This window comes from Variovorax durovernensis (genome assembly GCF_977011995.1).
The window spans coordinates 2639670-2696070 of record NZ_CDRNCW010000001.1 but is presented as its reverse complement, the minus strand read 5'-3'; the positions used below and the strand labels follow the sequence as shown (position 1 = coordinate 2696070).

The 56401-nt window shown below is 66.0% G+C and carries 54 protein-coding genes (1 of these 54 running past the window's edge); 14 read left to right on the top strand and 40 right to left on the bottom strand.

The window, feature by feature from the left end:
* Positions 1 to 187: 187 nt before the first annotated feature.
* Positions 188 to 310 carry a hypothetical protein gene (locus ACWV14_RS12850; RefSeq protein WP_454908964.1) on the bottom strand — a complete coding sequence of 41 codons (123 nt, stop codon included), beginning with the start codon at positions 308 to 310 and terminating at the stop codon, positions 188 to 190.
* Here ACWV14_RS12850 and ACWV14_RS12845 point away from each other — a divergent pair.
* On the top strand, positions 309 to 1469 hold the full coding sequence (locus ACWV14_RS12845; protein WP_454908963.1) for a hypothetical protein: 1161 nt from the start codon (positions 309 to 311) through the stop codon (positions 1467 to 1469). The two genes, ACWV14_RS12850 and ACWV14_RS12845, sit on opposite strands and share 2 nt — an antisense overlap.
* 75 nt (positions 1470 to 1544) lie before the next feature.
* Here ACWV14_RS12845 and ACWV14_RS12840 read toward each other — a convergent pair whose 3' ends face one another.
* From ACWV14_RS12840 to ACWV14_RS12815, 6 genes are all read right to left on the bottom strand, one after another.
* A complete protein-coding gene (locus ACWV14_RS12840; RefSeq protein WP_454908962.1) occupies positions 1545 to 2078 on the bottom strand; it encodes a hypothetical protein in 534 nt (177 codons plus the stop codon).
* A 3-nt stretch (positions 2079 to 2081) separates the two neighbouring features.
* Entirely contained in the window at positions 2082 to 2525 is a 444-nt protein-coding gene (locus tag ACWV14_RS12835; RefSeq protein WP_454908961.1) for a gamma-glutamylcyclotransferase family protein, read from the bottom strand.
* Positions 2522 to 3286, bottom strand: a complete 765-nt coding sequence (locus ACWV14_RS12830) for a tRNA-uridine aminocarboxypropyltransferase (protein WP_454908960.1) — start codon at positions 3284 to 3286, stop codon at positions 2522 to 2524. The genes ACWV14_RS12835 and ACWV14_RS12830 overlap by 4 nt, the downstream gene beginning before the upstream one ends.
* Positions 3287 to 3312: 26 nt before the next feature.
* Complete coding sequence (locus tag ACWV14_RS12825; protein ID WP_454908959.1) at positions 3313 to 4353, bottom strand: SLAC1 anion channel family protein; 1041 nt, start codon at positions 4351 to 4353, stop codon at positions 3313 to 3315.
* Positions 4354 to 4441: 88 nt separating this feature from the next.
* Positions 4442 to 5413, bottom strand: a complete 972-nt coding sequence (locus ACWV14_RS12820; protein WP_454908958.1) for a GlxA family transcriptional regulator — start codon at positions 5411 to 5413, stop codon at positions 4442 to 4444.
* 175 nt (positions 5414 to 5588) lie between these two features.
* Positions 5589 to 5924, bottom strand: a complete 336-nt coding sequence (locus ACWV14_RS12815) for a hypothetical protein (protein ID WP_454908957.1) — start codon at positions 5922 to 5924, stop codon at positions 5589 to 5591.
* A gap of 370 nt (positions 5925 to 6294) precedes the next feature.
* On the opposite strand from ACWV14_RS12815, the gene ACWV14_RS12810 reads away from it, so the two are divergent.
* The 3 genes from ACWV14_RS12810 to ACWV14_RS12800 all read left to right on the top strand — a co-directional run bounded on the left by ACWV14_RS12810 (position 6295) and on the right by ACWV14_RS12800 (position 8152).
* Positions 6295 to 6798: a GNAT family N-acetyltransferase gene (locus ACWV14_RS12810; protein ID WP_454908956.1), complete on the top strand. Its 504-nt coding sequence runs from the start codon at positions 6295 to 6297 to the stop codon at positions 6796 to 6798.
* Between the two features lie 289 nt (positions 6799 to 7087).
* The gene (gene arr, locus ACWV14_RS12805) at positions 7088 to 7483 is read left to right on the top strand and encodes an NAD(+)--rifampin ADP-ribosyltransferase (RefSeq protein ID WP_454908955.1); all 396 of its coding nucleotides are present in this window, start codon (positions 7088 to 7090) and stop codon (positions 7481 to 7483) included.
* A 57-nt stretch (positions 7484 to 7540) separates the two neighbouring features.
* Entirely contained in the window at positions 7541 to 8152 is a 612-nt protein-coding gene (locus ACWV14_RS12800) for a DUF6630 family protein (protein WP_454908954.1), read from the top strand.
* A gap of 151 nt (positions 8153 to 8303) precedes the next feature.
* Here the strand turns inward: ACWV14_RS12800 and ACWV14_RS12795 are convergent, their stop codons facing one another.
* The 12 genes from ACWV14_RS12795 to ACWV14_RS12740 all read right to left on the bottom strand — a co-directional run bounded on the left by ACWV14_RS12795 (position 8304) and on the right by ACWV14_RS12740 (position 21616).
* Positions 8304 to 9515 (bottom strand): DUF1501 domain-containing protein, encoded by a 1212-nt coding sequence (locus ACWV14_RS12795; protein WP_454908953.1) that lies wholly within the window; start codon positions 9513 to 9515, stop codon positions 8304 to 8306.
* Between the two features lie 141 nt (positions 9516 to 9656).
* Positions 9657 to 11249 (bottom strand): DUF1800 domain-containing protein, encoded by a 1593-nt coding sequence (locus ACWV14_RS12790; protein ID WP_454908952.1) that lies wholly within the window; start codon positions 11247 to 11249, stop codon positions 9657 to 9659.
* A gap of 5 nt (positions 11250 to 11254) precedes the next feature.
* Positions 11255 to 11734, bottom strand: a complete 480-nt coding sequence (locus tag ACWV14_RS12785) for a hypothetical protein (protein ID WP_454908951.1) — start codon at positions 11732 to 11734, stop codon at positions 11255 to 11257.
* A 123-nt stretch (positions 11735 to 11857) separates the two neighbouring features.
* Positions 11858 to 12544, bottom strand: a complete 687-nt coding sequence (locus ACWV14_RS12780; RefSeq protein WP_454908950.1) for a DsbA family oxidoreductase — start codon at positions 12542 to 12544, stop codon at positions 11858 to 11860.
* A gap of 72 nt (positions 12545 to 12616) precedes the next feature.
* A complete protein-coding gene (locus tag ACWV14_RS12775; protein ID WP_454908949.1) occupies positions 12617 to 14026 on the bottom strand; it encodes an MFS transporter in 1410 nt (469 codons plus the stop codon).
* A 33-nt stretch (positions 14027 to 14059) separates the two neighbouring features.
* Positions 14060 to 15940 (bottom strand): bifunctional sugar phosphate isomerase/epimerase/4-hydroxyphenylpyruvate dioxygenase family protein, encoded by a 1881-nt coding sequence (locus tag ACWV14_RS12770; protein WP_454908948.1) that lies wholly within the window; start codon positions 15938 to 15940, stop codon positions 14060 to 14062.
* 133 nt (positions 15941 to 16073) lie between these two features.
* Complete coding sequence (locus ACWV14_RS12765; protein ID WP_454908947.1) at positions 16074 to 16838, bottom strand: alpha/beta fold hydrolase; 765 nt, start codon at positions 16836 to 16838, stop codon at positions 16074 to 16076.
* A complete protein-coding gene (locus tag ACWV14_RS12760; RefSeq protein ID WP_454908946.1) occupies positions 16835 to 18055 on the bottom strand; it encodes a multidrug effflux MFS transporter in 1221 nt (406 codons plus the stop codon). The genes ACWV14_RS12765 and ACWV14_RS12760 overlap by 4 nt, the downstream gene beginning before the upstream one ends.
* Positions 18052 to 18486 (bottom strand): carboxymuconolactone decarboxylase family protein, encoded by a 435-nt coding sequence (locus ACWV14_RS12755; RefSeq protein ID WP_454908945.1) that lies wholly within the window; start codon positions 18484 to 18486, stop codon positions 18052 to 18054. Before ACWV14_RS12755 ends, ACWV14_RS12760 begins: the two co-directional genes overlap by 4 nt.
* Positions 18483 to 19694 (bottom strand): 3-carboxy-cis,cis-muconate cycloisomerase, encoded by a 1212-nt coding sequence (gene pcaB / locus ACWV14_RS12750; protein ID WP_422086010.1) that lies wholly within the window; start codon positions 19692 to 19694, stop codon positions 18483 to 18485. Before pcaB ends, ACWV14_RS12755 begins: the two co-directional genes overlap by 4 nt.
* A gap of 135 nt (positions 19695 to 19829) precedes the next feature.
* Positions 19830 to 20663, bottom strand: a complete 834-nt coding sequence (locus ACWV14_RS12745) for a shikimate dehydrogenase family protein (protein WP_454908944.1) — start codon at positions 20661 to 20663, stop codon at positions 19830 to 19832.
* 29 nt (positions 20664 to 20692) lie between these two features.
* Positions 20693 to 21616, bottom strand: a complete 924-nt coding sequence (locus tag ACWV14_RS12740) for a shikimate dehydrogenase family protein (protein ID WP_454908943.1) — start codon at positions 21614 to 21616, stop codon at positions 20693 to 20695.
* 199 nt (positions 21617 to 21815) lie between these two features.
* On the opposite strand from ACWV14_RS12740, the gene ACWV14_RS12735 reads away from it, so the two are divergent.
* The 7 genes from ACWV14_RS12735 (at position 21816) to ACWV14_RS12705 (ending at position 28154) form a co-directional block, all read left to right on the top strand.
* Entirely contained in the window at positions 21816 to 22601 is a 786-nt protein-coding gene (locus ACWV14_RS12735) for an IclR family transcriptional regulator domain-containing protein (RefSeq protein WP_237674990.1), read from the top strand.
* Positions 22602 to 22609: 8 nt separating this feature from the next.
* On the top strand, positions 22610 to 23275 hold the full coding sequence (locus ACWV14_RS12730) for a hypothetical protein (RefSeq protein ID WP_454908942.1): 666 nt from the start codon (positions 22610 to 22612) through the stop codon (positions 23273 to 23275).
* Positions 23276 to 23344: 69 nt separating this feature from the next.
* Positions 23345 to 24352 carry a Bug family tripartite tricarboxylate transporter substrate binding protein gene (locus tag ACWV14_RS12725; RefSeq protein ID WP_454908941.1) on the top strand — a complete coding sequence of 336 codons (1008 nt, stop codon included), beginning with the start codon at positions 23345 to 23347 and terminating at the stop codon, positions 24350 to 24352.
* A gap of 131 nt (positions 24353 to 24483) precedes the next feature.
* On the top strand, positions 24484 to 25149 hold the full coding sequence (locus ACWV14_RS12720) for a response regulator (protein ID WP_454908940.1): 666 nt from the start codon (positions 24484 to 24486) through the stop codon (positions 25147 to 25149).
* A 145-nt stretch (positions 25150 to 25294) separates the two neighbouring features.
* Entirely contained in the window at positions 25295 to 26695 is a 1401-nt protein-coding gene (locus ACWV14_RS12715; RefSeq protein WP_454909629.1) for a sensor histidine kinase N-terminal domain-containing protein, read from the top strand.
* Between the two features lie 18 nt (positions 26696 to 26713).
* Positions 26714 to 27736: a tripartite tricarboxylate transporter substrate binding protein gene (locus ACWV14_RS12710; RefSeq protein WP_454908939.1), complete on the top strand. Its 1023-nt coding sequence runs from the start codon at positions 26714 to 26716 to the stop codon at positions 27734 to 27736.
* Between the two features lie 19 nt (positions 27737 to 27755).
* Positions 27756 to 28154, top strand: a complete 399-nt coding sequence (locus ACWV14_RS12705; protein WP_454908938.1) for a DUF6194 family protein — start codon at positions 27756 to 27758, stop codon at positions 28152 to 28154.
* Here ACWV14_RS12705 and ACWV14_RS12700 read toward each other — a convergent pair.
* The 20 genes from ACWV14_RS12700 to ACWV14_RS12605 all read right to left on the bottom strand — a co-directional run bounded on the left by ACWV14_RS12700 (position 28151) and on the right by ACWV14_RS12605 (position 51562).
* Entirely contained in the window at positions 28151 to 29371 is a 1221-nt protein-coding gene (locus ACWV14_RS12700; RefSeq protein WP_454908937.1) for an ROK family transcriptional regulator, read from the bottom strand. The genes ACWV14_RS12705 and ACWV14_RS12700 overlap by 4 nt on opposite strands.
* Complete coding sequence (locus tag ACWV14_RS12695) at positions 29364 to 30161, bottom strand: ATP-binding cassette domain-containing protein (protein ID WP_454908936.1); 798 nt, start codon at positions 30159 to 30161, stop codon at positions 29364 to 29366. Before ACWV14_RS12695 ends, ACWV14_RS12700 begins: the two co-directional genes overlap by 8 nt.
* Positions 30161 to 31120, bottom strand: a complete 960-nt coding sequence (locus ACWV14_RS12690; RefSeq protein WP_454908935.1) for an ABC transporter permease — start codon at positions 31118 to 31120, stop codon at positions 30161 to 30163. Before ACWV14_RS12690 ends, ACWV14_RS12695 begins: the two co-directional genes overlap by 1 nt.
* Positions 31121 to 31135: 15 nt before the next feature.
* Positions 31136 to 32146, bottom strand: a complete 1011-nt coding sequence (locus ACWV14_RS12685; RefSeq protein ID WP_454908934.1) for a substrate-binding domain-containing protein — start codon at positions 32144 to 32146, stop codon at positions 31136 to 31138.
* Between the two features lie 276 nt (positions 32147 to 32422).
* On the bottom strand, positions 32423 to 32833 hold the full coding sequence (locus tag ACWV14_RS12680) for a hypothetical protein (RefSeq protein ID WP_454908933.1): 411 nt from the start codon (positions 32831 to 32833) through the stop codon (positions 32423 to 32425).
* A 6-nt stretch (positions 32834 to 32839) separates the two neighbouring features.
* On the bottom strand, positions 32840 to 33457 hold the full coding sequence (locus tag ACWV14_RS12675) for a hypothetical protein (protein WP_454908932.1): 618 nt from the start codon (positions 33455 to 33457) through the stop codon (positions 32840 to 32842).
* A gap of 316 nt (positions 33458 to 33773) precedes the next feature.
* Positions 33774 to 34157: a hypothetical protein gene (locus ACWV14_RS12670; RefSeq protein WP_455240240.1), complete on the bottom strand. Its 384-nt coding sequence runs from the start codon at positions 34155 to 34157 to the stop codon at positions 33774 to 33776.
* A gap of 18 nt (positions 34158 to 34175) precedes the next feature.
* Positions 34176 to 38888 (bottom strand): RHS repeat-associated core domain-containing protein, encoded by a 4713-nt coding sequence (locus ACWV14_RS12665; protein WP_454908930.1) that lies wholly within the window; start codon positions 38886 to 38888, stop codon positions 34176 to 34178.
* A gap of 53 nt (positions 38889 to 38941) precedes the next feature.
* Positions 38942 to 39337, bottom strand: a complete 396-nt coding sequence (locus tag ACWV14_RS12660) for a hypothetical protein (RefSeq protein WP_454908929.1) — start codon at positions 39335 to 39337, stop codon at positions 38942 to 38944.
* Between the two features lie 40 nt (positions 39338 to 39377).
* Positions 39378 to 39872 carry a pentapeptide repeat-containing protein gene (locus tag ACWV14_RS12655; RefSeq protein ID WP_454908928.1) on the bottom strand — a complete coding sequence of 165 codons (495 nt, stop codon included), beginning with the start codon at positions 39870 to 39872 and terminating at the stop codon, positions 39378 to 39380.
* Between the two features lie 26 nt (positions 39873 to 39898).
* A complete protein-coding gene (locus ACWV14_RS12650; protein WP_454908927.1) occupies positions 39899 to 40099 on the bottom strand; it encodes a hypothetical protein in 201 nt (66 codons plus the stop codon).
* A 79-nt stretch (positions 40100 to 40178) separates the two neighbouring features.
* Positions 40179 to 40517: a hypothetical protein gene (locus ACWV14_RS12645; protein ID WP_454908926.1), complete on the bottom strand. Its 339-nt coding sequence runs from the start codon at positions 40515 to 40517 to the stop codon at positions 40179 to 40181.
* Complete coding sequence (locus tag ACWV14_RS12640; protein WP_454908925.1) at positions 40514 to 42328, bottom strand: DUF6531 domain-containing protein; 1815 nt, start codon at positions 42326 to 42328, stop codon at positions 40514 to 40516. The genes ACWV14_RS12645 and ACWV14_RS12640 overlap by 4 nt, the downstream gene beginning before the upstream one ends.
* 61 nt (positions 42329 to 42389) lie before the next feature.
* The gene (locus ACWV14_RS12635; RefSeq protein WP_454908924.1) at positions 42390 to 45398 is read right to left on the bottom strand and encodes a type VI secretion system Vgr family protein; all 3009 of its coding nucleotides are present in this window, start codon (positions 45396 to 45398) and stop codon (positions 42390 to 42392) included.
* A 396-nt stretch (positions 45399 to 45794) separates the two neighbouring features.
* Positions 45795 to 47969 carry a LamG-like jellyroll fold domain-containing protein gene (locus ACWV14_RS12630; protein WP_454908923.1) on the bottom strand — a complete coding sequence of 725 codons (2175 nt, stop codon included), beginning with the start codon at positions 47967 to 47969 and terminating at the stop codon, positions 45795 to 45797.
* A 94-nt stretch (positions 47970 to 48063) separates the two neighbouring features.
* Entirely contained in the window at positions 48064 to 49257 is a 1194-nt protein-coding gene (locus ACWV14_RS12625) for an MFS transporter (protein ID WP_454908922.1), read from the bottom strand.
* Positions 49257 to 50381: a chorismate synthase gene (gene aroC / locus ACWV14_RS12620; RefSeq protein ID WP_454908921.1), complete on the bottom strand. Its 1125-nt coding sequence runs from the start codon at positions 50379 to 50381 to the stop codon at positions 49257 to 49259. Before aroC ends, ACWV14_RS12625 begins: the two co-directional genes overlap by 1 nt.
* A gap of 32 nt (positions 50382 to 50413) precedes the next feature.
* On the bottom strand, positions 50414 to 50611 hold the full coding sequence (locus ACWV14_RS12615) for a hypothetical protein (RefSeq protein ID WP_422085982.1): 198 nt from the start codon (positions 50609 to 50611) through the stop codon (positions 50414 to 50416).
* Between the two features lie 139 nt (positions 50612 to 50750).
* Positions 50751 to 51215 (bottom strand): SRPBCC family protein, encoded by a 465-nt coding sequence (locus tag ACWV14_RS12610; RefSeq protein WP_454908920.1) that lies wholly within the window; start codon positions 51213 to 51215, stop codon positions 50751 to 50753.
* On the bottom strand, positions 51101 to 51562 hold the full coding sequence (locus ACWV14_RS12605) for an ArsR/SmtB family transcription factor (protein WP_454908919.1): 462 nt from the start codon (positions 51560 to 51562) through the stop codon (positions 51101 to 51103). Before ACWV14_RS12605 ends, ACWV14_RS12610 begins: the two co-directional genes overlap by 115 nt.
* 119 nt (positions 51563 to 51681) lie before the next feature.
* On the opposite strand from ACWV14_RS12605, the gene ACWV14_RS12600 reads away from it, so the two are divergent.
* The 3 genes from ACWV14_RS12600 (at position 51682) to ACWV14_RS12590 (ending at position 54037) form a co-directional block, all read left to right on the top strand.
* Positions 51682 to 52521, top strand: a complete 840-nt coding sequence (locus ACWV14_RS12600; protein ID WP_454909628.1) for a class I SAM-dependent methyltransferase — start codon at positions 51682 to 51684, stop codon at positions 52519 to 52521.
* Between the two features lie 71 nt (positions 52522 to 52592).
* The gene (gene pip, locus ACWV14_RS12595; RefSeq protein ID WP_422085980.1) at positions 52593 to 53546 is read left to right on the top strand and encodes a prolyl aminopeptidase; all 954 of its coding nucleotides are present in this window, start codon (positions 52593 to 52595) and stop codon (positions 53544 to 53546) included.
* 68 nt (positions 53547 to 53614) lie between these two features.
* Positions 53615 to 54037 carry a cupin domain-containing protein gene (locus ACWV14_RS12590; protein WP_081267020.1) on the top strand — a complete coding sequence of 141 codons (423 nt, stop codon included), beginning with the start codon at positions 53615 to 53617 and terminating at the stop codon, positions 54035 to 54037.
* Between the two features lie 11 nt (positions 54038 to 54048).
* Here ACWV14_RS12590 and ACWV14_RS12585 read toward each other — a convergent pair whose 3' ends face one another.
* Positions 54049 to 56401 carry the 3' portion of a bpX6 domain-containing protein gene (locus tag ACWV14_RS12585; RefSeq protein WP_454908918.1) on the bottom strand. The gene runs 614 nt beyond the window's last position, so only the last 2353 of its 2967 coding nucleotides appear in the window; the start codon falls outside the window, past its right edge — the gene reads right to left on this strand; the stop codon is at positions 54049 to 54051.

The following is a 56401-nucleotide window of genomic DNA, read 5'->3' as shown; positions in this document are numbered from 1 at the left end:
GAAGCAAATCTTAGTCGCCCCTGATTCAGAGTCAGCGACGACACAAGTCAAAAAAGCGCGGGGAGCACAAAGATAATACAAGGGCGAAACACAGTTCAGAAGAACTGTGTAATTACATGACTTAGCCTGCTCAAGAAAGTTTATCCCCAGCGCGACGACCTGAAGAATGACTAAGGCTATATCTATCTCACGCCAAGTCTGTCAGGTCCATAGCGACAAATGTCCAAGGACGGGTTTCAATGTCATCAGAATCAAACTCTTTTTTGGCCACAGCTGTACCGCGATTAGGCGTAGCAGGTAGGGCGGTCATGCGAGTTATCGATCATGACGACATTCGCCGGGTTAACCGACTGTTCATTCCGCTATTCGGGACCGCACTAGGCGCCGCAGTCTGGGTGGGATGGATGGCTAACGCCGTTGGCCCAGTTCTGCTCTGGGTATTTGCCTCTCTGGCAGCAGGAGGCACTGCTGGCTTCCTATTCGGAATTCCGAAGGCCGGCATCACGCAGCGGGTTGAAGATGGTATGCCGCCTGTGCATTCAGCTCGCGCAGGCGCTTCCGCTGGAGACGTAACTGCAGCACTTGGCCGCGACGCGAATCTGCGTGCGAGGCCAAACACCAACTTGGAAGAAGTCTCCGATTGGCTCACCAAGATCCTGGTGGGATTAACCCTTGTCAATCTGAAAGAGCTTCGTGATGGACTCGGGAGCATCAGTGCACACGCAGCAGCAGCACTGCGTCCCACCCCTACAGCGTCAGACATCTCAGTAGCTACCGCACTCATCGTCGGCTTTGGGCTGCTGGGCTTTCTCGCCGTCTATCTTTATATGCGGCTGTTCGTGCAAGGAGCCATAGTCCGAGCTGATAAGGATCTACATAATCAGTACATAAATGCTCTCCAGCGTGCAGAGGAAGTCGGCCAAAGCGAACCAGAGCCGTCGACCAACATGGCTGAGCCAGTGGTTCCATCAGTTGCAAGCCTCCGCGCCGCACAAGACGTGGCCGACGTTGCACCAACCAACCGACCTGAACTCGTGCTCCAGCCGTTGAGAGCGCTTGCGATCCAGTATGAGGAATTGCGTCAGGTCAAAGAATACTCATCAGCGCGTACCCGTCAGATGACAGAAATCGTCAGACGCATGCGTCCGCATGCCATCGCCGCAGCGCCGTATATCGAGGAACTGATCAAAAGCACTTCGACTGGTGAACACCTCGCCGCCTGCGTAATTTTGCAGATGAAGTACATGCCCGAACGAATGGAATGGCTTGCAAGGCGTCTCGTAGAGGAGCGGGCATTTATCGGCTATCAGGCTGCCAGCGCACTACTCGCAAGAATGCGGCTGGCAGGCGTCAGCGAGTGCCAGGCCATTCAGAAGGCGGTCGCCAAGGCCAAAGAGGATCGCACGGCAGTGGGAGCAGAGGAAGGGTCACTCGACAGTTTGATCGATCAGATCCTTGCAACACAGTAAGCGCAAGAAAAAACTGCTCTCCTATACGGCACCGAACCTTCGTTGCTCAATGACAGTTCATACCTCGCCTCAGTATTACCGCCCCGCCAACACCTCAGGCGCGTACTTCTCGTACCACTTCCTCTGCGCGATATTGAGGTCTTCGTAGCTCTTGATCTCGAAGTCGGACAAGGCTTCGTACCGCAGCCCCAGGTAGTTGACCCGCGTGATCCCGCTGTCCATGTTCTTGTAGAAGTTCCAGCCTTGGGCGGACATGCAAAGCATGGCCCCCTCTCTCGTGATCTGTTCGTCCGAATTGCCGAACGACCGCATCACCTGGACTGCGCCGCCGTTGTCCGCCGTGACCCTGAGGTTGAAAAGGATGCACCTGTTCAACGCGGCCACGAACTCGGCGGGCGCGTACTTTTTTTCGACCGACTTGAAATAGAAGCCCCGGTACGAGTAGTCCATCGCGGGGAGGTTGGAACGGACATCGGCCTGGCTCGCCAATTGCGCCCGCTCCGCCGCGGACACCATCGGATCGCCAAATCGGCTGCGCTTTATCGGCCCGCAGGCCGCCAGGGCAATTGCGCATGCCACCGCCAGGATCGTCCGTCCGGTTCTGTGCATCGGTCAGCGCCCTTCGCCGGCAGCAGAGCGCGAACGATAGAGCCCGGCATGCTCCATCGTGTATTCACTCAACGGCCCTGCCTTCACATCCGCCGCACGGAAGTGCTCCGGCGCCTTGACGTACGCATGGACTGAAAGCGCCGAGCGCGATTCACCGTCGACCCGCTCGACAGCAATCGAAACGCGGCGATAGCCATCGGCCTCGGTCACTCTTTCGAGCACGTCCATGGCATCCAGCGTCGCCGGATCGACTTCGAAAACTTGCCCGGCCACCCGCTCGCCCTCGCCCGCCGAAAAGACGAGCCAGGGCGAGAAGCGCTCACCGACCAGGTAGAGCGGATAGCGCTCCACGGTGACGAACTCCCCCGCCACACGCTTGCCGCGATTGGTTGCGAAATTGGGAAAGCCCTCTTTGAGGGTGCCGAAGACAAAGACAAGGTTAGTCATGAGTGAGAAATCGAGTGAGTCGTTTGCGAGCCGCATGCTTCGCGCAGCCGCCGATGCGCGTCGCCATCCCATGCAATCGGCTGCTGGTTCTTCGCGCGCAGGTAGTGGTGCGTGAACACGGCGAGGTAAGCCTCCAGCGTCTGTTCGACGGCATGCTCGCCCGCCAGGCTCATGCACATGGCGGCCACCTCGCTGGTGCAGAAGTGATCTTCGCGCCCGGAATTGCGCAGCTTGTATTGCGTGATCTGCTCCGGCTGCAGGCTCAGCACCGGCAGCCGGTCGAGGTACGGGCTTCTGCGGAACATCTTTCGCGCCTCGCCCCAGGTGGCATCGAACAGGATGAAGAGGGGGCGCTTGCCACCGTCGACATGGCCCGGGTCGGACGGCTGTACCGCCGTCACCACCCGCTCCGGTGCTGCGTACTGGCCGGGGAACACCACGTAGGGCTGCCACTGCGGATCGGCCAGCAAGGCCAGCAATGCGGGATCGACTTCGGTGCGCGCCCAGCCGAAGGCGAAGGTGTCGGCCACCACGTCGGCGATCAGCCAACCCGTGTTGGTCGGCTTGAGCGGCTCGATGTCGGCCATGAGCAGGCACACGCCCGCGCGCGTTGCCACCGTTGGGCGCAACGCGCACATGCAGTGGCTGGGCGCCAGCCGGCAATCGGCGCAGCGCGCGCGCTTGAAGCCGCCCCTGGCTAGAAAGGGCTTGGCGCTTCGCGCCAGGCGCGCGGCGCGGAGAAGGGAAACGGCGTGAGGCATGCGTCGATTCTCGACGCTGTTGCCGCCTATCTTGGTGCCAGCAGCTTCCCGCTCGCGGCGAGCCGGATCGTCCGGAACAGCAGCACGGCGATCAGACCGCTCAGAAAGGCGAGCAGCGCAATCGCCAATGCAGTCATCGCGGGATGCCGCACGTGCTCCGCATAGCGCAGCGCGGCATTGCAGAGCGCGGCAATCGGGAAGCTCAATGCCCACCATCCGGTGGCGAAGGGAATGCTCCGCTTGAAGATCTTGAAGGCCAGCGAGAAGAACACGAAGAGGCCGAAGTAGAAGAGCATCGCGGCGAAGGCGTCGACCCGCTGGAAGAAGTTGGTGTATGCGAGGAAGCCGACTTCGAACGGCGCGATCAGGATCATCAAGGACGGCACCATCTCGTTCGCGAGCTTCTCTTGATGGTGGATCAGCCTGGACATGATCATCGTGAAGAAGACCAGCGCGACCATCGTGCCCACGGCCATCGAGAACAGGTTGAGTTCCCTCGCCCAGCCCATCGGCATGGTGCCGCCCGCGACCGTGATGTCGAGCGTTGCCACGCCCGGAATCAGCCACGCCGGAACCGAATGGCCCGCATCGACCTTGCCCCGCAGAAGCCGGCTGACGATGGTGAAGGACAGCGCAATGGTGGCCGCCGCGCCGATGCTCCAGAGAATCTCCGACGCCCGGCTGCTGAGCGGCGCCACGACCGATGAGATCAGCAGGATCGCAATGGTCACCGTGCCGAAGAAATTGCCGGCAATCGGATGCAGGAACTCACCCCGCACGGCGGACGGATGCAGCACCGCCTTTGCGGCATAGGCGACGCAAAGCACCACGAAGATCGCGACGGCGATGCTGCTGATCGCCGCATCGACAAGAGGGCTTGCGCCGAACTGATGACCGGCCTGCCGCCAGGCCAGGGCCAACCCCGAGATGCCCATGACAGAGGCGAACAGATTGACCGGTAAATACTGAATGGATGCCTGCCGCGGAATGGCCGCCTGGCTCAGCGTGTGCGTGGTGTTGATACGTGCTCCTGTGGAAGATGGGCTTCCCCCGCGAGCCTCATGCATGCTTGCGGGAGCGACGTAAAAAGTCTATGGGCGGCACACGCGGCGCAGGCTCTGGCAATGGCGCGGTTTGCGCCATTGATGGCCGTTTTCAGGCCACCGACGGATCGGACCTGAAGCGCTGGCGGTATTCCCTAGGCGTCGTGTCGAGCCGTTTCGCGAAGATCGTCCGCATGTGGTTCGCGCTATGGAACCCGCACCGGAACGCCACCGTCTTCAGCGGCAGGTCGGTCTCTTCCAGCAGCTTGCGGGAGAAATCGACCCGCACCTGCTCGACGAAAGCCGAAGGCGTCATGTTCGCGTTCTTGGCGAAGACGCGCGAGAAAGTGCGCCGGCTGACGCCCACCGCATCGGCGAGTTGCTCGATGGACAACTGCTCGTCGATGTGGTCCGTCACGTGGCGCAGCACCTTCGCCACGATGGTCTCTTCCTTAGGGCCGGCCGCCAGGAAAGGGCTGTACTGCGACTGCCCGCCCTCGCGGCGGATGTACACGATGAGCCGCTTGGCAATGCGCAGCGCGAGTTCGTGGCCCCAGTCTTCGGTGATCAGCGCCAGGCAAAGATCGACGCCAGCCGCGACACCGGCCGAGGTGAACAGGCTGCCATCGCGCACGAAGATCTTGTCGGGCCGCACGCGCGCCCTTGGAAACTGGGCGATGAGCCGATCGACGTCATGCCAATGGGCGGTGACCTCCTTGCCATTCAGCAGCCCCGCATGGCCCAGCGGGAAGGCCCCGTTGCAGACCGAGCCGAACCGCCGGGCACCGGCGGCCTTGGCATTCAACCACTGCAGGAAGCTCGGCTCGTAGTCGTTCACCGCAGGCAGCTTCGGGCTGCCCGCCACGAGCAGGAGATCGGGCTGGCCGTCATAGTCGAGGTAGCCGGTCCCGACATGAAGCGCCATGCCGTTGGCACAACGAACGCTCCCCGCGCGCATGCCCACGAGCTCGATCTGGTAGTGGCGGTCGGGCGGGAGAAAGCTGTTGGCCTCGGTAAAGACGTCCATCGGCGCGGCCACGTCCAGTGCCTGCACCCCTTCCAAAACGACGATGACCAGCTTCATGATTCGGGCGTCCGGTTACGCACAGGCGACCCGGCCCGTGAACGTGAACCCGGCATGGAAGAGCCGCACATCGCAGCCGCCTGCCGCGGCTCGGAGCCCGATGAGACGAGGAACGCCGTCTGCGCCGGACGCGCTTTGAGATGTGCTGCTCATCCGAAGATGATGGCACAGGCGCTCAGGGCGTCAGGGCGTCGCACTGGCTTTCGATGCGGGCATGAAGCAGGCTCAGCGACACCGTGAGCAATCGCTGCAGCGCGCCGCGCTGGCAGGCATCGAAGAGCGGCGCGGGGTCTGCGCCGGACAAGGCGGCATCGCGGCGGTCTTCGTCCCAGGCGAGCAGCTGGGCCAGCGTGCATGCGCCCTGGACGACGTCGCGCGCATCGTTGAGGAATGCGGCCTGGTTTTGCTGGTGAGGGTGGAGCCGTTCAGCCTCGATCCATTCGAAGGGCCTGAACTGGGCGGCGGGACGGTGCGGTGCGCTAGGGCAACCGGGGTTTGGAGCGAGGGGCATGGACCTTCCAAGGATGTCGATTTGCAGAAACCGACGCACCCGCTGCTAAACGAGGGCGGCAGCTCGAACGGGTTAGCAGACCGGGACATCCTTGCGGAAACCGGCAGGGCGCGAGCCCTCCCGTTCGAGCCGCCTAAAAAGGAAGCGCGAACGAAAAAGCCGCAGACCATGTGCGGTGACTGCGGCTTTCGTCGCAGGATGTCAGCGGGCTGCTAAACCCGGCCCCGCTCATCGCGGGGCGAGAGGCAATGTACGCGGTCTTTGGAAAGTCCGTCAAGCCGAGGGACGAAAACCGAGTTCTGCTGGCTCAAGCGCGCCTGTTCGGTCGGGCAAGATGTCGCCACTTCCTCAGACCTTGCCAACACCAGAAATGCCACAGCCTGTCTATCTTCGGCCACCTGAGTCGTCTGACGAGCGCGAGTTCTTGGCGTCGGTCAAGAAGAGCGGCGACCTCCACCGTCCTTGGACCTCGCCCCCATCCACGCCCGAGAATTTTCGGGCTTACCTGGAAAAAATGTCCACGCCTGAAAACGCAGCATTCCTTGTTTGCCGGCACGCCGACGATTGCCTTGCCGGCGTCTTCAACATTACAAATATCGTCAGGGGCGCGTTCCAGAGCGGGTACCTCGGCTACTACGTCTTCGCCGGTCACGAGAGACAAGGCCTGATGCGAAAGGGGTTGGAAGCGGTGGTTCGATCTGCGTTCCAAGACCTCAAGTTGCATCGGCTGGAGGCCAACATCCAGCCGACCAACGTCGCCTCGATCGCGCTTGTGAAAGCCTGCGGCTTCACGCAGGAAGGGTATTCACCTCGCTACTTGAACATCAACGGACGTTGGTGCGATCACGAGCGATGGGCGATCCTCGGTGCTTAGTCATCACGACGGGCAGTATTCGGCCAAGATCCGTGCGCTGCCGCCCGAGGTCCTCACGGAATGCCGCAGCCAGGCGGAAGAGTGGATACAGGCGAACGGCTGCAAGCCAGGCAGCCGCGCCGGCGCACTCCTCGTCGTGATCCTGTGGCTGGGCTCAGGGGTCGCGGCTTGGCTCTGGTTCAAGCAGCCTCTGCAAGGTGAGGACAGCAAAGCGAATAGCGCCGTGCGCTGGCTGACACGGAGGCCTTAAACTGCGCGGCCTTCAAGTTGTGCAGAGGAGCAACCCGCAATGGCTTTCTTGCAAACCGGCCCTTACTTCCACGGCACGCGGGCAGACCTCCAGGTGGGCGACCTGCTCACCGCAGGCTTCTGCTCGAACTACGACGAGCGCGTCGTCATGAACCACATCTACTTCACCGCGTGGCCAAAGGGCGCGGGGCTGGCCGCGGAAATGGCGAAGGGCGACGGCCGTGGCCGTGTCTACATCGTCGAGCCCACTGGCGCCTTCGAGGACGACCCCAATGTCACCGACAAGAAGTTTCCCGGCAATCCCACGCGCTCGTACCGCAGCCGGGAGCCGCTGCGGATCGTCGGTGAACTGCAGACCTGGGAGCTCTTCGACGCGGAATACATCCGGCAACTCAAGGAACGCGTGCGCGTTGGCATGGGAGAGATCATCAACTGAATCCCGCCTGCCATGCCGCGCCGGGTAGCGATCGGAATCGCATAGACAGGAAGCTCAATGCTCAAATATTTAGCCAGACTATTTCGTTCCAATGCCGAACCGAAGCCTGAACAAGTTTCCTCGGCTCCTCTCGCGTTGAACAAGGTCGCAGGTGCCGCTGAAGAAGAGTCCGCCCCTGCGCGAAGAGAAGCCTTGACGCGGTTCACGCACTTGGCGACTGCACATCTGGATGAAGCTGAAAGGCGTCGCCTCATGGAGGTGATGCTTGCCAGCTTCGACAGGTATGGCAACTCGTCAGAAGCGTTCGAGGAAATTGCCCTTGGCAAAGAGGGTCAAGCGGCCGGGCAATGGTTTGTCATCCAATGCGATTGGAAGGCGTCCGAGGAAGTGGAGTGGCAGGTCTCGGAGGTTGCGGCCAGTTTCGGTATGCCTGAACGATGGAGTTGGGGCGTAGCCGATGAAAAGGCCAGAACTGTGCCTGGCGGGCTGTGCGAGGTTGCGAAGTGGGCCGCCCCACTGGGTTTCGAGATGCTCCATATTGACGTCGGCAGCGACACCTACTTCGCCATTTTGATCAAGCGGGACGACGCGGAAAGCGCATGCCAAGCCGCGGTTTCTGCAGGATTGAAAGTGCTCAGAACACCCGAATTCGAGCTGTCCCATGCGTGAGCGATCACGCCCGATGATCAACCTGCGCATCGACGGTTGGTGTCTTTTCAAGTCCCAATACGGGGCTTCGAGTTGACCGGCGACAGTGGCGGCCCTACGCGGACAGAAGGATTTGGCCGCGCACTTGTTTTCACGGCAAGCCACTTCACACTCAAACCAACCGCAAATCCTTAGGCGCCACCCCATCGAACACCTTCGCCAATTGCGCCGGCGACAGCCCATACATCCGCTTGAATAGCCCGCCGAACACCGCCCGGTATTCATTGAGCACCGGATAGTCCCGGTTCTGGAACAGCGTGGCCTGCGTCAGCGCCTGCTGCTCGCCCACGATTTGCCCGCCGGCCTGCGCCGACAGCCCGCCGCCAAGCACCCAGTACACGGTCCCGTGCCCATGGTCCGTCCCCCGGTTGCCGTTCTCGCGGAAGGTGCGGCCGAATTCGCTGATGACCACCACCACGGTCTGGCGCCATGCGTCGTCGCCCATCTCCTGCGCGAAGCCGGCCACGCCGCGGCCCAGTTCTTCGAAGCGGTTGGCGAGGTAGCCGGCGGCGGCGCCCTGCCCCACGTGGGTATCCCAGCCGCCGACATCGACGAAGCCGAGGTCGAAGCGGTCGCGCATCAGCAGCGCCATGCGGCGCGCGACCAGCTCGAAGCCCTTGGCGGTCATGGCGTTGCGGCTGGCGGCGTCCATTTCGGCCTGCACGGCGCGCATCACCTCGTCGCGCACCTGGAAGCCTTCGGCCACCGGCTGGGCCAGCGAGGTGTTGCGGTACATGTTCGCGATGACCTGGCTCTGCCGTGCGTCGAGGGCCGAGCGCGCGTTGCCCGCGAGCGCCATGTTGGCTGCCTTGGCGTTGCCGCGCAGCGAGATCGGCAACTGGTCGGTGAAGGCGATGGGCGACACGTCGGTAACGGGTCCCGCGCCGAGCACGCCGGCCAGCCGGTTGAGGAAACCCGAGCGGTAGTCGCGGCGCTTGTCGAGTGCCTGTCCAAGTTCGATGGAGTCTTGCGTCTCGAAGTGGCTGCGCGTGAGGTCGTCGGTGCCCGCGAAGGCGATGAACGACGCCTGCTTCTGCTGGAACATCGGCATCACGCTCTGTGCGAGCGCGGGGTGCAGGCCCCAGTTGCCGTCGAGCGGCAGCGCGCCGTTGGGCGTGCCGGGGCGCGGGATGGCGATGTTGGGGCGCGAGGCGTAGTAGAAGTCGCTGCTGGTGGGCACCACCAGGTTGCTGCAGTCGTAAGCGCCGCGCAGGAACACGACCAGCAGCTTGGCGCCTTCGGCCGCGGGCGCGGCCATGAGCTGGCCCGCGGCGCCTGCGAAGGGGGCGGCGGCCATGAGCTTCAGGAGTTCTCGACGTTGCATGACGTTTTGTCCTTTCTTTTGCCTTGCTCCTTCCCCCTCTGGGGGAAGGTCGGGATGGGGGCAGGCAGAGCGCCCGGTGGATGCGCCGCTTGCCCCCACCCCCGCCCTCCCCCAGCGGGGGAGGGAGAAATACCGAATACCTCAGCGGCGCATCAGCTCCGGCGACGCCAGCAGGAAGGTATTCCACTCCTGCGGGTTCTTCGCCTGCGCCAGCGCCTCGCGCGTGTCCGCGCTCAGCCCGCCCTGCATCGCACGCACAGCGCGCGACTCGGCCAGTTGCGGGAACGCAGGCTTCTCCAGCGGCGCCTTGTCGTCCGCCCTGAACAGCACCGCACCGTTCGCACCGATGGCCCGGGCGATCTCGAAGCGCGTGTTCATCTGCCCGGCACTCGCCCATGCCACCTCGTTGAGCGGATAGCCGTCAGGCGTCTCGTGGCCGTACAGCGGCTCGCCCATGCGATTGATCCAGTTGAGCATCGGGTTGACGTTCAAGGCCACGCGGTCGTCGTATGCGAGCCGCACGCCGGCGATCACGTAGTGCACCGGGTCGCGGAACTTGCGGCCCAGCGACGCGGTGAACTCGGGCGACTCGAACAGCGCCTTCAGCGTGACGGCGATGTCGCCACTGCTGCGCGTGAAGGCCGCCGCCATGCGGTCGACCAGCGCCTGCGGCGGATCGTCCGACACGAAGTACACGGCCAGCTTGCGCGAGATGAAGCGCGCAGTGGCCGGCGCGCTTGCCAGGCGGTCGAGCGCCTCGTCTGCCTCGGCCAGGCCGCGGCTCTGAATCGGCTGGCCCAGCAGTGTCTTCGGCCCGTAGTCATGCCGGTTCGGGTTGAACTCGAACAGGCCCTTGCGCACGTAGTCCGCGCGCACCGCGGGGCGGATGTTCGGCGGCGGCGCATCGAGCGGTGCGCTGGTCACGCCAACACCGGTGAGCACGCGCGCGAGTTCCTGCACGTCGCCCTGCGAATAGCCGCTGCCCACGCCCAGCGTATGCAGCTCCATCAGCTCGCGCGCGTAGTTCTCGTTGATGCGGTTGGCGGCGTTCTGCGCGTTGTCGAGGTAGCGCAGCATCGCGGGGTGATGCAGCGTGGCGCCGAGCAGGTCGCGGAACTTGCCGAGCGCATGCGGGCGGATGGCGTTCTCTTCGTAGTCGCCGACCATCGCGCGGATGTTGTCCTTGCGCAGGTTGACGTTGAAGTGGTTCATCCAGAACCAGGTCATCTGCTCCTGCAGCTGGTTCGGCGAGTAGAGCGCGCGCAGCAGGAAGCGCGTCTGCGCCTCGCGCGCCAGCTGGTTGAGCTGTTGCTGATAGGCCTGGCGCGCGGCCTTCTTCTGGTCTTCGTCGGGCAGCGCGTCGGCCGCCTTGCGCTGCGCTTCCAGCCCGATCACGAGCTGGTCGAGCGGCGTGTGCGAGATGGCCATCGCGTCGATCTGCGCCTGTGCCGCGGGCGGCAGCGGCGCGGGGCGCGGATTGAGCTGGTCGCGCATCCACAGCGCGAGGCCGCGTTGCGCCAGGTGCGCGTCGCTGCTGGCGTTGGCGCCCCAACTTACGCGGTCGAGCCAGCGCAGGCGCGTGGCGTCATTGACCTGCGTGGAAGGCAACGACAGCGACACCAGCGGCCGCTGGCTGCCAGGCGTGCTCGCGCAGGCTGCCAGCAGCGCCAGCACGCAGGCACCAAGCGCCAACGATGCGCGGCGCAGCGGCACGGATCCACCGGGGGTGGCCACCGCCCTCACTCCCTGCGCATGTCGTGGTGGCGCACGTCGCCGACGGCGTGCTGCGCGGCATTGAGCGCCACGTCGACATGCGCCAGGCCGCGTTGCTGGAACGGGCGCGAGCGCGGGTCGTCTTCTTCGCGCGCCACGTCGGAGCGCACCTTGCGCAGCAGGTCGATTGCCGCATGCAGGCGGCCTTCGCGCGGCAGCCATGCGTCGGTGGGCTCGCGCCATTCGACGGGCTTGCCGTCGAGCCATGCGGCGTGCTGCAGGTCGCCGATGGCGGCGTGGATCTCGTCGAGCACCACCATCTCGTCGCGCGAGACCTGGCCGTCCTCGGGGCGGCGGTGGTCCACCTGCCAGGCTGCGGTGCGCAGGTCGGACAAGGCGTGGAGGTAGAAAGGATGCCTGCCGTATTCGTCGGCCAGTGCCGGCAGGGAAGCCGCTGCCACGAGCGTGAATGTGGCGAGTGCGGTGATTAGGCTTTTCTTCTTCATCTTCGGAGCTCCTGATGGTGACAGTGATTGGAGATGCTCTCCTCAACCACTGCGGCCTGCCCCGCGTTGACGCTCTTTACCCTCGTAACGCCGCGCAAAGCCGGCGCCTAAGCGCCAGCTAAGTCAGGCTACCGACAGGCTGGCCGGTGCAGCGCCGGCGATCTGGCGCAGCGCGCGCTCGAACACTTCGACGGGCTGGCCGCCCGAGATCAGGTGCTGGTCATTGATGATGATCGCGGGCACCGAGTGGATGCCGGCATCGGTGTACATGCGCTCGCGTTCGCGGGTTTCCTTCGCGAACTCGTCGCTCGCCAGGATCTCGCGGGCACGGGCCGCATCGAGCCCGGCTTCGGTGGCGGCGCGCACCAGCACATCGGGGTCCGAGGGGTTCTGGCTGTCGGTGAAGTAGGCCTTCAGCAGCAGCTTCTTCAGCGCCGCCTGCTTGGCCGGGCTTTCCAGCTCGGCCCAATGCAGCAGGCGGTGGGCATTGAAGGTGTTGTAGACGCGTGGACGGCCTTCGGGGCTGAACTCGAAGCCGACGGCAGCGCCGCGCTGGCGGATCATTTCGCGCGACTGCGCCTGCTGCTCGCGCGTGGAACCGTACTTCTGGTTGAGGTGCTCGAAGGTGTCCTGGCCTTCGGGCGGCATCTGCGGGTTCAGCTCGAAGGGCTGGAAGTGCAGTTCCGCGGTGACGTCCGGCGCCACCTTCCTGAGCGCCGCCTCGAGCGAACTCAGGCCAACGGCGCACCAGGGGCAGGACACATCGGAGACGAAGTCGATCTTGAGGTGGGAGGAAGAAGATGTGGTCATGGCGCCATTCTTCACGGCGCCACAACCCTTGGCAGGCGAAAGGTCTTCAGCCTCTCGCCGCGTGCCCCGGCCTCAGGCGGCAGCCTTGGCCAGGCGTGCTTCCTGCAGCGTCTTCTCGCGCATGCGGTCGTACTCCTGCTTGTCGACCGGCACCGCATCGGGCTTGCCCAGGTCGTTCATGCGGACGCGGTAGGTTTCCCGTGCGCTCAGTGCCGCGAGGGCCGCGAGCACGGTCACCGCGAAGGTGATGGCGCCCACGGTGAACCACACATTGGTCGAGCCCGGAGGCGCCACGGCGGCGAACAGTGCGGGCAGCAGCGCAGTGAAGGTGGTGCCGATGTTCTGCGAGATGGCCATGGCCGACACGCGGTTGCGGGTGCGGAACAGCTCCGGGTAGAAGCTCGGGAAGGTCGCGTTGTAGCCCTGGTACACGATGCCCCACATCAGCAGGGACATGGCGATGGCCAGCGGCACATTGCGGATGCTGATGGCATACAGGTACACGAAGGACAGCAGCCCCGAGAGCAGCGCGCCGACGATGATCGGCGGGCGGCGGCCGATGCGGTCCGACAGGTTGCCCACGAACGGGATCACGATCACGGCAAGGATGTTGCCGAGCACGGGAATCCACAGGTACACGTCCTTCTGGAAGCCGATGCCGTAGGCGGCCTGCACGGCATAGGCCGCGCCGAACACCGTGGCCACCACCGGAATCACGTTCATCAGCGCCATGCACACCACGCGCAGCATGTCGGCCCAGCTGTCGGTGAAGGCCTGGACGATCGGCGCCTTGGCCACTTCGCCCTTCTTGTCGACTTCGGCGAAGGCCGGCGTCTCGTCGACCTCGCGGCGGATGATGTAGCCCGCCACGATGACCAGGAAGCTCAGCAGGAACGGAATGCGCCAGCCCCACGAGTTGAAGGCATCTTCAGGCATGTAATGGGCCAGCGGCAGGAACACGGCGGCCGCCAGGATCTGGCCGGCCTGCACGCCCTGCAGCGTGAAGCTCGCGAAGAAGCCGCGACGGCCGAACGGCGCGTGCTCCAGGATCATCGAGCTGGCGCCCGAGATCTCGCCCGCCACCGCGAAACCCTGCACCAGGCGCAGCAGCACCAGCAGCACTGGAGCCAGCAGGCCGACCTGGTCGTAGGTCGGCAGCAGGCCGACGGCCACGGTGGAGAAGCCCATCAGGAACATGCAAAGCACCAGCACCTGCTTGCGCCCGTGCGTGTCGCCCCAGTGGCCGAGCACGAAGGCGCCGATGGGGCGCGCGACATAGCCCACGCCATAAGTTGCGAGCGACGCGACGATGGCCGTCGTCGGGTCGCCCTTGGGAAAGAAGATCTGCGGAAAGATCAACGCCGCGGCCGTGGCGTAGATGAAGAAGTCGTAATACTCCAGCGCCGAGCCGATCCAGCCGCTTGCGGCGGCCTTCTTCGACTGGTGCCTGCCTTGCGGCTCATGGGCTGTGTTGCTTGCCATGTGTGTGTCTCCAGTGTTGACAAAAAAACCTAATCAATCCTGCGCCTGGGAAGCCATGCGCGCCGGTGCATTGAGGGCACCGTAGGCGTCGTAGTTGCCCACGCGCTGTGCGACCTCGAAGAACAGTCCCCCCTCGAAACTCTCTGTGTAGATGTGCAGGTAGTCGCCGGCCGCCGAGCGGTCGAACAGCACGCCCGCCTCGCGCATGCGCGCCAGCAGTTCGGGCGCCAGGTCGATGCGCGTCGCGAGGTCGTCGTAGTAGTTGTCCGAGATGGGCACGAAGCGCGTGCCGTTGGCGCGCAGCTTCGCGGCGGTGTCGAAGATGTCGGCGCAGCTCAGCGCGATGTGGTGCACCGCGCCGCCGCCGGTCACACTCAGCGTGCGCGCGGTGCGCGTGCGCTGGCTCAGCGACACGTTGAGCACCAGGCGCAGGCTGCGGTCGGCATTGGCGACGCCGCGGCTGCGAATGAGGCCGAAGGGGTCGGCCAGCTCCAGGCTCTCGCCCGGCTCCAGGCCGAGCACGGCGCGCGTGAACAGCACCCAGGTGTCGAGCTGGTCGAGCGCCAGGCCCAGCGCCACGTGGTCGATGCGCTGCAGGCCGGCGTCGGATTCGTCGGGGCCGCCGTCTTCGAGGATGAAATCGGCTTCGTACAGGCCGTTGGCGCCCAGCGCCTCGGGCACGAAGTGGATGAGGTTGCCGCCGGGCGCGACGACCGCCGGCACGCGCAGCTCGTTGGGGCCGACCGGGCTGTCGTGCCGCTGCGAGCGCATGGCGGTGGCCCGGCCCACGGCTGCCAGCGGATCGGCGCAGCGCACGCCCAGCGCGCAGACCGAGGTGCCGTGCGCATCGAAACGGCTGCGCGCGAAGGAATCGGGCTGGGCATTGACGATCAGGTTGACCTCGCCCTGGCGATACAGCGTGACGGCCTTCGAACGGTGCCTGCCCACGCGGCGAAAACCCAGTTGCTTCACCAGCGAGGCCAGCGTGAGGGCCGAGGCCTCGTCGGCCGCGAACTCGATGAACGACAGGCCCGACAGCGCCGGCACCGGCGGCGGGTTGAACAGCTCCACGCGCTGTGGCTGCACAGGCGCGGCGGCCATGCGCTGGCGTGCTTCGCTTTCGAGGTAGAGCAGCGAGCGCATCGCGTCCACCGCGGTGCGGCGGTTCGGCGTCTCGCGGAAGATGTCGTTGAAGATCTCCAGCGACAGCGGCCCGGTGTAGCCCGCGCGCAGCACCTGCGTGAAGAAGCCGATCACGTCGAAGTCGCCCTGCCCCGGGAACGAGCGGTGGTGGCGCGCCCACTGGAGCACGTCCATGGACAGCAGCGGCGCATCGGCCATCTGCAGGAAGAAGATTTTTTCGCCGGGGATGTCGGCGATGCCCGCCGGATCGTCCTTCAGCGACAGCGTGTGGAAGCTGTCGAGGATCAGGCCCAGGTGCGCGTGGTTCGCCTGCCTGACGATGTTCCAGGCCTGCCCGTACAGCGAGGTGTGGCGGCCCCAGGCCAGCGCCTCGAAGCCCACGCGCAGGTTGCGGCGCGCGGCGCGCTCGGCCAGCTCGTGCAGTTGGGCGGCGGCCAGCGCCGGGTCGTTCACGGCCAGCGGCGAGGTGTTGGAGCAGCAAAGCACCAGCGGCGCGCCCATGGCTTCCATCAGGTCGAACTTGCGCTCGGCGCGCTCCAGGCTGCGGCGGAACTGCGGCTCGGGCATGCCTTCGAAGTCGCGGAACGGCTGGTACAGGTCGATCGACAGGCCCAGGTCAGCCGTGATGCGGCGCAGTTCGGCGGCGGTGCCCTTGAAGTTGATGAAGTCGGCCTCGAACAGCTCGATGCCGTCGAAACCCGCGGCTGCGACGGCTTCGAGCTTCTGGCGGAGCGTGCCGCTGAGCGAGACGGTGGCGATGGAGCGATGCATGGGGTGGACTTTAGAAACACCCGGCCACCGCCACAATCTATTCAGAAGCCTTTTGATCGATCATCGATCACATGCGTCCATTATTCGCACGAAATACGGGATACACCTAGGCCACCGGTGTAGCGCCCAGTCCTCAAAGACTGCGCCAGAAATCGATCAGCAGCTGTGCGAACTCCACCGGTCGCTCCGCGGCGCTGACGTGCGCGGCGTCGATGGTGGCCAGTTGCGCATGCGGAATCGCGCCGGCAATGGCCTGCGACATGGCCATGGGCGTGGCCTCGTCGCGCAGGCCGCCGATCACCAGCGTGGGCACGGCGATGCGGTGGTTGCTCTCGCGGAAGTCGATGGCGGCCACGGCATTGCAGCTCGCGATGTAGGCCTGCGGGTCGGTGCGCACCAGCACGTCGTGCAGCGCCTTGGCGGCGGCCGCGCCCTCGGGCGTGGTCACGAAGTCGGGCGTGAGCCAGCGCGACACCGCGCCGGGCGCGATGGCGGCCACGCCCTGGGCATTGACAGTCTCGGCGCGCGCGCGCCACGGGGCCTGGTCGGGGTAGTGCGCGGACGAGTTGGCGATCACCACGGTCTTCAGCAGCTCGGGGTGGCGCACGGCCAGCGCCTGCGCGGTCATGCCGCCCATCGACAGGCCGACGAAATGCACCGGCTCGCCGTACGCCTCACGCCGGATGAGCTCGGCGGCGTCTTCCGCCAGTGTCTCGATGCGCAAGGGGCCCGGCACCACTTCGGAAGCGCCGTGGTTGCGGTGGTCGTAGCGGATCACGGTGTGGGCCCGCGCGAGCTGCGCGGCCACGCCGTCCCACATGGTCAGGTCGCAGCCGAGTGCATGGCTGAGCACGACGATCGGGCCGTCGCCTTCGCGAACGACATTCAAACGGGTCATGGTGTGGTTTCCTTTGTCGGATGTTGAAGACGTGGCAGCCAGAAGAACGCGATGGCCATCAGCGAAATGCCGGCCAGCAGCATGGGTACGACCATCGGCCAGGCGCCGTAGGTGTAGTCGGTATCGACGAAGCGCGCTGCCAGCTGCCCCACGCAGAACGCGACCATCATCATGCCGAAGCCGGACCACGACACGGCCCGGCCCGCCAAGTGCGGCAGGTCGCCCACCGCGCCCGCCTGCCCGCAGGGCTGGTGGATGCCGTGGCCGAGGCAGTACACCGCGTGGCCCGCCAGCAGCGGCACCGCGCTGAACGGCATCAGCCAGCAGCCGAGCGCCTGGATCACCGCGCCCGTGATGCTGAGCGAGGCGCCCAGCCGCACGGTGCGCACCGGCCCATAGCGCCGCAGCAGCGTGCGGCACATGGTGGTGCTGAAGATGTAGACCAGCGAGCCGCCGGCCGGAATCCAGCCGTACCACGCAGGCGACCAGCCCAGGTAGCCGATGTAGACCATCGGCGACAGCAGCAGGAAGCAGAAGAGCCCGCCGTAGGTCGACGCGGCCACCGAGGCCCAGGCGCGGAAAGAGCGGCTTGCGAACACGATGCGGGTGCTGCCGCGCGGCGCGGAGAGGCCGTCCTCGCTCATCGGTTTGCGCGTTTCGGCGAACGAGTACCAGCACATCGCGAACAGCACCGAGGCATAGACCGCCATCGCCACCATCACCCAGCGCCAGCCCGCGCCCTGCACCAGCCATGCGCCGAGCAGCGGCGCCAGCAGCCCCACCACGCCCAGCCCGGTGAGGCCGCGCGCCATGACGTGCGGCCCTTCGTGGGCCGGGTACAGGTCGCGCACCGCGGCACGCGAGCACACGAGGATCGCGGCCATCGAGAAGCCCTGCAACGCGCGCCAGCCCGCGAGCAGCGCCACGCTGTCGGCGAACGCCCCGCCCAGTGCCGCGAGCACGTAGCAGCCGAGCCCCGTCAGCAGCACCGGCCGCCGGCCGAAGCGATCGGCCAGCGGGCCGCACAGCAATTGCGCAAAGCCGAAAGCCAGCACGAACAGCGTGAGGCTGGTGCTGGCGGAGCCGAGCTCCTTGGCGATGGCGGGCAGCGCCGGGAGGTAGCTGTCGGTGGCCACGGGCTGCGCCGCCAGCAGCAGCGGCAGCAACAGCGCGAAGCTGACGTCGAACCGGCCCTTGCGGGCGACCGGCGCGCTCACTGCGCGGCGGTCGCGGGCGTGGCGGGCAGCAGGCCCTTCTCGCGCAGGATGCCGGTCGCGATGCCGAAGGCGTGGTTGGCCACCGGCACGCCGCAGTAGATGGCGGCCATCATGATCACTTCCTTGATGTCTTCCGGCGTGAGGCGCGACTCGGGCGGGCCGTCGAGCGCGGCGCGCACGTGCATGGCGAATTCCTCATACGCATGGATGCCCAGCATCATCGACAGCACCATGTAGCGGCGCGTCTTGTCGCCCAGCGCGGGGCGGCCCCAGATGTCGTTCCACGCATGGCGCGTGATGAGTTCCTGGAACTCGGCGTTGAAGCCGTTGCGGTTGGCGAGCGACTTGTCGACCCATGCATCGCCGAGCACGCGGCGGCGGTTGACGAGGCCGGCTTCGTAGTCGTTGGCAGGCGTTTCGGGGGCGGTCATTGCGGGAGTTCCTTGTCTGTGAGCCGGGCCTGCATCGCCTTCACTTCGGCGAGGGCTGTCTGTCCGGCATTGATCGCGAGCGCGGGGTCGAACCATTCGTCGGCAGCGTCGCGCGGAAGTTCGGCGCGCAGCCGGTCGATGTTGGCGCGCATGCGCGCGGCATCGACCTGCAGGCCCGGCAGCGCGCCGGCCATGGCGCGCACGCTGCCGTGCGCCGACATCAGCAGTTGCGGCCATTCGGCCAGCTCGGCCTGCCAGGCGCCGAGCGCGCGTTCGTGCTGTTGCGGCATGGCGCCTAGCAAGGCGGCCACGCGCTGCGGCGCGCGGTGCGCGGCGGCGATGGCCACCATCGACGCCACCGGGTTGCGCTTGTGCGGCATGGCCGACGAGCCGCCCCGGCCGGGTTCGCTGGGCTCGGAGACTTCGGCTACTTCGTACTGGCCGAGCAGCGCGATGTCGACCGCGATCTTGCCGAGGCTGCCGGTCATGAGGCCCAGCTCGCAGCCGAGCGCCACCCATTCGTCGCGCTGCGTGTGCCACGTCGCGCCGGGGTCGCCCAGACCCAGTTCCTTGGCCATGCGCTGGCGCACGGCCGCGCCCTGCCCCTTCATCTGCGCGAGCGTGCCGACGGCGCCGCCGAGCTGCAGTTGCAGCGCGTGCTTCGCGGCCTCGCGCAGGCGCAGGCGGCTGCGTACCAGCGGCGCGGCCCAGCCGGCGCATTTGAAGCCGAAGCTGGTGACGGAAGCCGGCTGCATCAGCGTGCGCGCGAGCATGGGTGTCTCGGCGTGCTGCGTGGCCAGTCGCAGCAAGGCATCGGCTGCCTTGGCCAGGTCGGCCTCGACGAGCGCGACCGCCTCGCGCGTGACCAGCGCCATCGCGCTGTCGATCACGTCCTGGCTGGTGCTGCCGAAATGCACATACGGCGCGGCCTCGGCGTTGAAAAGGCTCACGGCCTCGCGCAGCGCCTTGACCAGCGGAATGGCGACGCTGCCCGCGCGGCCGCTCTCGCGCACGATCTTGGCAACGTCGAACAGCTCGACCTTGCAGCTGCTCACGATGGAGTGCGCGGCACTCTCGGGAATCAGCCCCTCGGCGGCCTGGGCGCGCGCCAGCGCAGCCTCGAAACGCAGCATGGCGTCGACGAACGCGCGGTCGCTGAAGGCGCCCAGCGTTTCGGATGTGGAGAGAAAACCTTCAAAGATGCTCATGCGATAACTTTCAATCAACGGCGTCGCCACCCTCTTCGCGAAACACCGCGGAACCGGCTCTGCCGGGCCGCAGGTGTTGCCCCGTGCAAGGGGGTCGGCGTAGCGACACGAAGTGCGCGAAGACTGGGGGGGTGCCTAGTACTTCAATTGGGCCACGGCACGCAATTCCTCCGGGGACGCTGTGCCAAAACCGAAGAACTCCAGGTACGCGGGGATCATTTCGAAGAGCATGTCGGTGCCGACCTGCACTGCGCAGCCCTTGGCCTTCGCGGCCTCGAGCAACGGCGTGTACTCGGTCTTCATCACGACCTCGCCGACGAAGGTGCCGGAGTCGATGCGGTCCACGTCGAAAGGCAGCGGGTCACCTTCCTTCATGCCGAGCGGCGTGGCGTTGACGACCACGTCGTAGCCGGCCGGGTCTTTCGAGCCCGTGCTCACCTTCATCTGCGGATAGTGCTCGCGCAGCCGCGCGGCCAATGCGCCGGCCGAGGCCTCGCTCATGTCGAACAGCATCAGCTCGGCGGCGCCGGCCGCGGCAATCGACGCCGCAATGGCCGAACCCACGCCGCCCGTGCCCGACACCAGCACCCGCGTGCCCTTGAAGAGCCGCCCCTTGCGCTCCACGCCGCGCACGAAGCCGGCGCCGTCGAATTGGTCACCCAGCAGCGTGCCGTCGGGCCGCTTGAGGATCGCGTTGCAGGCGCCCGCCACACGCGCGGTGGGCGTCACCTCGTCCACCAGCGCCATCGTCGTGACTTTGTGCGGCATGGTCACGAGTGCGCCGCGCAGGTTGCTGAATTTGAAGATCTGCGGCAGCGAGGCCGCGTAGTCCTCGGGCTTCACGCCCATCGGCACCACCACCGCGTCGATGCCCTGCTTGTCGAACCAGGGGTTGTAGATCATCGGAGCCTTGAAGGCTTCGGTCGGAAAACCCAGGTGGGCGATGAGCGTTGTCTTGCCGGAAATCATGTCGAGTCTCTTGAATGAAAAGGCGTGGCTCAGGCCACGCTCGGGGAGTGATAGCGCAGGGGCTTGGCGATTTCGCCGTGCATGGCCGGCGGGTAGATGATTTCGCGCAGGAAATCGGCGTCGGCGCGCAGCGCATCGGCCGCTTCGGTGTGGCCGAAGTAGCGCAGGTAGTGCGGCATCTGCTGGATCAGCATCTCGAAGCCGGCCTGCGCGTTGAGCCCGCGCGCGCGGGCCGCGCGCACCAGCGGCGTGGGCTGGTTGCGCAACAGGATGTCGAACAGCGCGGCATGGCTGTCCATGCGCGCCACGTCCACAGGCAGCGCGTCGTCCTCGACCAGCCCGAGCGGCGTGGCGTTGATGACAAGGTCGTAGCCCTCCGGCGCGTTGCTGTCGACGGCCACCACCGTGGCGTCGAAGAAGGCGTCGAGCTTGGCGGCCACGCCCGCGGCCTTGCCGGCGGCGCGGTCGAAGAATGCGATGTGCGCGGCGCCGTTCACCACGCCGCCTTCGGCCAGCGCCACGCCGATGGCCGCCGCACTCACGCCCGCGCCGAGGATCAGCACGCGCTTGCCGCGAAAGGGAATGTTGCAGTGGTCGAGCGCGCCGATCAGGCCTTCGCCGTCGAACAGGTCGCCCTCGAGCTGGTCGCCCTCGGTACGGCGCACCACGTTCACCGAACCCGCCACGCGCCCGAAGAGCCCGCAACCGTCGAGCAGGTCGACCACCAGCGGCTTGTGCGGCGGCGCGATCACCATGCCGCGCAGGTTGCGCGCCAGGAAGGCCGATTTGAAGAACACCGCGAAGTCGCGCACCGGCACCTGCATGGGCAGCAGCACCGCGTCGATGCCGAAGCGCTCGAAAGTCGCGTTGAACATGCGCGGCAGCCGCACGTTGCGAACCGGGTCGCCCGGAATCAGGTACGCCTGGGTGCTGCCGCTGATGGAATGGCTCATGTGCTTGCTTCCGTTCGTCAATCGCTCTTTTCGAGGCCGGATGCCGAGCTTTATAGTCCCTTCAGCCCATTCATGCAGGAATGCATACCTCAAAACGTTCGATAATCGATCTGTAAAAATCGTTAATCGTTCAAATCAAGGGTTTTCACCTGCACCGAATGCCAACGCCAACCGCATCGCCGGAGGCACACTTCCGCCCATGAGCAAGGACGACTCGACACCCCCCGCAGGCCTGGACAAGCGCGACTGGATTGCCGGCCTGGAGCGCGGCGTGAGCATCATCGAGGCCTTCGACGATGCCAACCCGCGCCTCACCGCCAGCCAGGCGGGCCAGCGCACGAACATGACCCGCACCGCCGCGCGGCGCTACCTGCTCACCCTGCAGCACATGGGCTACGTGGCCAGCGACGGCAAGCTGTTCTGGCTAACGCCGCGGGTGCTGCGGCTTGGCCGCTCGTACCTGGAATCGGCCCGCCTGCCGCGCGTGGTGCAGCCTTTTCTGCAGCGCGTGGCCGCCGGCACCAACGAGATCGCCTACCTCAGCGTGATGGACGGCGACGAGGTGGTCTACATCGCGCGCAACGGGCCGAACCGCAGCATGAGCACCGGCTACGTACTGGGCGCGCGCGTGCCGGCACAAGTGACGGCCTCGGGCATGCTGATGCTGGCGCTGCGCAGCGACGCCGAGCTGAACGAATGGCTGGCGACCAGGCAGCTCACGGTTTTCACCTCGCACACCATCGCGAGCATGGAGCGCATGAAGCTGGAGCTGGCGCGCATCCGGGCGCAGGGCTGGGCGCTGTCGGAACAGCAGCTGGACCTGAACTCGCGCGGCATCGCGGCGCCGCTGCGCGACCGCCACGGCACGCTGGTGGGGGCGCTGAACATCACGATGCCGATGGGACACGAGAGTTCGGAAGACGCAGTGGCGCGGGTGCTGCCGGTGCTGCGGGAGACGGCGCAGGCGATGCGCAACCTGATCTGAGGATCGCCGTGGACGCCGATGCACCGCACTCCCCGGACCGGGCAACGCTGCCGGACTGGGCGTCGCAGTCGGAGCCCGTGGAAGGCGTGCTCATCGATATCGCTTTCATCGTGGAGGCCTCGTTCTACTACGGCACTTCGTCGAACATCTCGCCCGAGCAATGGCAGAACATGCGCGAGCCGCTTTACCAGCCGGCCATACCGGGTGCGGCACAGGGCTTCGTGCTGTCGGCCGACTGCGTCGGCCACGAGGAAGAGCTCTGCCGCCACTACCGCGATCTGCTCACCAAAGCCGCGCACCACGGCAAGGATCTGGCAGACAGCCCCAATTTCTGGAACAGGCCGGTCGTCCTTGCACCAGGCCGCTTTCTGCTGAGCTTTCCGTGGCACGACCGCTTCAGCGAGGGGCGGGCCTTCATCGAATCGTTGACGGCAGGCACGCCGGGCGAAGTGTTCTCCGACTACGAGCAAGGCTGGTTCTTCGACCTGCGGCTGCACGACGGCATGCTGTACCTGCGCGATGACGACCCGGACGAGGGCAAGACCTTCCACAACCTGCGCTTTGCATATGCGCCCGTGCGCGCGCAGGTGGAAACCGTCCTTTCGCGCGTGGAGCAGCTGATCGCCAGGCTTGCGGGCGAATTCGGCCGGGACTACTGGACGGGCGGCGACTGACAGCATTCCGACAGCATCCGCCGGGCAGGATGCGCGCTTTCAATACCAAAGCGCTGGAGACACAAGCCCATGTCCGACCTGTTCCCGAACCACACACACCTGAACCGCCGCCACTGGCTGCAAGCCGGCGGCGCCCTCGGCCTCGGCGGCCTGCTGCCCTCGCTGGCCTCGGCGCAAGACGCCTGGCCCAACAAGTCGATCCGCTTCGTCGTGCCCTTCGCACCCGGCGGCAGCTCGGAAATCGTCGCGCGCTCGACCGCGGCCGAGCTCTCGCGCACGCTGGGCCAGAGCGTGTTCGTCGACAACAAGCCCGGCGCGGCCGGCAACATCGCGATGAGCGAAGTGGCGCGCAGCACCGACCAGCACACGATCATCCTGGGCCACATCGGCACGCTGGCGGTCAATCCGTACATCTTTGCCAAGCTGCCCTACGACGCGAACAAGGACTTCAAGCCCGTGAGCCTGCTGGCCAAGGTGCCCAGCCTGTACGTGGTGCACCCGGACGTGCCGGCGAAGAACCTCAAGGAGTTCATCGCCTATGCCAAGTCGAAGCCGGGCAAGCTCAGCTACGGTTCGGCGGGCAACGGCAGCGCCGGGCACCTGGCATTCGAATACCTGAAGATGACGGCCGACGTGTTCATGCTGCACGTGCCCTACCGCGGCACCGGGCCGATGGTGACCGACCTGCTCTCGGGCCGGCTCGACGCGTCGGCCATCGGCGCGGCGGCGATCATTCCGTTCATCAAGGCGGGCAAGGTGCGCTGCATCGCGACCGGCTCGGCCAAGCGCCTGACGCAGCTGCCCGACGTACCGACCGTGGCCGAGCAAGGCTTCCCCGGCTTCGAGATGACGCAGTGGTACGGCATGCTGGCGCCGGCCAACATCACGCCCGCACAGATGGCCAAGCTCTCGGCCGAGACGATGAAGGCAGTGAAGTCGCCCGACTCGATGCAGCGCCTGACGGCCGATGCGGCAGAAGCTGTCGGCGGCACGCCCGAGCAGTTCACTCAGTTCATTGCGGCAGAGCAGGCCCGCTGGCAGAAAGTAATCGCAAGGGCAAACATCAAGCCGGATTGATTGGCAAACCCCCAGGCTTCGCGCACTTCGTGTCGCTGCGCCAGCCCCCTTGCAGGGGGCAACACCTGCGGCCCGGCAAAGCCGGTTCCGCGGTGTTTCCCGAAAAGGCCCGGCACAACTAGGATCAGCCGATGCGCATTCTCCTGGCCGAAGACGAACACACCCTGGGCACCTGGCTCTGCAAGGCGCTGGAGCACGCGGGCATCCAGGTCGAATGGGTGGACGACGGGAGGCTGGCCGATCGGGCGCTGCAGCAGCGCGACCACGATGCGCTGGTGCTCGACCTGGGCCTGCCCGGGCTCGACGGGCACACGGTGCTGCAACGCCTGCGCGAGCGCGACCAGCGGCTGCCCGCGCTGATCCTGACGGCGCGCGACTCGCTGAACGAGCGCGTGGCCTCGCTCAACGCAGGCGCGGACGACTTCCTCGCCAAGCCCTTCGCGCTGGCCGAACTCGAGGCGCGGCTGCATGCGCTGGTGCGCCGCGCGCGCGGCGTGGAGCATCCACGGCTGGCCTGCGGGCCGCTGGTGTACGACGGCGCGCGCCGGCACTTCACGCTGAACGGCGAGGCGCTCGCGCTGTCGCCGCGTGAACTGGCGGTGCTGCGCGTGCTGGTGCAGCGCAGCGGCGAGCCGCTGTCGAAGCAGCAGATCCTCGAGCGCGTGTTCTCCGACGACGAGGAGGTGCATCCCGAAGCGGTGGAAGTCTTCGTCTACCGGCTGCGCAAGAGGCTGGACGGCAGCGGCGTGCGCATCGTCACGCTGCGCGGGCTCGGCTATGTGCTGGAAGCAGAATAAATGGCACGCCCCCAGGCTTCGCGCACTTCGTGTCGCGTCTCCTTCCCCCTCGCGGGGGCGACACCTGCGACCCGGCAGAGCCGGTTCCCCGGTGCCTCGTGAAGAGGCCGCTTCGGCACCGTGCATCGTGGGCATGGCGCTGAACATGGGGACCCGCCTGCGGCGTGCGAGCCTGTGGCAGCGGCTCGCGCTGCTGCTGTTCCCCGCCTTGCTGGTGGTGACCGGCCTCGAACTGTGGATGACGCGGCACGACGCGCTGGCCGCAGCCAACGCGGCCTACGACCGATCGCTGCTGGGCGCGCTGAAGTCGATCGACGCCAACATCTCGACCGCATCGGGCGGGCTGTCGGTCGAGCTGCCATACACGATGCTCGAGTTCTTCGAGCTCACTGCGAGCGGCCAGGTTTTCTTCAGGGTGTCGACCTCCGACGGGCTGGTCGAACTGGGCAGCGCCGACCTGCCCGCGCCGCCGGTCGAGCTGAAGATGGGCACGCCGGTTTTCTACGACGCCACCTACTTCGGCGAAGCGGTGCGGCTGGCCGCCTACCGCCGCGACCTCGATCGTGCGCCGGCCGGCAGCACGGGACGCAGCGTGCTGGTGCAGGTGGGCGAAAGCACGCGCTCGCGGCAGGAGTTCACCGCCCGCCTGGTGCGCAGCGCGGCGCTGCGCGACGGCCTGGTGCTGGCCATGCTGCTGTGCGGCACCGCCGTGGCGCTGGCCGCGGCGCTACGCCCGCTGTCGCGGCTGGCGCGCGAAGTGCAGGCGCGCACGCCCGACGACCTCACGCGCATCGCCGAGGCAGACCTGCCCGCCGAGGTGCGCCCGCTGGTCGCCGCGGTCAACCAGCAGATGTCGCGCACGCAAGACCTGGTGACGCAGCAGCGCCAGTTTCTCGACGACGCCTCGCACCAGTTGCGCACCCACCTCACCACGCTGCAGATGCAGGCCGACTACGCCCGGCGCGAGCAGGACCCGGCGCAGATCCAGCTCGCGCTCGACGCGCTGGCCACCGAGATCGGCCGCGCCACACGCAGCGCACAGCAGTTGCTTGCGCTGGGACGCAGCGACACGGTGTCGGTCGAGCCGGCCGGCTTCGACATGGCGGCGCTGCTGCGCGAGGTGGCGGTCGACTTGCTGCCGCTGGCGCGCGCCAAGCGCATCGACCTGGGCATTCACTCGCCCACGCCAGAGTTCATCGCCGTCGCGGACCGGGCGCTGATGCGCGAGGCCTTGAGCAATCTGGTGACGAATGCCATCGCCTACACGCCTGCCGAGGGCACGATCACGCTGTTCGCGGCCGGCGACGCGGCGGGCTGGAGCCTCAACGTCGAGGACGACGGGCCGGGCTTGAGCGAAGAAGAGCGCGCCGCGCTGGGCCAGCGCTTTCGCCGTGGCGCGCGTGCCGGCAAGGGCGGTTTCGGCCTCGGGCTGGCCATTGCGCGATCCATCGCACAGCGGCACCAGGGCGAACTGCGGCTGGAGGCACGCGAGACCGGGCCGGGCCTGCATGCGATCATCTGGTGGCCCCGCCCGGCGGCGCACTGACCAGCCCGCCACCACTCAATGCCCGCGCCCCTTCACGCCAACCGCCGCCACGCCCTGCGCGCGCTGTCCGCGCTGCTGTTGCCCGCCAGCCTGCGCGCAGCGGCGGCAACGGCCGATGACCCCTCCCTGGAGGCCGCCGACTGCGTGATCCCCGCCAAGGCCGGCGGTGGCTTTGCGCTGACCTGTGCGCTCGCCCGCGATGCGCTGCAGGCCGTGCGCCCCACCCGCCCGCCGTTGGCCCAGCGCTACCTGCCGGGCGGCATCGGCGCCGTCGCGTTCGACCGCATCGCCACCGGCAAGCTCGGCGGGCCCGGCACGCTGGTCGCGTTCTCGAGCGGCTCGCTGCTCAACCTGGCACAGGGGCGCTTCGGTCCGCATCCGCCTTCGGCCGTGCGCTGGATCGCCACGCTCGGCACCGACTACGGCGTGATCGCGGTGCACCGCGACTCGCCCTGCAAAAGCCTGCAAGACCTGGTCGCCGCGCTGCGCCAAGACCCGTCGCGCATCGCCTTCGGCGCGGGCGGCACGGTCGGCAGCCAGGACTGGGTGAAGGCCGCGCTGCTGGTGCGCGCCGCGGGGCGCGACCACAAGGCGATGAGATTCGTGTCCTTCGAAGGCGGCGGCGACGCGCTGGGTGCGCTGCAGGGCAAGCATGTCGACGCCTTCCCCGGCGATGCGGCCGAAGCGCTGCAGGCCATTGCGGGCGGTGCCGCCGTGCGGCTGCTCGCGGTGCTGTCGGAAGACCGGCTCGGCGGCGCCCTCACCGGCGTGCCGACCGCGCGCGAACAAGGCGTCGACCTGGTCTGGCCGACGGTGCGCGGCCTGTACCTGAGCGCTGACGTGCCGGAGGCCGCCGTTCGCGCCTGGACCGCCGCCTTCCGCGAGGCGAGCGCCGCGCCGGGCTTTGCCGCGTTGCGCGAGCGGCATGGGCTGTATCCCTTCGCGCTCACCGGCGCCGCGCTGGACGACTACGTGCAAGCGCAGATCGCCGCCTACCGCAAACTGGCCGACGGACTCGGCCTGCGCCGCTGGCCGTCGTGAACACGGGCAAGATGGCGGCATGACCGAAGACGCCATCACTGACTACCTGATCGACATGCTGGCCGGCGGCCACTTCCAGATCGCCGACGACAACACCTTCTTCTTCCACGACGGGGACAACAAGTTTCCCTTTGCCACGATCGTGACCAAGGACAGCGAGTTCGACGGCACCTCGAAGCTCGACCGCCCCGGCGCGTTCCGCCTGAACATCGGGGTAGGCAAGGAGAGCTTCCGCGCGCTGTTCGGCGAAACGCCGGCAGCCATCGACCCGGCCGCGCTGGACACGCTGATGCCCCACCCCGTGTACGCAAAGATGTACTGGGTGAGCGTGATCTCTCCCAGCGCGACGACCTTCGAGAAAGTGAAGCCGCTGCTCGCCGAGGCGCTGGCCCTGGCAAGAGCGCGCAAGGCAGGCTAAGCCGCTTTCAGGAACACGTCGTGGTCCGGCGCGAAGTTGGCGTGCAGCGGCAACATCGCGCCGCCCAGCGCGCAGGCTTGCGCACCTGCCCTGCCCCCGTGCAGCCGCGGCCGCCAGAGGCCTTCCCAGTTGCAGCGGTCGAGCGCGGCGCGCGTGCGCTCCAGCAAGGCCTGCAGCAGCGGGCGTGACATCGACCCGTCCATCACCACGTCGGCCAAGTCGAGCATGGCGGCGCCGTTCACGATGGCGTGTGCGAGCGCCTGCGATGCGTCGTCCAGCCAGGCCTGGGTGGCGGCTGCGAAAGGCGCCTGCAATGCGCGATCGTCATAGGCAGCCATCGCGTCCAGGCCGTCGCCCGCCAGGCGCTGCTCCAGCTCCCAAAGCGAGGCCTGCGCCACGAGCTGCGACGGCAGCCCGCCGCCGCCGGGCGGCTGCATGGGCAGCGACGCCAGCGCGCCCGCATTGCCGTGCGCGCCCGTGTGCAGGTGCGAGTTGATGACAAGCCCGCCGCCCACGAAGGTGTCGACGAAGATGTACAGAAAGCTCTTCAGGTCATGCCCGCGCCCGCCCACCAGTTCTGCCACGCAGGCAGCCACCGTGTCGCGCGCAAAGCTCACCGGCACGTCGGTGCGCGCACGCACCTCTGCCGCCAGGTCCATCTGGTTCCACAGGTCGGCCTGCGCCTTCGAAAGACCCAGCGTACGGTGCCAGCCGCCGAGCTGGAACGGCGCGGCCAGCCCCACGCCCACGTTGCGCACGGCCAGCGGCCCCAGGCCGTCGCGCAGACGGTGGATGTGCTGCGCAATCGCTGGCAGCAGCTCGTCCACGTCGGGAAAGTCGTAGTGCACGAGGTGTCGTTCTCGCACTTGCGTGGTGAAGTCGATCAGCAGCCATTCGGCGCCGCGCCGGCCGACCTTGATGCCGATGGAGAACGCGCCGTCGGGGTTCAGCGCCAGCGGCACGGAGGGTTGGCCGATGCGCCCGCGCACGCGGTTCTGCTTGACGATGAGCCCGTCTTCTTCCAGCCGCGCGGTGATGAGCCCGATGGTCTGCGCGCTCAGCCCCGTGAGCCGCGCGAGGTCGGCCTTGGGCAGACTTGTGTGGACGCGCAGCGCCTGCAGCACCGTGCGTTCGTTGAACTGGCGCATGCCGACCTGGTTGGAGCCGCGCAGCCGCAGCAGGTCGGGCATGTGCGCGGCAGTTTCCGCATCAGGCATGCGCCTCCGCTGGCAACTGGTCGGCGGTCATGGCGCCGGTCATCACGGCGACGGTGTCGCTCATGCTGATCTTCTTCGGGTCGAGCACGGCCGCGCGCTTGCCCAGGCGCGCCACGTGGATGCGGTCAGCCACCTCGAACACGTGCGGCATGTTGTGGCTGATGAGCACCACGGGCAGGCCTCGGTCGCGCACTCGGCGGATCAGCTCCAGCACCATGTTGCCCTCCTTCACGCCGAGCGCGGCGGTGGGCTCGTCCATGATGACCACATGCCGCGCGAAGGCCGCGCTGCGCGCCACCGCCACGCACTGGCGCTGGCCGCCTGAGAGCGTTTCGACCGCCTGCGTCATCGACTGGATGCCGACCTTCAGGTCGGCCATGCGCGCCGTGCTTTGGAGCAGCATCTGCTTCTTGTCGAGCATGCGCAGCACGCTGCCCAGGAAGCCGGGGCGGCGCAGCTCGCGGCCGAGGAACAGGTTCTCGTAGATGGTCATGGCCGGAGCCACGGCCAGATCCTGGTAGACCGTCTCGATGCCGGCGCGGCGCGCGTCCAGCGGGTTGCGGAAGTTCACCGCCTTGCCGTCTAGCAGGATCTGCCCTTCGTCGGGCACCACCGCGCCCGAAAGCGCCTTGATGAGCGACGACTTGCCCGCGCCGTTGTCGCCGATCACAGCGAGGATTTCTCCTTCGCGCAGTTCGAAGTCGACACCGTCGAGCGCCGTGACCTGACCGTAGCGCTTTACCAGGCCTTTGGCCTGCATCACGATCTTCGGATTGGTGACGGTATTCATCAGCGGGCTCCCCGGCGCGAGAGTTGGTCGGCGGCCACCGCAAGAATCACTAGCACGCCCGTCACCAGCACTTGGTAGATCGACGACACACCCATCAGCGTGAGCCCGTTGCGGAACACGCCCACGATCAGCACGCCGATCAGCGAACCCAGCACGATGCCGCGCCCGCCAAACAGGCTGGTGCCGCCGAGCACCACCGCCGTGATGGCGTCCAGGTTCTCGGTCTGGCCCGCGTTCGGGTCGCCCACGCCGGTGCGCGCCACCGACAGCAGCGAGGCAATGCCGTAAAGCACGCCCGCCGCCACGTACACGCCCAGCAGCACGCGCTGCGTCGGAATGCCGACCAGCCGCGTGGCCTCGGCGTTGTTGCCCACCGCATAGATGTGCCGCCCCGCCGCCGTCTCGCGCAGCACGAACCAGGCGAGCGCATAGAGCGCCACCATCAGCACCGAGCCCCACGCCACTTCGGCGCTGCCGATGTTGAAGGTGGTGCCCAGGCCGGTGAGGCCGCCGGGCAGGTCGGTGATGGTCTGCGAGGACGAGTACAGCTGCGTGATCGCGAAGGCAATGTTCAGCGTGCCCAGCGTCACGATGAAAGGCGGCAGCTTGATGCGCGTGACCAGCAGGCCGTTCAGCAGCCCGAACAGCGTCGTCACGCCGATGCCGCACAAGATGGCCAGCGGCACGGGCAGCCCGAGTTCAGTGGCGAACTTGCTCATGATGATGCTGCCCAGCGCCATCACCATGCCGCACGAAAGGTCGATGCCCGCCGTGAGGATGATCAGCGTCTGGCCGATGGCGATGACACCGACCACCATCACCTGCTGCAGGATCAGCGATAGATTGCCGCCGGTAAGAAAGCGGTCGGACTGGGTCGCAAAGAAGATGCATGCGCCGAGCAGGGCCAGCCACGGCCCGAGGGCGCCCCACGGAATGTGGTGCGTTGGAGACTTCGCCATCTAGAGGTCCGCCGGTTACTTCTTGCCCCAGCACAGCTCGGTGCCGGTCTTGGTGTCCTTGCTGTCGACGCCCGCCACGCTCTTGCCGGCGATCAGCGTCACGCCGGTGTCGACGTAGCCCGAGGCCTTCTTGCCCGTCTTGGCGAATTCCACGCCCGCGGCCACGCCCATGGCGGCCATCTTCAGCGGGTATTGCTGCGAGGTCGCGGCGATGATGCCGGCGGCCGTGTCCTTGATGCCCTGGCAGCCGCCGTCGACCGACACGATCATCACGCCCTTCTCCTTGCCGGCGCGCTTCAACGCGTTGTATGCACCGGCGGCGGCAGGCTCGTTGATCGTGTAGACGAGGTTCACCTCGGGCGCCTTCTGCAGGCAGTTTTCCATCACGGTCTGCGCCTTGGCCTGGTCGCCGTAGCTGTCGGCCATGCAGACGATCTCGGGCGCCTTCGACAGTTCGTTCGACTTGGCGTCGTTGGCCGGCAGGCCGAAGCCCTTCATGAAACCGTTGTGGCGCTGCGCGCCCACAGGGTGGCCCGGCAGCAGGTCGAGCGCGACGATCTTCGCCGGCTTGCCCGCCATCGCGGCCTTGGCGTATTCGCCGATCAGCACGCCGGCCGTGTAGTTGTTGGTGGCGAAAAGCGCGTCGGTGGCGTCCGGCGGATCGGCCGGGCTGTCGAGCGCGATCACCATCACGCCCTTGTCGCGCGCCTTCTTGATCGCCGGCACGATCGCCTTGGCATCGCTCGGCGTGATCAGGATGGTCTTGGCGCCGGCCGCGATCATGTTTTCCATCGCCGTGATCTGGCCGGCGTTGTCGCCGTCGGCCTTGCCTGCGCCGGAGAGCAGCTTGGCGCCTAGCTTCTTGGCCTCTTCCTGCGCGCCTTCCTTCATCTTGACGAAGAAGGGGTTCGTTTCGGTCTTGGTGACGAGGCCGATGACGGGCTGGTCGGCGGCGAAGGCGCCGCTGGCGGCAACGAGGGACATGGCCGCAATGGCCAGGATGGTGCGGGGGCTGCTGCTGGGCATGGTGTGTCTCCTTGGCGGGCGCTGGGTGATGCGCCCTGCGGGTTTGGATCCGGATCGCTGGCCTTGGCGGCGGGCGTCCGGGCGCAAGGGGACTATCGGGCAGCGGGGCGACTAAATCAAGGCGATTTAGTTATCGAAAACCCGGAGACGCGAGATGAGGAGGATCCGATGCCCACCTTGGCCATGCGATGTCGCCAGATGCTGGGAGTTCTGTTCACGGACTGTCTGTCGTATGCGCAACTCTGAGAGGTCGATAGGCGCAGCACCTAGCTTGTCCTACCCGGCGGGAGGCAAAGGAGCCGGCACCGTAAAAGAGAGCTTTCTGAAAAAGACCTGCGTATCGTATTTTTGACCTGCTCTAGAAAAGCTCCAGAATTCCGCAGGAAAGAAATAACCAACCCCCTGAAAATCGCTCAATTGACTCAAAGCATACTCTGAAGCCTCTCGACTCATCTCCAGATTCAATGAGTGCTTTTTCAGCTGGAGACAATCCGGGGAACCCAGGCGCAACTCAATCGTTGCTTCTTCAAGATTCCCTCGAACAAAATGAAAACAGGCAACGTGCTCGACGCCATCAATTCCATCAAGCAGCGCAGAAATTTTCTGAAAAAATGAGACGGCACCTTCCTCATCGAAATCGATTGTTAACTCACTCTTGCTCAGTGGTCCAAAATGAAAGACTATCAAGCGACCTCACACACCGGCATTGCCATTCGAAGAATTCAAAATTGAATTCATTTCATCGAAATTCAACTTCGATACAAACTCCAAATCCACGGAATCCAGCGCCCCAAAAAATCTTGAGGCACCACTCAACGCCCAAACGCCACCAACCCGGTAATGCTCGCTCACAAAATAACGAATATTTTTCCGTAAAACTTCGTTACTCAACCCCTGATAAACCGATTGAATAATTTTCAAAGTCTTCGAGGCATTATCACGGGAAAGCAAATCCAAATCCCCGTAGAAGCCGTGGGCCGGAATAGAGCTACCCCATCTCACCATGATATAGACGCATGCACCAATTACGTCTTCTACGTCAATCCTTGTTTGGGCTGACCTGTGTCTGACGCAAGACTCGAGATAACTGCAGACAAAGGCTTCGGGAAAAATATCTTCATCTTCAAAGCTTGAATCCAATTTTTCCCTGGCCTTCAAATTTCTGGCCAGCATCTCCGCCTCATCTACACCAGCTACATTTTCCGGCCTCACCCATATAAAAGGCCCTGCACCCTCGTCTCGATCAATCAATTCTTCAATGGAAACACCAATCGACGAGGCCGACATCAAAAAACCATATTCGTCTTTCATTTCATGTCGTTTTCATTGGAATACTCAATGCGTCCTGCAAACTTCTGTACAGCCCCGCCTCTTCATCCAAGTACTGCCCCTGGAATCTGATCGGATTTGCGATGCCTGTCCGTCGCCCCGCCTCGCTGATCGCCTCCCGCGCCTCTCCTCACGCCTTGCTCAACATGGTAGATGCCACCGTTGGCCGTCATGAACGCCTTTGCGTCGGTCATCTCACTCCGCGCCATCGCGCTTGCCTGGCGCACCTGCACCAGCGACGCGAACTAATTCACCCCAAAACGAGCGGCACGGCCCTTAAAAATATCTTCAATAAATCTCAATAATCCAGCTTCGGAGGCAACACTCCATGAATTCGTAAAATCTCAACAGCACCATCCAGAAAATTCAACGGCAACATTGAATTTTCTCCATACGAATCAACAATGCCAACCTCAACCACAAAATCAATCAGTTTGAAAAAATCCTGCTGAATATCCATGGGCACCTTTTCTTCCAACCCCAAAGGCCTTGCATCTCCGCGCCCATTCAACGGCAAAATTGCCCCTTCCCGCTCCCACTTTCCAAAATCCGACTCGCCAGCTCTTTTCAAATGGGCCAGCAGCGTCTCAACTGAGGCATCCTCAATTTTAAAATGCCGCACAAACACCTCCAAGCAATTCGCAGCATAAATTTGCTTTTCAGCCGCAGACAAATCGTACAAACCCGTCTTACTCATAAATCACCTTTCAACCTTTAGCCCGAATATTTTTACAAGAGGATTGCACACACAGCAAGGCGGCTTATTACTTCCATGAATTCCAGATAGACTATTTCGCCCACGGACATTAGCAACTGAAATTGTTGCCCCTGTTAAATCAATCCCCTTATTAAGAGCACGAGAGATTGCATTAACTTCGGCGCACTCCCCATTGAATTGATTTGGAGGAATTTCCGCAAGAGCATCCTGAACTTCCTTGTTCTGAACACCACCCTGATTTCTACCGACAATGACCCGGCCATCTGAGGTCCTTATCACCGCCACAGTATTTGGCCGCTTCTCCGCATTCAATGATTGGGCTTTATCTGCTAGTCGCTGTGCAGGATTTTTTCCGCTAAATGATAGACCTAGAGGATCAATCCATTCGACGGCATTCGACGCATAGGCATGCAAGTTAGTCCCACCCGCCAATGCGATCGGGTCGCTGGAAGCAAATCTCCCGCTGCACGGGTCGTAATATCGATACCGGTTGTAGTGAAGCCCCGTCTCCTCATCCCAATACTGCCCCTGAAACCGAATCGGATTCCTGAACCCCGCCCTTCTCCCAGCCTCGCTGATCGCCTCCCGCGCCTCCCCCCACGCCTTGTACTGCGCCGACCAGGCAACGCTGCCTTCATGGTCCGTCAACTCCTGCGGCGTGCCCAGGTGATCGCACTGGTAGAACGCCATCTCCTTCCTGTCGAACGCCCGCGGCACTTGCCTCTGCTCGCCGTTCCACAACGGATCCTGCTCGATGTCATAGACGCCGCCGTTGGCCTCCATCAGCGCTCTCGCATCCGTCGTCTCGCTCAGCGCCATCGCGCTTGCCCGGCGCACCTGCACCAGCGGCACGAACGAGTTCGCCTCGTGGATGTAGTGCACGCTCCAACCGTGCTCGCCGCTCTCCTCTATCGCTGACTTGCTCTGCGTACTCTCGAAGGCGAGCACGTCGCCGTCCCAACCGAACAGCGTCGTGGTCTCGCCTGAACTCTTGGAGAGGCGCCGTCCCAGTGCGTCGTAGCTGAAGGTGGTGGTGATGCCGCTCTGGTCGATCGCCGCCGTCATGCGGTTGAAGCCGTCCCATGCGAAGACGATGCGCCAGCCGTTGCGCACCCGCTCGGTCATGTTGCCGCGTTCGTCGTAGCGGTAGCTGGTGCCGGCGTAGTTCTTCAGCAGGTTGTCCAGCAACTTGTTGGCTGGGTGCCTGAGCGGGTCGTTGGTCGCCGGCGGGTCGACGATGTTGCCTGCCGGGTCGAATGCAAACGTCTCGCGCCCTACTCGGCTGTTGGCTTCGAGCAGGCGGCCCACCGGGTCGTAGCGGTAGCTCAGGTTGCCTCGGCGGCTGTCGCCGATGCCAATCAACTGGCCAGCCTTGTCGTAGCTGTAGCGGCGCTGGATGCCGGTGGTCGATTCGATCGCGCCGGGCCTGGTGCGCGAGATCTGCTGTTCGAGCAACCGCCCCGCAGGGTCGTACTTCTGACGCTGGCTCAGCCCATTGCCCTGCTCGCGCGCAACCTCGCGGTGCAGGTCGTCTCGCTCGAAGCCCAGGATGTCTTGCCCGTCGATCAGCAAGCCGTGCACATGGCCGGAGCCGTAGGTCAGCCACTGGGTGACGTGCCCGTCGGGCCGCACGGTGGCGATGCGCTGGTTGAGTTCGTCGTAGCGGTGCTGCCAGACTGCCGTGCGCTTGCGCTCCAGGTAGTGGTGATGCTCGCGCGTCAGGTTGCCGGCCGGGTCGTAGAACCATTGCAGGCGCGCGTCGCTGTTGGTCGCCTCGAGCAGGCGGCCGTTGCAGTCGTAGGCGAAGCGTTCGGACTGCCCGCCGGCGCGGCGTTCGCTCAGGCGGCCCAGCGGATCGAATTCGAGCTCGGTGCGGTGGCCCGCCTCCACCACTTCGGCGAGCACGCCTGTGGTCTCTTCGTGGACGTACTGCGTGGCCTTGCGGTCGAAGCCGGTTTCTTCCAGCAGGCGGCCCACGGGGTCGTAGCGGAAGTCGTAGCGGCTGCCGTTCTCGTTGTGCAGTTCTGTCAGGCGGCCCAGCAGGTCCCAGTGGTACTTGAGCGAGCGGCCCGCGGCGTCGGTGCGGCCGGCGATCAGGCCGGCGCGCGTGTAGCTGTAGCGCGTGGCGCGCCCGAGCGCGTCGGTGTGCTTCAGCAGCCTGCCTTCGGCGTCGTGCTCGAACTGCTCGCTCGTCTGGTCGGGCAGCACGATTTCCTCGAGCTGGCCGGCAGCGTAGCGATATCCGGTCGCGTTGCCGGCGGCGTCGGTGGCCTCGGTGAGCCGGCCTCGTTCGTCGTATTCCCAGCGGCTGGTCTTTGCGGAGCAGTCGGTGTAGCTGAGCAGTTGCCCCGATGCGGAGTAGGCGAGCGTCTTCACGCCGCCCTTCGCATCGGTGATGCGCACGGGCCTTCCAGCCTTGTCGTAGGCATACCCGGTCTTGTGGCCCAACGGATCGATCTCTTCCGTGAGATGGCCCTGCGCGTCGTAGTCGCGCTTCCACACGCCGCCCTCCGCATCGCGGATGCCCGTGAGCCGGTGCAGCCCGTCGTATTCGTAGTGCACCCGGCTGCCGTCCGCACGCGTGTGCGTCTGCAGATTGCCGTCGGCGTCGTATGTGTAGTCATCCGTCGTGCCGTCGGTGTGCACATGGCGGGTGACATTCTTCGCGTCATCGCGGAAGAACCACTCCTGCAGCTTGTCAGGATGAATGATCCGGTAGGTGTAGCCCTCGATGTCGTAGTAGTGCCAGGTCTCCCCGCCCAGCGCATCGGTCACGTAGGTCAGGCGGATGTTCCTGTCGCACTCCAGTTTCAGCGCGAAGCTGCCGTCGTCGGACCACTCGCGCACGGCCTTGGCATCGGGACCGGTGCCGTCGTATTCGAGGTTCATGCCCCGGCCGGTGCGGTCGGTGTAGCGGGTCACGAGGTGGTGGCTGTAGGTGTAGCTCCAGCTCGCGCCGTCCTCGTCCTGGGCGGCAACGAGGTCGCGCTGCGCGTCGTGCGTGTAGGCGGCCAATTGCCGCACGATCTGGCCGTCCTTGAGCTCCCACAGCGACTGTATGAGACCGGTCTGCGCATCGGGCTTCGTGCCCACGTGCGCCATGACGGCTTCGCCATGCTTGCTGATGACGTCGCTGAGCACGCGCTCGCCCGTTGCCGAAACGACGTGGTCGTAGCGCAGCCCGATGGACATGCCGTCCCTCGCCTGCTGGGCGACAAGGCGGAAGTGGGGCTGCTTGCTGTCGACGTACTCATAGATCTCGCGCCACTCGCTCTGCTCGCCAGCGGGCAACGGCTTGCCGAAGTCCAGCACCAGCAGGCTCTCGCTCAGGCGCGAGACACGGACTTCCTCGATCGCGTCGAAGTAGCTCTGGCCCGCGGCCAGCACCGGATACGCATGGCTGCGGCCGTCGGCGGCGTGATGGACCAGGCTCGCCTTGCCTCGGCGCGCGCCGCGCACGGGCGTTGCAACGTCTACCCGCATGCTGTACGGAGTGATCCAGCGTGCACCGAGGCTGCCCCCATCGAATGCATCGAGGTCGCTGGCGTAAGTGCGTGCCCATTCGATCGGCAAAGGCGCTGCCAGCACGAAGTCAGTGTGGGTGAAGCTCTCGTTGCCGGTACTCAGGCTGATGGACGCGCCCTTGCGCGCCGGCGCAGGGCAGTTCTTGCAGCCTGCGGTCGCCTCCGCCGGAGCCTGCTTGGTGACGCGCTCGAGCTGATGGCCGTCCTTGTCCTTCTCAGCCTTCGCGCCGGCATTCGGCGCAATGATCGCTCCATGCTTGCCCCTCTTGCGCAGCAGCGCATCCCGCAGCTTGTGCAGCAGCCACATGACGCTGCCCTCTGCCTCCTTGTCCGCCAGCCTCGACAGCTGCCCGCGCAGCAGCCGCTTGAAATCCAGCATCTGCGTGATCACGCCGTTGACCCGGCCGGCAACACCATCGGGCAACTGGCTCGCCGCCGCCTTCGCCACGTAGTTCGCCGACTGCTTCGAGTAGCGCACCGCCGTGCCCCACATCCGGCTCCACGTGCTCTGCGTCTTCGGGTCGTGCACCTTCGTTTCCGCCCCGGGCGTACCCACCGTGAACAGGTCCTTCTGCCCCAGCACCCGACGCAGGATGTCCACCAGGTTGTCGATGATCTTGTCCGCCAGGTCTGCGCAACCCTTCAGGATGCCGTCGAGCTTGGCGATCGCACCGTCGATGAACTTGTCCAGCTCCCCCATGATGGTGGCGTTCAGGTGCCCTACCAGCGTCGTGACGATGGCCTCGCCCAGGTTCGACGCCGCCGTCTTCAGTTCCTGCCTCACCAGGTGCAGCGTCGGCCTCAGGCTCATGCGCGCCGCCGCCATGTTCGGCGGCGCCGGGATCAGCCCGATCAGGTTGATGCCCAGGCTCACCCAGTTCAGGAATGCATCGACGCTGTCCTTGGCCTTCTTGTCGACGATGTTGATGATGTCCAGGAACACATCCACCAGCGCCATGATGTTCCCGACGATCGGGATGCTGCCCAGCACCATCGTCAGGCGCTCCAGCGTCACGTAGCCTCCGCTGAACGAACGCAGCCAGTCGTCCACCGCCTTGCTCGCCGCGGCGATGTCCTCCTTCACGATCGTGTTCAGCGGCGCTACTGCTGCCTGCGGTTCCCTCTCCGCCGGTTTCTGGCCTTGCTGTTGCGAGCCTTCGCTTTCTGCCATCTTCTCTCCCTGCCTCTGGCTGATGTCTTGTCAGTGCTGTGAATCCATGCTCTTCAAGGCTGGATCACGCAGTCCTTCATCGTGAGAAATGCCGACCCCATCGCGAAGCCGACCTCGCAGCTCGCGGTGAACTTCGCACCGCTGCGCATCTCGCCCATCTTCTGGCTCTGCGCGTCGTCCGCAGGTGTCAGGCGCGCCAACTCCTGGCTGCCGCGCACATCGGCGGCGCGGATCAGCGAAGTGCCACCGAAGGAATCGGACGCTTCGATGACCACCGCCTGGAACTGCACGCGCTTGCCGTATTCCGGCATGCCCAGCGCACGACGGCCCTGCTTCTCGTAACTCTGGTGCAGCTTGGTCAGTGTGGTTTTCGTTTCCGCTTGCGCAGCACATAGAGAAGCGGCGCCCAGGAAGACAGTGGCGACAAGGATGGTCTTGATGTTTTTCATGAACATGGAATCGATGAAGTGATGAGGTGCCGGTGAGGGCTCAGTTGATGTTGGCGCCCTGGAACTCGAGCTGTTCGAAGGTGCTGCCCGTGAAGTCAACGCTGCGTCCCTGCAGCCCCTGCGCGTGCACCACGGTGCCGCTGCAGTCCAGAACGCCGACGTCATTCCAGCTGCCGCCAGCGAAGCTGATGTCGTCCCACTGGCACTGCCTGAAGGTGCTGCTTCCGATGCTCGCGCCGTCGAAGTTCGCGCGCGTGAAGCTGCAGTTGACGAAGGTGCACCCGGTGATCGAGATGCTGCTGAAGTCGCACTGGCTGAAGCTGCAGCCCGTGAACTGGCAGCCGCTCCAGCCCGCCTGCCTGAAGCTCGTGGCCGTGAAGCTCGTGCCTGCGAAGGTCGTCGCGGCGAACTGCGCAAGGCCCAGGTCGAGCCCGGCGTAGGCAAAGCTGTCGGCCTGACCGACCAGTCCGGCGGGAGCACCGCCTGCGCCTTTGCGCCACATGTCGTGGGCGAGGATGATGATTTGGGAAGACACTCGATGCCCCTCGGTTGGTCGGCTCTTCAGCGAGACAGATGCTTCTGAAGGACTCGGCCGCTGAACTTGTCGATCAGCAATCGGGGTTCCGCCAGGCCCGGCAAGGCACCGCGATGGCCTTGCGGCGACTTGTTCGACGCTTTCCATGCGAGCCGAGACTTTCCATCCTCCCAGGCCACGGCAATCGCCTTGGCCGCCAGGCCATCGGCTTCGATGATTTCGTTCATTCTTTTCTCCCTTGCAAAATCGAAAGCCGCAGCTCGGCCGGCTGCGGCATCTTTTGAAACAGTCCCAGCGCCAAGGCCACTATCTGCTTCCCCGCTCACGAAGTATTTCGCCCGTGGTCCTGGAAGCGATGTACATGATCGACCGCCCCAACCTGCTGGCGTTGCCGAGTCCCTTCTGCCCCGGCGGCAGCCTGGCCGAGAAGGCGATGCCGACGGAGTCGACTCCGTCTTCGTCCTCGCCGTTCTCTTTTCGCCTCTCGGCGATGCGGACTTCGAAGTTGTTCAAGTCTTGTCCGGTCTTCTCGAACAGCCTGAAGGCCTCAGCCAACGCGATCACCACCGGGGCGTTCAGCACCAGCTGATTCGGCGACTCGATCTCGAAGAGCGGCACGCCCGAACCATCGAGGCCGCTGCTCACGGACGCGAGCCCCGGGCCTTCGCGCGTGCCGCTTCGATTTCCTTGAGCAGGTCGCCCGCCTCCGCATTGCCGTTCTTCGCCGACTCCGCCGCCCAGTGCGCGGCCTCGGCGAGGTCCTTGCCGCTCATGTAGAGGTCGTAGGCGAGGTTGTGCTGCGCGACGACGTGCCCAGCCTTGGCCGCGATCGTCAGCCAGCGGATGCGCTGAGCTTCGTCCGAAGACGCGAAGGTGTAGTACAGCGAGAGACGGAACGCGGCCTCGGCGTCGCCGGCCTCGGCGTCGCCGGCCTCGGCCTTTGCGGCCAGGTCGGTTCGCTGCGCTTGCGTCAGTGCATGGGACTGTGCGCCCGAGAGGGGCAAAGAAGAAGAGGCTGGTGCAGCTTCGGGCTTGTCCATGGTTTGGTTCTCCGTTGCGTAAGAGACTGAGAGGTTCAGAAGAAGAGGAAGCATCACTGCCAGCTTCGCGCCGAACCTGAGATCGATGTTCTTCATGACTTGGGGTTGAAGGTATGCCAGACGCCGGGATCGGCGGTGTCCATGGTGCCGTCGGCCTTCTGGCCGGCAGGCTTGTAGGCACCGTGGGGTGATGTCCACGCGCATGCTGTAGGGGGTGATCCAGCGTGCGCCGAGGCTGCCATGGTCGAAGGCGTCGAGGTCGCTGGCGTAGGTGCGCGCCCATTCGATCGGCAGCGGCGCTGCGAGAACGAAGTCGGTGTGAGTGAAGCTCTCATCACCCATCGAGAGACTGATGGAGCCGCCTTTGCGCGCTGGCGCCGGGCGATTCTTGAGAGCGCACCCTCGTCCGTTCGCTGGCGCCTGCTTGCCGATATGCCCCAGTTGGTCACCGGGCTTGTCCTTCTGCGCCACAGCACCCGCCTGCGGAGCCACGATCGCCGCGCGCTGGCCCTTCCTCTTCAGCAGCGCATCACGCAGCTTGTGCAGCAGCCACATGATGCTGGCCTGCGACTCCTTGTCCGCCAGCCTCGAGAGCTGCCCACGCAGCTGCTGCTTGAAGTCCAGCATCTGCCCGATCACACCGTTGACCCTACTCGCAACGCCATCGGGCAACTGGCTCGCCGCCGCCTTCGCCACGTAGTTCGCCGACTGTTTGGTGTAGCGCACTGCCGTGCCCCACATCCGGCTCCACGTGCTCTGCGTCTTCGGGTCGTGCACCTTGGTCTCCGGCGACGCCGGCGTGCCCACCGCAAACAGGTCCTTCTGGCCCAGAACGCGACGCATCACGTCCACCAGGTTGTCGATGATCTTGTCGGCCAGGTCCGCGCAGCTCTTGAGGATGCCGTCGAGCTTGGCGATCGCACCGTCGATGAACTTGTCCAGCTCGCCCATGATGGTGGCGTTCAGGTGGCCCACCAGCGTGGTGACGATCGCCTCGCCCAGGTTGGAGGCCGCCGTCTTGAGTTCCTGCCTCACCAGGTGCAGCGTCGGCCTCAGGCTCATGCGCGCGGCCGCCATGCTCGGCGGGATCGGAATCAGCCCGATCAGGTTGATGCCCAGGCTCACCCAGTTCAGGAACGCATCGACGCTGTCCTTGGCCTTCTTCTCGACGATATTGATGATGTCCAGGAACACATCCACCAGCGCCATGATGTTGCCGACGATCGGGATGCTGCCCAGCACCATCGTCAGGCGCTCCAGCGTCACGTAGCCTCCGCTGAACGAACGCAGCCAGTCGTCCACCGCCTTGCTCGCAGCGGCGACGTCTTCCTTCACGATCGTGTTCAGCGGCGCCACCGCCGTCTGGGGTTCGCGCTCGGTTGCCTGCGGCTTCGATGCCGCTTCCTGTTCTGCCATTTTTCTTTTTCTCTCGCGCTCTCGTTTCAGGTTGGATGGCCCCCGGGGCCGCCGGGCAGGGTCAGCCTGCGAAGCCCGGCGTTCTGCCCGTGGAGGCAGGGTTCGCAGCTGCCGTGGCGATGCCCGGCGGCTTGATTCCGCCGGAAGCAACGCCGCTCATCACGCCGGTGATCGGCACGCCCATCGGGCCGAGCTTGGCGCCCGCCGCCTGGATCGCCATGCCGGTCGCCGCCTGGCTCGCCTGGCCGAGCAGCGCCTTGGCACCGCCATGCTGGATCGCCTGCGCCGCGCCCACGGCCTGCTGCGCGACACCGGCCGCTTGCGTGACCTGGTTCAGCGCGCTCGCCGCTTTGCTGCCCATGCCGGCCACGCCTGCGAGGGCGCCTGCGGCCCCGCCTGCAGAGCCAGCCAGTCCGGCGGCGCTGCCCACGAGGCCAGAGATGCCCGGGATGCCTGACACGCCCCCGCCCGCTCCGCCTGCGGCCGCGCCGGTCGCCCCTTTCGCCTTCCAGTCCTCGGGCGTTCCGTAGTAGCTGCCTTCGTCCCACGGGTCGCGCGGATCCTTGCCGAACGTGACCTTGGCGGTGCCGATGGGCAGGCCCGACACGGTCGCGAAGCCGTTGCGGTCGAAGGTGCCGGCGTGCGTGCCGCCTTCCGAGTCGACCACCGTGAAGTCGCCTTGCGCCACGCCCTGACGCTTTTCGCCGGTCGGCTTGATGTACTGGTGGTACAGGTCGAGCTGCCCCTTCGGCACCTGGGGCGGATTGGGCAGCGCGGGCTTGCCTTGGCTGGCGGGCCCGACGAGGCTGTGCACCGAAGCGTGCTCGCGCCAGATGCCGGAAGTGCCGTGCTCGATCCCGCCGGAGCTCCAGCGGGTGTAGCTCGAGCCCCCATTGATCACCACCTCTTCCTTCGCGTGGATGGTGATCTTGTTGGCCGTCTGCGTGATGTTGAGCTTGGCCAGCACGTTGACGCTGTCCTTCAGCGCCTTGATGTCGATGTCGGCGCCGGCCGCCACGAGCCGCATGCCTGCCTTGGAGGCGAACATGCGGATCGCGCTCTGCACGCTCACCAGCAGGCTCTTGCCCGCGCTCAGGCTCGTGTGGCCGCCGCTGGTGAGCGCGCTGTGCTCGTTGCTCACGATGTGCGTCGAGCCCTGCGCCACTGTCTGCAGCCCCTTGGCACTGGCCAGGGTCATGTGCGCTTCCTGGAACTCTGGGAACTCGCCCTGCTCGCGGTTGCCGCCCTGTCCCTTGATGGCGTCGTTCTGCTCCTTCAGGCTCGTGGTGACTTCGTCCTGGTCGCCGGCATCGTGGGCCTGTGCGCCCTGCGCCACGCCGCTCAGGCCCTCGTGCAGGTCACGCGCCTGCGTGAGACGGCCGACCGTCTCGCTCATGTCTGTGGAATGTGCCTGGGCATTCGGGCGCGCCTCGGTGGTCACCAGCAGCCCCTTGCCCGAACGGACAACGCCATGCCCGTCAGTGCGCAGCTCAAACCCCTGCCCTCGCGGCTCCTTGCGCCCGGCCGTGTCCTCGATGCGCCCGATGTGCCCCACGCTCAGCTGGCTGGCCTGGTGGTCGCTTCGCAGCTGCGCCTGGATCTTGCCCTGCGTGTCGTCCAGCACGAGGTGGTTGCCGCGCCCGCCTCCGAGTTCGCGGCTCCTGATGCCCGACAGGTGCTTCTGCCCCGGCAGTTCCCACGACGGCATGGTGTCGGCGTTGTGCACGCAACCGGTGACGATCGGGTAGTCGGGGTCGCCATTGAGGAAGTCGACGATCACCTCCATGCCGATGCGCGGCACGCTGGTCATGCCGAAAGTGGCGCCCGCCCACGCAGTGGACACGCGCACCCAGCAGCTCGAATGCTCGTTCTCCTGGCCGAGGCGGTCCCAGTGGAACTGCACCTTGATGCGCCCGTACTTGTCGGTCCAGATCTCCTCGCCCGACGGCCCCACCACCATGGCGGTCTGCGGGCCGCGGGTGCGCGGCTTGGACGTGGTGCGCGGCGGGCGCCAGGCGTAGCTGGTGGGCTGCGCCTCGAAGGCGAAGCGCTGCACGGAGCCCTCGGTGCCTTCCGCGCCCTCGCTGGCCTGCAGGTTCTCCTGCAGGTGATAGCTCACGCCCACGAGCAGGTACTGCTGGTTCTGGTCGGCCTTGGGGTGCCCCGTGAGGCGCAGGGTGTGGCCGGTGGCCATCTCGCGCAGGTTGGAGCGCCCGGTGACGCGGCTTCGCTGGCTGAGCTGCTCCTCGTTGCGGATGCGCGCATAGGCCTCGCCGTCGCCGTGCTGAACGAAGCCGCCGGGCCATTCGTAGTTCTCGTAGCCGTCGTGGTCGTGCCCGGGCGGCATCTGGCGCAGGTGCGACAGCTCTGCCTTGGGCTTCTCGAAGTCGTAGTCGTCGTTGTAGTGGTGGCCGGAGCGCACTTCCTCGGCGATCTCCCAGGCGTAGATGCGCTCGCGCTGGCCCATGCCGGACTTCTCCAGCGGGTGGTAGCGCACTTCCTCGCCGCCAGGCAGCGGGCCGTGCGAGTTGGCGATGTCGTCGGCGAACACCAGCACGTGCTGCGCCGCCTCGTGCCTGAAGTGGTAGTAGATGCCCTCGAGCTCGCACAGGCGCGAGATGAAGTCGAAGTCGCTCTCGTGGTATTGCACGCAGTAGTCCCACACCCGGTAGTCGCCGCGCGTGAGCTTCTTCTCGATGGGGTGGTCGTAGCGACCTAGCACTTCCATCACGATGTCGGGCACGCTTTTGCCCTGGAAGATGCGGAAGTCGCTGCGCCGCGTGGCCAGCCACAGCCAGGGGCGAAGCCTCATACGGTAGAAGGAATGGCGCGCGTCTTCCTGCTGCAGTCCGAAGCGCGTGACGATGCCGCCCAGGTAGCGCACCCCGCCTTCGGTCTCCACCGCCACGGTGGACGCCTTGCCCAGCAGGGTCTTGGGGTCCACCGCGTTGCTGCTGCCGAGCAGCTCGACGTCGAAGGCGTACAACTGGCTCAGCGATTCGCGGCCTACCAGTTGGCGGAACTGCAACGCATCGCCTGCCGGCGTTTGGATGGTGACGCGGCGGCTCATTGCGGCGCCGCGTCAAAGCTATAAGGCAAATCGCCTATCTGCAATTCGCCCAATAAGAATATCGTTAACAAATTGAGCATTTAGCTCGCCTCCCCTTTGCACGTTTTAGCCTTTATTTTAAATGTTCATTTATGGGAAGAGGCAATTGGAAAATTCTTCAATTCACAAGCGGAAAAAAGTTCTCCTTCGAGGGAATTGAAAGGAATACAAATAGCAAGGAATCGGTAAAGAAATGGTTTTCAATGGCGGCTGGCAAGGATCACCATCGCCGCCAGAACCACGGCCAATAGCGCCATGAGCAATGACCCGTGTTCAACGCGACCGCGATCAAGGCCGTGGCGGAATTCCTTTCCGTCACGGCCTCGTTCCTGGCGCCGTGCTGGCGCGGATGTTGGTTCAGCCCGGCTTGCGCGCCGTGAGCCACTGCGAAGATGCGAGGGCCGCAGCCACCACGCGCACTTCGCCGATGTTGCCGAAGAAGCCATCTGCGCGGGCACCATCCCAGGAGCCACCGCCCACCACCCACGCAGAGGTGGCCGACAACGTGGCCAGTCCCGGCGCTGCCGTCGCATTGCGCAGCACTGGCGCTCCTTCGACATACATCGTGGTGTCGTGCGACACCGGGTCGTTCACGATCGCGATGTGCACCCAGCGGTCTGCAATCACCTCGCCGGACCAGTTGGTCTTGGGGTTGGGAGGGACGCTCGAGCCCGGCACGACCTCCCACTGCACCTCGCGCAAGCTAGAGATGGCGAACAGCATCGGGGGCGACTCACCATCGCCGGCCGTGAAGCCTGGCAGGTCGCCGCGGCGGCCGTCGCGCGTCATGATGTTCATCCACGCCTGGTTGTTGCTGGTCCAGCTCTTGTCGATCTTGATGAAAGCCTCGATGGTGTAGCCGTTGTCCAGCGTCTGGGCGTTGATCGGTGCCGCCGCATCGGTGAGGAAGTAGCTGAGCCTCGGCGTGTTCTTGTTGGTGTTGAGGAATCGCACCGAACCTGGAGCGGCCGACAGGTAATGCCGGTCATCGGTCCAAACAATGTCGCCGTCTGCAGCCCCCACGACGCCGCCTTGGTTGAGCGCATCGCGATGCAGCGGGTTGTTGCCTGTGACATCGGCCACGACGGTGCCCGACAGCACCGGCTGGTTGACCGTCCCGCCAAAGAAGCGCCAGTGCGCCAGCGTGTTCGCGACCTTCGGATAGTCCTCCGAGTTCGCCGCAGGCCGCTGCTCCAGGGTGGCCGGTTCCTTGTAATTGGTAAGGATCATCGTGCGGGCCTTGTCGACCAGCGAACTGTCGATGGTGGCATTGCCGGTGCCGAAGCTCTTGTTGAATCCGGCGAAGCGCTGCGAGAAATCCATGTCGATTTCGAAGGCTTCGTTGGGCGTGGTGAGCACGGCCTGGTCGAAGGCGTTCAGCGTGGCTGCGGGCTTCTGCGGCACCCAGGGCGAGAACGACAGCACCTTGATCTTCTTATTCGTGAGGTCGAACTCGTAGAGCCGCATCAGGCCATTGCCGCCCTGGTAGGCCATCTGATAGTCGACCACCATCTCCTCGACCTTGCGGCCGAAGTCGTTGATCTTCGTGAGATGCGCCGCGCCATGGTGGTGGCCATTGAGCGTCATGAAGATCTGGTCGTTGCCGCGGATCAGCTTGTCCCAAAGCATCTTGCCGTAGTCGGTTTCGAGCGGGCTCGTGCCGTCGGGCGCGATGTTGAGCAACTGGTGGTTCACCAGGATCACGGGCAGCGTCGGGTTCTTCGCGATCATCTGGCGGGCCCAGGCAATGCCCGCGTCGGAGATGCGCCACGACAGCGACAGCACCATGAATTTCTGGCCCTGCGCCTCGAACACGTGGTATTCGTGGAAGCCGCTCGGGTCGCGTGCGCCGAACGTGGCCTGCTTCTTCGCGCGCTCGGCGCCGAACCACTGGATGTAGGGCTCGTTGGCAGGAGTGCGGTCGGCATCGGTGCCGCCGACAGGGTCGATACTGTAGTCGACGTCTCTCAGCACATCGTGGTTGCCGGCCAGCACGCTGTAGGGCAGCTTTGCGTCTTCGAGCACCTTCATGGCGGCATCGGCCACCTTCCACTGATCCGGCTTGCCGACCTGGTCGACCACATCGCCAAGGTGGATGGTGAATGGAATGTTCAGTGCCTTGGCGTTGGCTGCAATCCATTTCGTCTGTGCGGCGAAGGGGGCGCTGCCAAAGCGCTTGTCATATTGGTCGCTCTCGGCCGCGGTGGCGTAGCGCGCGTAGAACTGCGTGTCGGGCATCACGGCCAGCGCGAAGCTGGATATCTTGGCTGCGGCAGCTGGCGGCGGCGATGCCGACGCGGGAGCGGGAGCAGGCGCGGGCAGCGGACCGAGAGCAGGTGACCCGCCACCACCGCCACCACAGGCCGCAAGCAAGGCGCTGCTGCCGCCGACGGTCAGAAGCGATGCCCCAAGCTTGAGCACCTGGCGGCGCGGCGGAGTGCTGTTGCCATTGTTATGTTCGGCGGCATTCGATTCGATAGGCGAAAGGATGCGCGGCGCGCGGGCGCCGCGCGATTCGTCGGAAACGGACATGGAAAATTGGGAGAAAAGATTACGAAGCGGGCAGCGTAGAAATCTGCAGTGACGCGGGCATTTAAGGCCCATGACACTTTTCTCGCGGACCACATCACCCCCTGCCCGCGCGCTCCACCCGTTCCAGCGTCACCACGCGCCACGCACACAAGCTGCCGAGCACCGCCAGCGCAGCCGCCGCGGTGAACATGGTGCGATAGCCGAAGGCCTGTGCCACCGCACCGCCGAGCAGCACACCCAGCACGCCGCCGAAGCCATAGCCGATCACCGTGAACAGCGCCTGCCCCCGCCCGCGCAGCTGGCCGGGAAAGCGGCGCGACACCACCGCGATGCAGGTCGTGTGATGCGCCGCGAAGCTCAGCGCATGCAGCCACTGCGCCACGATCAGCGCAGCAACGAAGCCGCCCAGCCCCGCGGTAAGGCCCAGCCGCGCGACGGCGGCGATGCCGCACACCAGCATCCAGCGCGGCATCGGCAGCAGGCCGATCAGCCGGCCCTGCAGGAAGAACCACACGATCTCCGCCACCACCGACAGCGCCCACAGCAGGCCGATGGTGCTCTTGCTGTAGCCGATGGAGTCGAGGTAGAGCGAAAAGAAGGCGTACACCGAGAAGTGCGACATCACCTGGAAGAACAGCGCCGCGAAGAACCACCGCACCGCGGGGTTGCGCAGCACCGGCCCGATGGGCACCTTGACGGCGTCATGCGCCGCGGGCGGCTCGCGCAGGTCGGGCAGCTTCATCGTCGCGATCAGCACGATGGCCAGCGTGCCGGCGGCCCAGGCCGGAAAGTGCTTCATGCCGAAGCGCTCGAACCATTCGCCGGCAAAGAACACGGTGACCAGGAAGCCGGCCGAACCGCACAGCCGGATGCGCCCGTAGCGGCCCCAGTCGCCCGCCACGAGCTGCGCCATTGCGGCCTCGGTGAGCGACATCATCGAGCTGGTGTGCGTGAACATCACGAGCAGCACCAGCGCGAGCCACCAGGCGCCGCCGTGCCACCAGAGCCCGAAAGAACTGGCCAGCGCCACCGCCGCGCTGAAGCGAAGCAGCTTCACGCGCTGCCCGGTGTGGTCGCTCAGCGCGCCCCATGCATAGGGCGCGAAGACCCGGGTGATCGACTGCACCGAGGCCAGCAGGCTGATGGTGAAGATCGGCAGCCCCAGGTCCTTGAGCCACAGCGGCAGGTAGGGATTGAAGAAGCCGATGTGCGCGAAATAGCTGGCCGACAGGCCAGCGAACGCCAGCAGATGGCCGCGCCCGGCGGCCACGGACGCCGGCGCGGACACTAGAGGAAGGACGCCTTGGGCGAAGAGGCTTCGGTCTTCTCGGCAGCGTTCTGCTGTTGCTGCTCCACATCGCCGCACTGCGCGCGGTTGCGCAGCACGTGCTCCATCACCACCAGCGCCAGCAGCGACTCGGCGATGGGCGTCGCGCGGATGCCCACGCACGGGTCGTGGCGGCCCTTGGTGACGACCTCGACCGGGTTGTTGTGGATGTCGACGGACTGGCGCGGGCTGATGATCGAGCTGGTGGGCTTAATCGCGATGCTCACCTCCAGGTCTTGCCCGGAGCTGATGCCGCCAAGGATGCCGCCTGCGTTGTTGCTCAGAAAGCCGGTGGGCGTGATGGAGTCGCCGTGCGTGGTGCCGCGCTGCACGACGCTGTCGAAGCCGGCGCCGATCTCGACCGCCTTCACCGCATTGAGGCCCATCATCGCGTAGGCGATTTCGGCATCGAGCTTGTCGTACAGCGGCTCGCCCAGGCCCACGGGCACCTTGGTGGCCGTGACGCGGATGCGCGCGCCGCAAGAATCGCCGGCCTTGCGCAGGCGGTCCATGTAGTCCTCCAGCGCGCTCACGTCGGCGATGGGGGCGAAGAAGGGGTTGTTGGGCACGTGGTCCCAGCTCTCGAACGGAATGGTGATCTCGCCGATCTGCGTCATGCAGCCGCGGAAAACCATGCCGTACTTTTCGGCCAGCCACTTCTTGGCGACCGCGCCGGCGGCCACGGTGGGTGCGGTCAGCCGGGCCGAGGAGCGCCCGCCGCCGCGCGGATCGCGAATGCCGAACTTCTTCCAGTAGGTGTAGTCGGCGTGGCCGGGACGGAACTGCTGGGCGATCTGCCCGTAGTCCTTGCTGCGCTGGTCGGTGTTCTGGATCAGCAGCGCGATGGGCGTGCCGGTGGTCCTGCCCTCGTAGACGCCAGACAGGATCTGCACTGCATCAGGTTCGTTGCGCTGGGTGACGTGGCGGCTGGTGCCGGGACGGCGACGGTCCAGGTCGGCCTGGATGTCGGCCTCGCTGAGCTCCATGCCGGGGGGGCAGCCGTCGATGACGCAGCCGATGGCCGGGCCATGCGACTCGCCGAAATTGGTGACCGCGAAGAGTGTTCCGAAGGTGTTGCCGCTCATGGCTGGGATTATCCCTACAAAGCGGCGCCCCCTCAGCCGGTCGTGCTTTCGGGCGCATTTTCCATGCGCTTGCTGAGCACGCCCAGCTGCAGCTCGATGGAGAACAGCCGCTCGTTCAGTACCGCAGTCTGGAGCCGGATCGCCTCGATGATGGCCCGGGTCTGCGGGTCGGGGGCGTTGTCGCAGAGTTCGGCCAGGTCATGCAGCTTCTTGCGCAGTTCGTTGCTCATGGAAGGCTCCGGTGATCGATCGCGTCATGGGAGCCGCCAGTATGGGGTTTCGTCAACGCTCCGGCAATGCGGCCGCACCCGCGGCATCGAATGGATGCATGCGCGGCGGCGGTGACGCGAGCGGTGTGTGGGGGCCAGCTCAGGTGGTCAGGACCAGCCAGCTTTCGAGCTTGACCAGGGCCCCGCTCCAGCCATGGTGGTGCGCGTCGCGCGCGGCTTCGTCGAAGAACTGCTCGTGCAGCAGCACCAGTTCGCAGCCTTCGGAATCGGGCTCGATGCGCACCGTGACGCGCGACTCGCGTTCCGGCGTGCTGCGCCATGCCCAGCTGAAAACCAGCTTGCGGTTCGGCACCACCTCGAGGTAGGTGCCGCTCACGTCGTGCGTCTCGCCGTCGTTGGCGAGCATCTGCACGCGGAAGCGGCCGCCCACGCGGAGGTCGACCTCGGCGATGGGCACCGCGACGATCTCGTCCGGACCGAACCAGAGCTTCAGCGCTTGCGGGTCGGTCCAGGCGCGCCAGACTTTTTCGGGCGAGACGCGGTAGTGGCGCCGGAGGGTGAGCGTGGGGCGACCTTCGGTGCCTCGGGGGGAAGGGTTCGCCATTCGGTTTCCTCCTGGTGGTGGAGAAAGCGCGCCAACGCATCGAGGCGCCCGCTCCAGAATCTTTCGTAACGCGACAACCACACGGCGGCCTCCTGCATGGGCCGGGGGGACAGCGCGCAGCGCACGATGCGGCCCTCTTTCGTGCGAGAGATCAGGCCGGCGTCTTCGAGCACGCGCAGATGCTTCATGAAGCCGGTGAGCGACATGCTGTGCGGCTCGGCCAGTTCGGTGACGCTGAGGCTGCGCTCGCCCAGGGTCTCGAGCACCGCACGGCGCGTGGCGTCGGAGAGCGCGGCAAAGACCGCGTCGAGGGTGCCGGGGTCGGAATCTGCGGTTGAGTGAACCATGCGGTTGAGTATCTTGGAAGGCCCGGAGGCCCGTCAAGCCACGCTGCGCGGTGCCGCGGAAGCCGTCAAACTGGCAGACCAGCCATCGTCCGGAAAGGAGCACTGACGTGAATGACGTGATGCCAGACAGCACCGCAGCACGGGTCGCCTTGTGGCGTGCCCTTCATCTCGAACTCGACGCGCCTCCGCATGTGCTGGAGGACGAAATCGGCCTCCGGCTGCTTGCGCCCGACAAGGAATGGCGCAGCCGCGCAGACATGGACCCGCAATTCACGCGCCCCTTTCGCGCCTCCATCGTGGCGCGGGCCCGCTTCATCGAGGACCTGGTGGTGGAACAGGCCGGCCGGGGATTGGAGCAGTACGTCATCCTCGGCGCGGGGCTCGACAGCTTTGCGCAGCGGCGGCCGGAGCTTGCCTCAGGCCTGAAGGTGTTCGAAATCGACCCGCCGGGTCCACAGGCATGGAAGCGCCAGCGGCTCGTCGAACTGGGGCTGGGAGTGCCCGACTGGCTGCGCTTCGTGCCGGTCGATTTCGAGGCGGGCGGCTCCTGGCGGGACGGGCTCGCGGCAGCTGGGTTCGATGCGGGCAAGCCGGCGATCGTGGTGTCCACCGGCGTCAGCATGTACCTCAGCAAGGAGGCGAATGCAGCCACCTTGCGCGAGGCCTCGAGCTTCGCTCCCGGTTCGACCTTCGCCATGACCTTCCTGCTTCCCCTGGACATGGCAGACCCCGAAGTGCGCCCCGGCCTGGAGATGGCCGCGAAGGGCGCACGGGCCAGCGGCACCCCCTTCATCAGCTTCTTCGCGCCACCGGACATCGTGGCGCTGGCCCGCGAAGCCGGCTTCAAGGAAGCGCGGCACGTCTGCGCGGACGACCTCGCCCGGCGCTACTTCGCGAACCGGACGGACGGCCTTCGCCCGCCAGGCGGCGGGGAAGAGCTGCTGGTGGCGAGCACGTAGGCCGCGAAGGCCGGGTACCGGGCGATATGCTCGCCTTCGACATACCGGCACCCGACGAAGGAGAACCATCGATGCCCGACCTGCGCCAGCTGTATCCCCCGATCGAACCCTATGAGAGCGGAATGCTCGACGTGGGCGACGGCCACCGCATCCGCTACGAGCGGGTGGGCACGCCGGGCGCCAAGCCGGCGGTGTTCCTGCACGGCGGCCCTGGCGGCGGCATCTCGCCCGATCACCGGCGGCTGTTCGATCCGGCCCGCTACGACCTGATGCTGTTCGACCAGCGCGGCTGCGGCCTGTCGCAGCCGCATGCCGGCCTGGAGGCGAACACCACCTGGCACCTGGTTGCCGACATCGAGCGCCTGCGCGAACGCGCGGGTGTCGACAGCTGGCTGGTGTTCGGCGGCTCCTGGGGCTCCACGCTCGCCCTCGCCTATGCACAGAAGCACCCCGAGCGCGTGAGCGAGCTGGTGCTGCGCGGCATCTACACCGTGACCCGCGCCGAGCTGAACTGGTACTACCAGTTCGGCGTGTCGGAGATGTTCCCCGACAAGTGGGAGAAGTTCCAGGCCCCCATTCCCGAGGCCGAGCGCGGCGACATGATCGCGGCCTACCGCAAGCGGCTCACCGGCGACGACCCGGTGGCGCGCCTCGAGGCGGCGCGTGCCTGGAGCGTGTGGGAGGGCGAGACCATCACGCTGCTGCCGAGCCCGGCGCTCGCCGAAACGCATGCCGGCGATCATTTCGCGCTGGCCTTCGCGCGGCTGGAGAACCACTATTTCGTGCACGACGCCTGGCTCGAAGAAGGCCAGTTGCTGCGCGATGCGCACCGGCTGCACGGCATTCCCGGCGTGATCGTGCACGGCCGCTACGACATGCCCTGCCCCGCACGCTTCGCCTGGGCGCTGCACAAGGCATGGCCGCAGGCCGAGTTCCACCTGGTCGAAGGCGCAGGGCATGCCTACTCGGAGCCCGGCATCCTCGACCGGCTGGTGCGCGCGACCGACGGCTTCGCGAGGCGCTGAGCCAGGTTGGCGGGAACGCTTTATGCGTGCTGCGGCGCAGCATCATCACCCCCGCGAAGGAGCGCCCCATGCTGGACCGTACCGCCACCCAGTTCTCCCACGTCAAGCCCGGTGACACCGAGTTCGTCTCGGGCGGCTTGCGCGACTTCTTCCTCTACCGCGACCTGGGCATCGCCGAGGCCACCAACGGCAAGGTGATCGCGCACCTCGTCAAGGCCAACATGGCACCGGAAACGGGCACCGGCTGGCACCGCCACGAAGCGGACTTCCAGATCGTGATCATGGTCAAGGGCTGGGCCCGCTTCATGTACGAGGACAAGGAAACGCTGGTCGAGGCCGGCGACGTGGTGCACCAGCGCCCGGGCATCCGGCACTTCCTGTTCGACTACTCGCCCGACATGGAGTACCTGGAAATCGTCTCGCCGGCGGACTTCAAGAGCATCGACGTCGAGCCGGTCTGCGAGATCCCGCCGCCCACGCCCTGGAAGTAGCAGCGACCGACTCAGCGAATGGCGAAGCCCGCCGCCGTGCTGCGCGCGGTGTCGAGGTGCAGCACGCGCCCCTGGTCGTCGAACAGCAGCCAGCCGCCGGGCACCGCGCGTGCGCACATCTGCGCCGCGGCGGGCCAGGACACCCTGGCACCGAGGCGGCCGCCGCGCAGCTGGTGGAAGAACACGTCGCATGTCGTGTCGAACAGGCGCAGCACCATCCAGTCGCTGTCGATCCACGACTGCACGTGGCCGGCGTCTGTGGTGAAGAAGCGAAGGCGGCCGTTCATTCCGCCCATGCCCAGCCAGCTCAGTTCGAGGCTGCCGTCCTCCTGCGGATCGCCACGCAGGCCCAGCGGCACCAATTGGGGATGCAGCATTCGCCGCGACATTGCACCCGGCGAAACAGCCAGAGGCTCGCGGCTCAACAAGCGCCGCTGCGGGCACTGGTATCGCCAGAGGCTCGGCCCATACACATCGTCGTCGACGATGAACTGCTCCATCTCCCGCGTGGCCGACAGCTCGGTCACCACGCCGGGCAGGTCGTTCACCTGCCAGAGCACGTCGCGCAGCGAGCGGCCCGTGTAGATCACCTGCACGCGCCGCCCGTGTGCCACGGTCCAGCCGATGCCGTCGAACTCGCCGGCGAAATGGTCGATCTCGCTCAGGCCGAGGTCGCTGACCTGCCGCTGCACGAGGTCGATGCGGCTCACGCGCCACAGGCCGTCACGCTGCGCGAGTGCCAGCGCGAGCTGGCCGCTGTGCGCCACCACCAGGCGGTACGCCGGCACGGCAAAGCGTGCGAGCACCCGGCCGGTGGCGTCGGTCATGAGCGCGCCGGCCTCGCCGGTGGCGACCAGATAGCGGTCTTCGTCCAGCAGCACGGCGTCCAGCACCGCGTGGGCGCCCGCGGCGGGCGCCTCGAAGCTCAGCGGTGCCGATTGCGCAAGAAGCGACCTGGCCTCGGTGCCGGGCAGCTCGCCGCCCGGAAGATCGGCCTGCAGCAGGGTGTCCGGGTTCAGCCGCAACAACGACTGCAGCGCTTTCTTGTCGAACCGGCCCCGCCCCTGCGACTGATCGGCCAGCAGCGCCGGCGTCAGCACGGCCACCAGCCCGCGCGAAGCTTCGGTGTGGCCCGTCGCCGCGTTCAATGCGGCGGCCAGCGCCGCGCGTTCGCCGTGCAGCGACGGATCGTCGCGCAGCGACTGCAGCCGCGCCGCGCAGGCCTGCAAGGTGTCGGGCAGCAACAGCGCGCGCTGCACCAGCGCACGGGCGGCCAGTTGCCCACCCGCGGCCTCAGCGGCCAGCAACCAGGCGGCGGCCTGCTCGCGCAGCGCGACCACCGGCCACACCGCATCGACGGCCTTGAGCCACTCGCCCTGCTGCGACAGCGCCTGGCCCCATTCCTCGCGCAGCCGGTTGGCCGCGTCGGGCCAGCGGTCCTGCAGCTGCAGCACGGCGCTGGCGAATGCGTTGTCGCGCCGCGCCACCGCCAATGCGCGGCGCCAGTCGCCGGCCAGGCACAGCAGACGAACGATGACGGCCGGCGGCCAGTCCCAGGCCAGCGCGAGTTCGGCGGCCTGCGCGTGGCGCTGGTGCTTTTCCAGATAGTCGAGCGCCTCCTGCCGCGACTGCAGCAGTTCGGCCAGCACGAACACGGCCTCGTCGACGCGGCCTTCGCGATCCAGCTTCTCGAAGGTCTTGCGATAGAGCTGGCGCAGGTGGGCCTCGAACTCATTGCCGAGATTGATGCTGGGCCCCTGCCCCAGCGAACCGCTGAGCGAAAGGTCGCTGCGCGGCCCCGGCGTGCCGAAGGCCTGCCCGAGCGACTGCATGTCGCCGCCCAGCGGAATCGCATGGCGCAGCGCCTGTTCGAGGTTGCCGTCGTCGAACATCTTGAGCATGCGGCTCAGGTACGCGGCCTGCTGGCGGCCGAGCAGGCGTGACAGCCGCGACGTGATCGCCAGGCGCGCCATCCAGTCGCGCCATCGCGAGCGGTCCGGCTGCGCGGTGCCGCGTTGCTTCAGCGGCTTGGACGACGATGCGGCCGCGCCCGGCCCCGTCCCCGGTTTTGGCACGGCACGCCGCGATGCGCGCCCCACCTCGCGCTCATTCCTGCGGGACCCCCACCACGCCAGCAACAGCACCAGCGCGAACACGATCAGCGACACCCACAGCGAAGACGCATCGACCTGCGAGTCGGCCATCCGGGTTTTGGCGGACGCTCCCGGTGGCACGGCCGGCGAGCCCGACAGCCCGTAGAACAACGCACGCGCCAGGAACAATGCCGCCGCGATACCGGCCAGCCACGCCACCGCGCGCATCGATATGCCCGCTCCACTGCCGCGAGGGGTGCTACCGGGGGCT

Bases quoted from the DNA above. Each gene is read 5' to 3' on its own strand.
- ACWV14_RS12845 (WP_454908963.1), top strand. From the start codon at position 309: ATGCGAGTTATCGATCATGACGACATTCGCCGGGTTAACCGACTGTTC.
- ACWV14_RS12850 (WP_454908964.1), bottom strand. From the start codon at position 310: ATGACCGCCCTACCTGCTACGCCTAATCGCGGTACAGCTGTGGCCAAA.
- ACWV14_RS12840 (WP_454908962.1), bottom strand. From the start codon at position 2,078: ATGCACAGAACCGGACGGACGATCCTGGCGGTGGCATGCGCAATTGCC.
- ACWV14_RS12835 (WP_454908961.1), bottom strand. From the start codon at position 2,525: ATGACTAACCTTGTCTTTGTCTTCGGCACCCTCAAAGAGGGCTTTCCC.
- ACWV14_RS12830 (WP_454908960.1), bottom strand. From the start codon at position 3,286: ATGCCTCACGCCGTTTCCCTTCTCCGCGCCGCGCGCCTGGCGCGAAGC.
- ACWV14_RS12825 (WP_454908959.1), bottom strand. From the start codon at position 4,353: ATGCATGAGGCTCGCGGGGGAAGCCCATCTTCCACAGGAGCACGTATC.
- ACWV14_RS12820 (WP_454908958.1), bottom strand. From the start codon at position 5,413: ATGAAGCTGGTCATCGTCGTTTTGGAAGGGGTGCAGGCACTGGACGTG.
- ACWV14_RS12815 (WP_454908957.1), bottom strand. From the start codon at position 5,924: ATGCCCCTCGCTCCAAACCCCGGTTGCCCTAGCGCACCGCACCGTCCC.
- ACWV14_RS12810 (WP_454908956.1), top strand. From the start codon at position 6,295: ATGCCACAGCCTGTCTATCTTCGGCCACCTGAGTCGTCTGACGAGCGC.
- arr (WP_454908955.1), top strand. From the start codon at position 7,088: ATGGCTTTCTTGCAAACCGGCCCTTACTTCCACGGCACGCGGGCAGAC.
- ACWV14_RS12800 (WP_454908954.1), top strand. From the start codon at position 7,541: ATGCTCAAATATTTAGCCAGACTATTTCGTTCCAATGCCGAACCGAAG.
- ACWV14_RS12795 (WP_454908953.1), bottom strand. From the start codon at position 9,515: ATGCAACGTCGAGAACTCCTGAAGCTCATGGCCGCCGCCCCCTTCGCA.
- ACWV14_RS12785 (WP_454908951.1), bottom strand. From the start codon at position 11,734: ATGAAGAAGAAAAGCCTAATCACCGCACTCGCCACATTCACGCTCGTG.
- ACWV14_RS12780 (WP_454908950.1), bottom strand. From the start codon at position 12,544: ATGACCACATCTTCTTCCTCCCACCTCAAGATCGACTTCGTCTCCGAT.
- ACWV14_RS12775 (WP_454908949.1), bottom strand. From the start codon at position 14,026: ATGGCAAGCAACACAGCCCATGAGCCGCAAGGCAGGCACCAGTCGAAG.
- ACWV14_RS12770 (WP_454908948.1), bottom strand. From the start codon at position 15,940: ATGCATCGCTCCATCGCCACCGTCTCGCTCAGCGGCACGCTCCGCCAG.
- ACWV14_RS12765 (WP_454908947.1), bottom strand. From the start codon at position 16,838: ATGACCCGTTTGAATGTCGTTCGCGAAGGCGACGGCCCGATCGTCGTG.
- ACWV14_RS12755 (WP_454908945.1), bottom strand. From the start codon at position 18,486: ATGACCGCCCCCGAAACGCCTGCCAACGACTACGAAGCCGGCCTCGTC.
- pcaB (WP_422086010.1), bottom strand. From the start codon at position 19,694: ATGAGCATCTTTGAAGGTTTTCTCTCCACATCCGAAACGCTGGGCGCC.
- ACWV14_RS12745 (WP_454908944.1), bottom strand. From the start codon at position 20,663: ATGATTTCCGGCAAGACAACGCTCATCGCCCACCTGGGTTTTCCGACC.
- ACWV14_RS12740 (WP_454908943.1), bottom strand. From the start codon at position 21,616: ATGAGCCATTCCATCAGCGGCAGCACCCAGGCGTACCTGATTCCGGGC.
- ACWV14_RS12735 (WP_237674990.1), top strand. From the start codon at position 21,816: ATGAGCAAGGACGACTCGACACCCCCCGCAGGCCTGGACAAGCGCGAC.
- ACWV14_RS12725 (WP_454908941.1), top strand. From the start codon at position 23,345: ATGTCCGACCTGTTCCCGAACCACACACACCTGAACCGCCGCCACTGG.
- ACWV14_RS12720 (WP_454908940.1), top strand. From the start codon at position 24,484: ATGCGCATTCTCCTGGCCGAAGACGAACACACCCTGGGCACCTGGCTC.
- ACWV14_RS12715 (WP_454909629.1), top strand. From the start codon at position 25,295: ATGGGGACCCGCCTGCGGCGTGCGAGCCTGTGGCAGCGGCTCGCGCTG.
- ACWV14_RS12710 (WP_454908939.1), top strand. From the start codon at position 26,714: ATGCCCGCGCCCCTTCACGCCAACCGCCGCCACGCCCTGCGCGCGCTG.
- ACWV14_RS12705 (WP_454908938.1), top strand. From the start codon at position 27,756: ATGACCGAAGACGCCATCACTGACTACCTGATCGACATGCTGGCCGGC.
- ACWV14_RS12700 (WP_454908937.1), bottom strand. From the start codon at position 29,371: ATGCCTGATGCGGAAACTGCCGCGCACATGCCCGACCTGCTGCGGCTG.
- ACWV14_RS12695 (WP_454908936.1), bottom strand. From the start codon at position 30,161: ATGAATACCGTCACCAATCCGAAGATCGTGATGCAGGCCAAAGGCCTG.
- ACWV14_RS12690 (WP_454908935.1), bottom strand. From the start codon at position 31,120: ATGGCGAAGTCTCCAACGCACCACATTCCGTGGGGCGCCCTCGGGCCG.
- ACWV14_RS12685 (WP_454908934.1), bottom strand. From the start codon at position 32,146: ATGCCCAGCAGCAGCCCCCGCACCATCCTGGCCATTGCGGCCATGTCC.
- ACWV14_RS12675 (WP_454908932.1), bottom strand. From the start codon at position 33,457: ATGAAAGACGAATATGGTTTTTTGATGTCGGCCTCGTCGATTGGTGTT.
- ACWV14_RS12665 (WP_454908930.1), bottom strand. From the start codon at position 38,888: ATGGCAGAAAGCGAAGGCTCGCAACAGCAAGGCCAGAAACCGGCGGAG.
- ACWV14_RS12660 (WP_454908929.1), bottom strand. From the start codon at position 39,337: ATGAAAAACATCAAGACCATCCTTGTCGCCACTGTCTTCCTGGGCGCC.
- ACWV14_RS12650 (WP_454908927.1), bottom strand. From the start codon at position 40,099: ATGAACGAAATCATCGAAGCCGATGGCCTGGCGGCCAAGGCGATTGCC.
- ACWV14_RS12640 (WP_454908925.1), bottom strand. From the start codon at position 42,328: ATGGCAGAACAGGAAGCGGCATCGAAGCCGCAGGCAACCGAGCGCGAA.
- ACWV14_RS12635 (WP_454908924.1), bottom strand. From the start codon at position 45,398: ATGAGCCGCCGCGTCACCATCCAAACGCCGGCAGGCGATGCGTTGCAG.
- ACWV14_RS12630 (WP_454908923.1), bottom strand. From the start codon at position 47,969: ATGTCCGTTTCCGACGAATCGCGCGGCGCCCGCGCGCCGCGCATCCTT.
- aroC (WP_454908921.1), bottom strand. From the start codon at position 50,381: ATGAGCGGCAACACCTTCGGAACACTCTTCGCGGTCACCAATTTCGGC.
- ACWV14_RS12615 (WP_422085982.1), bottom strand. From the start codon at position 50,611: ATGAGCAACGAACTGCGCAAGAAGCTGCATGACCTGGCCGAACTCTGC.
- ACWV14_RS12610 (WP_454908920.1), bottom strand. From the start codon at position 51,215: ATGGCGAACCCTTCCCCCCGAGGCACCGAAGGTCGCCCCACGCTCACC.
- ACWV14_RS12605 (WP_454908919.1), bottom strand. From the start codon at position 51,562: ATGGTTCACTCAACCGCAGATTCCGACCCCGGCACCCTCGACGCGGTC.
- ACWV14_RS12600 (WP_454909628.1), top strand. From the start codon at position 51,682: ATGCCAGACAGCACCGCAGCACGGGTCGCCTTGTGGCGTGCCCTTCAT.
- pip (WP_422085980.1), top strand. From the start codon at position 52,593: ATGCCCGACCTGCGCCAGCTGTATCCCCCGATCGAACCCTATGAGAGC.
- ACWV14_RS12590 (WP_081267020.1), top strand. From the start codon at position 53,615: ATGCTGGACCGTACCGCCACCCAGTTCTCCCACGTCAAGCCCGGTGAC.